Annotated in this window: 34 protein-coding genes and 8 pseudogenes (1 of these 42 running past the window's edge); 23 read left to right on the forward strand and 19 right to left on the reverse strand. The window is 68.1% G+C overall.

Annotated features, from left to right (window positions below):
• From V1J52_RS24560 to V1J52_RS24570, 3 genes and pseudogenes are all read left to right on the forward strand, one after another.
• Positions 1-271, forward strand: a pseudogene (locus V1J52_RS24560) (hypothetical protein); the annotation flags it as partial.
• Between the two features lie 347 nt (positions 272-618).
• Positions 619-906 (forward strand): hypothetical protein, encoded by a 288-nt coding sequence (locus tag V1J52_RS24565; RefSeq protein WP_330142158.1) that lies wholly within the window; start codon positions 619-621, stop codon positions 904-906.
• 464 nt (positions 907-1,370) lie between these two features.
• A pseudogene (locus V1J52_RS24570) lies at positions 1,371-1,747 on the forward strand (transposase); the annotation flags it as partial.
• Positions 1,748-1,774: 27 nt separating this feature from the next.
• On the opposite strand, the gene V1J52_RS24575 reads toward V1J52_RS24570, so the two are convergent.
• Positions 1,775-2,182, reverse strand: coding sequence for a hypothetical protein (locus tag V1J52_RS24575; protein ID WP_330142201.1), 408 nt, complete (start codon positions 2,180-2,182; stop codon positions 1,775-1,777).
• 560 nt (positions 2,183-2,742) lie between these two features.
• On the opposite strand from V1J52_RS24575, the pseudogene V1J52_RS24580 reads away from it, so the two are divergent.
• A pseudogene (locus tag V1J52_RS24580) lies at positions 2,743-4,119 on the forward strand (IS1380 family transposase).
• Between the two features lie 203 nt (positions 4,120-4,322).
• On the opposite strand, the gene V1J52_RS24585 reads toward V1J52_RS24580, so the two are convergent.
• Together V1J52_RS24585 and V1J52_RS24590 are read right to left on the reverse strand one after the other, a co-directional pair.
• Entirely contained in the window at positions 4,323-6,227 is a 1,905-nt protein-coding gene (locus V1J52_RS24585) for a hypothetical protein (RefSeq protein WP_330142159.1), read from the reverse strand.
• 56 nt (positions 6,228-6,283) lie between these two features.
• Positions 6,284-6,768: pseudogene (locus tag V1J52_RS24590) on the reverse strand (ISAzo13-like element transposase-related protein); the annotation flags it as partial.
• A gap of 244 nt (positions 6,769-7,012) precedes the next feature.
• Between V1J52_RS24590 and V1J52_RS24595 the strand changes: the two are divergent.
• Positions 7,013-8,237 (forward strand): annotated as a pseudogene (locus V1J52_RS24595) (IS110 family RNA-guided transposase).
• A 19-nt stretch (positions 8,238-8,256) separates the two neighbouring features.
• Here V1J52_RS24595 and V1J52_RS24600 read toward each other — a convergent pair.
• Positions 8,257-8,481: pseudogene (locus tag V1J52_RS24600) on the reverse strand (ISAzo13 family transposase); the annotation flags it as partial.
• Between the two features lie 240 nt (positions 8,482-8,721).
• On the opposite strand from V1J52_RS24600, the gene V1J52_RS24605 reads away from it, so the two are divergent.
• From V1J52_RS24605 to V1J52_RS24650, 11 genes are all read left to right on the forward strand, one after another.
• The gene (locus V1J52_RS24605; protein WP_330142160.1) at positions 8,722-9,645 is read left to right on the forward strand and encodes a transposase family protein; all 924 of its coding nucleotides are present in this window, start codon (positions 8,722-8,724) and stop codon (positions 9,643-9,645) included.
• A 237-nt stretch (positions 9,646-9,882) separates the two neighbouring features.
• The gene (locus tag V1J52_RS24610) at positions 9,883-11,148 is read left to right on the forward strand and encodes a helix-turn-helix transcriptional regulator (RefSeq protein ID WP_330142161.1); all 1,266 of its coding nucleotides are present in this window, start codon (positions 9,883-9,885) and stop codon (positions 11,146-11,148) included.
• Between the two features lie 48 nt (positions 11,149-11,196).
• Positions 11,197-11,586: a helix-turn-helix domain-containing protein gene (locus tag V1J52_RS26210; protein WP_443075916.1), complete on the forward strand. Its 390-nt coding sequence runs from the start codon at positions 11,197-11,199 to the stop codon at positions 11,584-11,586.
• Entirely contained in the window at positions 11,571-12,104 is a 534-nt protein-coding gene (locus V1J52_RS26215) for a transposase (RefSeq protein ID WP_443075917.1), read from the forward strand. The genes V1J52_RS26210 and V1J52_RS26215 overlap by 16 nt, the downstream gene beginning before the upstream one ends.
• Positions 12,022-12,321, forward strand: a complete 300-nt coding sequence (locus V1J52_RS24620; protein WP_443075918.1) for a transposase — start codon at positions 12,022-12,024, stop codon at positions 12,319-12,321. Before V1J52_RS26215 ends, V1J52_RS24620 begins: the two co-directional genes overlap by 83 nt.
• A complete protein-coding gene (locus V1J52_RS24625; protein WP_330142162.1) occupies positions 12,318-12,956 on the forward strand; it encodes an IS3 family transposase in 639 nt (212 codons plus the stop codon). Before V1J52_RS24620 ends, V1J52_RS24625 begins: the two co-directional genes overlap by 4 nt.
• Before the next feature lie 12 nt (positions 12,957-12,968).
• Positions 12,969-13,190, forward strand: a complete 222-nt coding sequence (locus V1J52_RS24630; protein WP_330142202.1) for an integrase core domain-containing protein — start codon at positions 12,969-12,971, stop codon at positions 13,188-13,190.
• Between the two features lie 47 nt (positions 13,191-13,237).
• The gene (locus tag V1J52_RS24635) at positions 13,238-13,540 is read left to right on the forward strand and encodes a transposase (protein WP_443075919.1); all 303 of its coding nucleotides are present in this window, start codon (positions 13,238-13,240) and stop codon (positions 13,538-13,540) included.
• 64 nt (positions 13,541-13,604) lie between these two features.
• The gene (locus tag V1J52_RS24640; protein ID WP_330142163.1) at positions 13,605-14,876 is read left to right on the forward strand and encodes a restriction endonuclease-related protein; all 1,272 of its coding nucleotides are present in this window, start codon (positions 13,605-13,607) and stop codon (positions 14,874-14,876) included.
• Entirely contained in the window at positions 14,873-18,196 is a 3,324-nt protein-coding gene (locus V1J52_RS24645; RefSeq protein ID WP_330142164.1) for a hypothetical protein, read from the forward strand. Before V1J52_RS24640 ends, V1J52_RS24645 begins: the two co-directional genes overlap by 4 nt.
• A gap of 30 nt (positions 18,197-18,226) precedes the next feature.
• Positions 18,227-21,196, forward strand: a complete 2,970-nt coding sequence (locus V1J52_RS24650) for an RNaseH domain-containing protein (RefSeq protein WP_330142165.1) — start codon at positions 18,227-18,229, stop codon at positions 21,194-21,196.
• A gap of 366 nt (positions 21,197-21,562) precedes the next feature.
• On the opposite strand, the gene V1J52_RS26220 is transcribed toward V1J52_RS24650, so the two are convergent.
• Together V1J52_RS26220 and V1J52_RS24665 are read right to left on the reverse strand one after the other, a co-directional pair.
• Positions 21,563-22,042 carry a hypothetical protein gene (locus V1J52_RS26220; RefSeq protein WP_443075920.1) on the reverse strand — a complete coding sequence of 160 codons (480 nt, stop codon included), beginning with the start codon at positions 22,040-22,042 and terminating at the stop codon, positions 21,563-21,565.
• 986 nt (positions 22,043-23,028) lie between these two features.
• Positions 23,029-23,778, reverse strand: coding sequence for a hypothetical protein (locus V1J52_RS24665; RefSeq protein WP_330142167.1), 750 nt, complete (start codon positions 23,776-23,778; stop codon positions 23,029-23,031).
• A gap of 807 nt (positions 23,779-24,585) precedes the next feature.
• Here V1J52_RS24665 and V1J52_RS24670 point away from each other — a divergent pair.
• Together V1J52_RS24670 and V1J52_RS24675 are read left to right on the forward strand one after the other, a co-directional pair.
• Complete coding sequence (locus V1J52_RS24670) at positions 24,586-25,455, forward strand: type I restriction-modification system subunit M N-terminal domain-containing protein (RefSeq protein WP_330142168.1); 870 nt, start codon at positions 24,586-24,588, stop codon at positions 25,453-25,455.
• The gene (locus tag V1J52_RS24675) at positions 25,340-27,841 is read left to right on the forward strand and encodes an HsdM family class I SAM-dependent methyltransferase (protein WP_330142169.1); all 2,502 of its coding nucleotides are present in this window, start codon (positions 25,340-25,342) and stop codon (positions 27,839-27,841) included. Before V1J52_RS24670 ends, V1J52_RS24675 begins: the two co-directional genes overlap by 116 nt.
• Before the next feature lie 189 nt (positions 27,842-28,030).
• Here V1J52_RS24675 and V1J52_RS24680 read toward each other — a convergent pair whose 3' ends face one another.
• From V1J52_RS24680 to V1J52_RS24720, 10 genes and pseudogenes are all read right to left on the reverse strand, one after another.
• Positions 28,031-30,313 carry a tetratricopeptide repeat protein gene (locus V1J52_RS24680; RefSeq protein ID WP_330142203.1) on the reverse strand — a complete coding sequence of 761 codons (2,283 nt, stop codon included), beginning with the start codon at positions 30,311-30,313 and terminating at the stop codon, positions 28,031-28,033.
• A gap of 98 nt (positions 30,314-30,411) precedes the next feature.
• Entirely contained in the window at positions 30,412-31,680 is a 1,269-nt protein-coding gene (locus V1J52_RS24685) for a hypothetical protein (protein ID WP_330142170.1), read from the reverse strand.
• Positions 31,681-32,617: 937 nt separating this feature from the next.
• Positions 32,618-32,728: pseudogene (locus V1J52_RS26225) on the reverse strand (HipA family kinase); the annotation flags it as partial.
• A gap of 598 nt (positions 32,729-33,326) precedes the next feature.
• Positions 33,327-34,583, reverse strand: coding sequence for a cytochrome P450 family protein (locus tag V1J52_RS24690; protein WP_443075921.1), 1,257 nt, complete (start codon positions 34,581-34,583; stop codon positions 33,327-33,329).
• Between the two features lie 645 nt (positions 34,584-35,228).
• Complete coding sequence (locus V1J52_RS24695; protein WP_330142171.1) at positions 35,229-36,179, reverse strand: SIS domain-containing protein; 951 nt, start codon at positions 36,177-36,179, stop codon at positions 35,229-35,231.
• 228 nt (positions 36,180-36,407) lie between these two features.
• Positions 36,408-37,151, reverse strand: a complete 744-nt coding sequence (locus V1J52_RS24700; RefSeq protein ID WP_330142172.1) for an SDR family NAD(P)-dependent oxidoreductase — start codon at positions 37,149-37,151, stop codon at positions 36,408-36,410.
• 396 nt (positions 37,152-37,547) lie between these two features.
• Complete coding sequence (locus tag V1J52_RS24705) at positions 37,548-38,723, reverse strand: FAD-dependent monooxygenase (protein WP_330142173.1); 1,176 nt, start codon at positions 38,721-38,723, stop codon at positions 37,548-37,550.
• Positions 38,720-45,952: a non-ribosomal peptide synthetase gene (locus tag V1J52_RS24710; RefSeq protein ID WP_330142174.1), complete on the reverse strand. Its 7,233-nt coding sequence runs from the start codon at positions 45,950-45,952 to the stop codon at positions 38,720-38,722. The genes V1J52_RS24705 and V1J52_RS24710 overlap by 4 nt, the downstream gene beginning before the upstream one ends.
• A 309-nt stretch (positions 45,953-46,261) precedes the next feature.
• Complete coding sequence (locus V1J52_RS24715; RefSeq protein ID WP_330142175.1) at positions 46,262-46,450, reverse strand: hypothetical protein; 189 nt, start codon at positions 46,448-46,450, stop codon at positions 46,262-46,264.
• Between the two features lie 268 nt (positions 46,451-46,718).
• Positions 46,719-47,774, reverse strand: a complete 1,056-nt coding sequence (locus tag V1J52_RS24720) for a methyltransferase (RefSeq protein ID WP_330142176.1) — start codon at positions 47,772-47,774, stop codon at positions 46,719-46,721.
• 1,634 nt (positions 47,775-49,408) lie between these two features.
• On the opposite strand from V1J52_RS24720, the gene V1J52_RS24725 reads away from it, so the two are divergent.
• From V1J52_RS24725 to V1J52_RS26230, 4 genes and pseudogenes are all read left to right on the forward strand, one after another.
• On the forward strand, positions 49,409-50,026 hold the full coding sequence (locus V1J52_RS24725) for an ATP-dependent Clp protease proteolytic subunit (protein WP_330142205.1): 618 nt from the start codon (positions 49,409-49,411) through the stop codon (positions 50,024-50,026).
• Positions 50,027-50,115: 89 nt separating this feature from the next.
• Positions 50,116-50,727 (forward strand): ATP-dependent Clp protease proteolytic subunit, encoded by a 612-nt coding sequence (locus V1J52_RS24730; protein ID WP_330142206.1) that lies wholly within the window; start codon positions 50,116-50,118, stop codon positions 50,725-50,727.
• Positions 50,728-51,023: 296 nt separating this feature from the next.
• On the forward strand, positions 51,024-51,749 hold the full coding sequence (locus tag V1J52_RS24735; protein WP_330142177.1) for a dienelactone hydrolase family protein: 726 nt from the start codon (positions 51,024-51,026) through the stop codon (positions 51,747-51,749).
• A gap of 72 nt (positions 51,750-51,821) precedes the next feature.
• Positions 51,822-52,302 (forward strand): annotated as a pseudogene (locus V1J52_RS26230) (transposase family protein); the annotation flags it as partial.
• A 231-nt stretch (positions 52,303-52,533) separates the two neighbouring features.
• On the opposite strand, the gene V1J52_RS24745 reads toward V1J52_RS26230, so the two are convergent.
• The 3 genes from V1J52_RS24745 to V1J52_RS24755 form a co-directional block, all read right to left on the reverse strand.
• On the reverse strand, positions 52,534-53,385 hold the full coding sequence (locus V1J52_RS24745; RefSeq protein ID WP_330142178.1) for a phosphotransferase enzyme family protein: 852 nt from the start codon (positions 53,383-53,385) through the stop codon (positions 52,534-52,536).
• 219 nt (positions 53,386-53,604) lie between these two features.
• The gene (locus V1J52_RS24750) at positions 53,605-55,062 is read right to left on the reverse strand and encodes a hypothetical protein (protein ID WP_330142179.1); all 1,458 of its coding nucleotides are present in this window, start codon (positions 55,060-55,062) and stop codon (positions 53,605-53,607) included.
• Between the two features lie 5 nt (positions 55,063-55,067).
• Positions 55,068-55,496 (reverse strand): hypothetical protein, encoded by a 429-nt coding sequence (locus tag V1J52_RS24755; RefSeq protein WP_330142180.1) that lies wholly within the window; start codon positions 55,494-55,496, stop codon positions 55,068-55,070.
• Between the two features lie 613 nt (positions 55,497-56,109).
• Here V1J52_RS24755 and V1J52_RS24760 point away from each other — a divergent pair.
• A protein-coding gene (locus V1J52_RS24760; protein WP_330142181.1) for an nSTAND1 domain-containing NTPase crosses the window boundary here: on the forward strand, positions 56,110-57,671 show its 5' end (the start). It continues 1,747 nt past the right edge of the window; 1,562 of the gene's 3,309 nt are visible here — the first part of the coding sequence; it begins with the start codon at positions 56,110-56,112; the stop codon falls past the right edge of the window.

Here is a 57,671-nt window from a genome sequence, read left to right on the forward strand (position 1 = left end):
GACCCTGCACACCTACACGATCCTCGCCGAAGCGATGAAGAAGCTCGGCGCCACGGCGGACCTGCGGCACGAGGACGTGTGCTTCGTCCCCTCCGTCAGCGCGGTCGCCATCCGCGACATCGACACGCAGGACGACCTGTACGCCAACATCAACGACCTGTCCTGGGAGAACAGCGAGTTCGACGACTTCCGCTGCTCGTCCACGACCACCGCGCACACGGCCATCACCGAGGAACTGGGCACCTGGCTCATCGACCAGCTACCCGGCTGACACCCGGCACGCGCTGACCCTCCCCCCGGCCGCCGCGCCATCGCGGGGCCGCCCCGAGCCGCCGCGCCGGGCTGCCGCGCCGATCCGCCTGCCTGTCGGCCCGCCTCCGCCGTCCGGTCGTCATCCCGCTGCCGAGCCGTCGCCGCAGGGGCGGTCGGCGGAAGTGCCGGACCTCCTTAGCGTGCTCGTGGATGACTTCCCAGGGGGCGCGGTGGCAGACCAGGTCGACCGGTGCCGAGGGTGGCCGTGCTGGCCAGGACGAGGTTGTGCTCAGCCAGTCCGCCGCGCTCCTTGGCCGAAGGGGCCGACTCGGTGCTGGCTGACGGTGCGATGCCCGCACGTCCTCGTTGTCGCTGGCCGTCTGCCCTGCCGCCGTCGTCGTCCCCGCTCCGGAGCCGAAGTTCGCCGACGCCGACGACGACCAGGAGCTGGTCCTCGAGAAGCTCACCCGCGAGCAGGTCCTGGACTGGCGCAACCGCGCCGACGCCGACCACCAGCTGGTGTTCGACCACATCGACCGGTACGGCGAGCTGTCGGCGCAGCGCCTGTTCACCCGGGCGTTCGTCGCCCAGGTCCAGCGCCTGTCCGGCCTCGGGCACCTGGGCCTCGGCTACACCACCTGGGGGCAGGCATGAGCGGCGGCGAGACGTCCGGCGTCGACCTGGCCCGGGTCGCGCTGCGGGCCGCGAAGGAGGCGGCCCGCAAGAACGGCAGCGGCCAGAAGCGGAGCGGCCGGAGCCGAGTCTGCTGCGGGCGGTGGTGCTGCGACCGGAGGCAAGGGAGGTGCTGGGGCGCTGGCGGGAGGACTGGGCGGAGCCGACCGTGGACCTGCTGTGGTCCCCCCTCACTGCCCGGTACGACGTGGTGGAGTGCGAAGTCCCTGACGAGCACCCCGTCCTCTCAAAGGGAGGTTTGCCCGGCACCACCTGCGCACCCCGGCCGAGATGCTGATGGAAGGAGCCCTACGACTGGTGCCAGCCGCTGACCGATGAGGAGTGCATGAACCGGTTCCTGGTCGCCGTCGACATCAACATGTCCTTCGCCGCGGCCGCGAACGGACTCACCGTCGGGCTGAACGGGCCCACCCACCTGACCGGCAACGATGCCCGGCGTCGGCGTCAGGACCGCCGCCGTCCTGCTGGTCACCGTCGGCGACGGCACCAGCTTCCCCACCGCCCCCCCTCGCCTCCTACGCCGGGCTCGCCCCCACCACGAAACAGTCCGGGACCTCGGTCCACGGCGACACGCACCCCGAGGCGGAAACCGGCGGCTCAAACGCGCCATGTTCCTCTCCGCCTTCGCCTGCATGAACGCCGACCCGGCCTCCCGCACCTACTACGACAAGCAACGCGCCCGCGGCAAGACCCACACTCAGGCCCTTCTCCGCCTCGCCGCCAACGCATCAGCGTCCTGTTCGCCATGCTCCGCGACGGCACTTTCTACGAACCCCGGCTCCCCCAGGCGACGGCTGCATGACCCCGCCCACAGACAGACCAACGCAAATCAATACCTTGTGTCGTCTACCCATGCCGAGATGTCAGCGGCACCTCGACGGACAGCTTCTTCCGGGTCCCGGGCGAGCTTCCCGCAGGCCGCTGCGACGTCCAGCGCACCGCCCGGTCCCACGAACACGTCATGCACCCCGGTCTGCAACCAGTCGGCCTGGTTGTCGTCAGCCTCGGCAACCGCGAGAGCGATGAGCCGTATGGCGGCCACCGTCCCCACCCGGGCCAGGGCCTCGGCCGTCTGCCGGGTCACCGCCGTGTCCTCAACATCCAGCAGTAGCCCCACCAGCGTTTCCGCAGCCTCAGGAGCATCAGCGAAGGAAGCAAGGTCACGCCCGACACGAACACGTTGCGTCCACGAAGGAGACAACGCCTCAGCCAAGGCCGCCTCCAACCCACTCATCATCTCTGACACGACCAGACAGTCTCATGCCCGACGAAGAGGATCGAACCCGGAACGGTTCAGAGCGCGTCCTGGCCGACCTTGAGCGGGCGCGGCACGTCCCCCTCGCCCAGCAAGGCGGTGTACGTCTCCTTCGCGACGCCAACCAGTCCGTTCCACGTCCGCGCGTCCACGAAGCCCCCATATTTCGGCTGTTCGTGATCTCAAGCGACCCTGCCACGTGGAGTGATGCGGTGTCAGGGCGATGATCGGCCAGCCGCCCCTTCAAGCGGTGGATGCTGGGCTGACGAAAGGGAAACGCAGCCAGACAGCGCTATGTGGCGTGAATCACAGTAGGTGTCGGGGGAAAGAGTGCCGAATCAGCTCTCTCCCGCCGCAGGTAGGTGAACAGACTTACCCAAGCGACAAAGGAGGCCCGAGATGCCTGCGGCTTCAACGCTAGCCTCGCGCTTTCACGAGGTGGGCGTCCGAGACTTGATCAAATAAGCGGAGAGTGCTCCTGACCTGCAACGATGGGACTTGTCGAGGGTCCTGTTGGCTGCACGGAAAGAAGCACTCTCCAGGTGAGGAAGCGTATCGGCTCGTACCCGTGTGTCCGTACCGAGGGCGGCGGCCGGGCGGTGGTCTCGCAGGCCGGGAGCGTGCTGCTGGTGGAGACCGTCCGCAAGGCCGACCTGGATACCGCGGTATCAGCGGCGCTGACGCCGTGGCGGAAGGCTCGGGCGGTGCACGATCCGGGCAAAATCCTGCTGGACGTGGCCCTGGCGGTCGCGTCGGGCGGGGACTGCCTCGCGGATGTGGGCATGCGGCGGGCCGAACCGGCCGTGTTCGGGTCGGTCGCCTCCGACCCGACGGTCTCCCGCCTGATCGACACCCTCGCCGCCTCCGGCCAAAAGGCCCTGCAGGCGATCCGCTCCGCGCGGGCCCAGCTCGCGAGCGGGTCTGGAAGTCGGCCGGCCGGGCGGCGCCCGACGCGGACGGGACGGTGACCGTCGACCTCGACGGGGTGCTGGTGATCGCTCACTCCGACAAGGAAGACGCCGCACCCACCTGGAAGCGGACCTACGGCCATCACCCGCTCATGGCCTTCGTCGACCACGGACCGGGCGCACCGGGGAACCAGTCGCGGCCCTGCTCAGGCCGGGCAACGCGGGATCGAACACCGCCGCCGACCACATCACCACCACCCGATTGGCCCTGACCTAGCCGCCGAAGAAATACCGGCGCGGGCGACGGACCCTGATCCGCACCGACTCCGTGGGCGGCACCCACGACTTCGTGGCATGGCTGGCCCGGCGGGGGCGGTGGCTGTCCTACTCGGTCGGCATGGTGATCACCGACGCGATCCACCAGCACGTGCTGAAGGTCCCCACCTCGGCCTGGACACCGGCCGTCGAGGCGGACGGCGAGATCCGGGACGGGGCCTGGGTCGCCGAGCTCACCGGCGACGTCCTGGACGGCTGGCCCAAGGGCATGCGGCTCATCGTCCGCAAGGAACACCCGCACCCCGGCACCCAGTTGCGGCTCACGGACGCGGACGGCATGCGCCTGACCTGCTTCGCCACCAACACCGCCGACCGGCACCGATCACCGAACTCGAGCTCCGTCACCGGCTGCGGGCAAGGGCCGAAGACCGCATCCGGGCCGCCCGCGCCACCGGCCTGCGCAACCTGCCCCTGAACCGCACCGCCCAGAACCGGATCTGGCTGGAGATCGTGCAGATCGCTCTCGACCTGCTGGCCTGGATGCCGATGCTCGCACTGACCGGCACAGCCCGTCTCTGGGAACCCCGCCGCCTTCGGCTCCGCCTGTTCACTGCGGCCGGACAGCTCGTCACCACCGGCCGCCGACGCATCCTCCGCCTGGCCCGGCACTGGCCCTGGACCAGCCACATCACCGCCGCTCTCGAACGCCTCACACTCCTACCGAACCCCGGCTGACCAGCGGATTCACCCGTTCCTGCGAGATGAACCCTCCAACCGGGCCGTGGAACCCGGCGTCCACCCGAGACGACACTCGGGCCCTCAGCCTGCCCACTCTCAGCCCATGGCACGAAAACGGGCCACCGACTCCGTCGGCCGCCCGTCACGCACGATCGAGGCTAGGGTCGTACCGATACGTTCGCCGATGCAGCGGTCGATCCTTACCCGCGGGTCGACCAGCCCTCTTTGGCTATGCGCTTGCGCCAGTAGGTTTCCGCATCCTCTCCGCTCTTCATGGCGATGAACTCGTCCGTTCGTTCCGCGAGTGCGACAGCGGAGGGAGTTCCATCGACATAGGACTCCAGCGCGAGGTTGAGGGCGGCGCCACTGACAAATTCGGCGTACTCACGAACGGATTGCACGACGGCAAAGCTCGTGGGGTTGCCGTGCACCAGCGCGTTCCGGACTCGCCGTCGGCGCGCATCGAGCACTGAACCCTCGGCCGTGTACTCCTCGACGAGCGTGCAGTAGACGGCATGACTGCTGATGCTCGCGAACATGCGAGCGATCCAAGCACGCTCGTGTTCGACACGGCACACCGAAAGGAAGTCATCGGCGCGCTCCGCAAGGAACAGCAGCCACGGCTGCTTCGGGTGCTTCGACAACCACTCCCGCGTCAGCTCGGTGAGCAGCTCACTCCGGCCAAGCAGGCACATGCCAGCCGCGCGCTGAAGGTAGGTCAGCCAACGGGCGTGCGCCCAGCGTTCACCGAGGATAGAAAAAAGACTATTCGGATTTATGGTTGCATGCGCGGCCACGTGCCGCACGACACGGTCCGAAAGCGGGATGACGCTGCTGACATCTGCTTCTGACGGCTTACGCAATGCCATATCGCAGCTGAACGGATGGTCGGCAGTCATCTGGACCTCGATCGCAGCGGCCAGGAACCGGGGGAGCTTCTGACGGGCCAGCGCCTCCGCGATGCGCTGGCCATGCTGCCCGATCGCCTCGGTGGTAATGCTCGCGCCGTAGGTGTCGTTGGGAAAGCCCGTCTCATTCCAAACAGCGCGGTGACCGCCACCCGCGGGCTGGCCGGAGCGGAGCACCTCGTACTGAGCGAGATTAGGACGGATCCCTCCTGCCCGATGAATAGAGACGCTCAAGATTACGTCAACGATGGCGATTGCGCGCTCGACTGCACCGGCCGCCGTCGTGGTGCCAAGATCCACGCGCACGATAGTGTCGACGTCGGACTCCTCGTCGACAAGCTCCGCAACGCGGAAGGTGTAACCGTGCTGCACCAGCTTCCAGAGTTCAGCCTTATGCGCGAACTCGGTGCGGCCGGGCCTAGCGCACGGGACGGCCCAGTGCGCGTCGTAAAAACAGACTCGGCCAGCCTCGAAGTGCTGGTGGATCCGCCCTTTGTAACCCAGCCAAACAACGGTCGGTTCCTTTCTCGCCGGGGTCCCGACATACTCACGCGCATTAGTTAGGCGCTCATCGAACGGCGTGTCCTTCTCGCCGATCGGTACGTCGTCCGGGTCGCGCCCGAAGGCGAGGATCGAAACGAGATTGCGGAAGATCCCTTCCGCGTGATGCCCGCGCCCTTCTAGCTGTACGAACAGGAGCTCCGCGATTGGCCGGTATTCTCTCTCCGCGAGAGTTCGATTCTGCGCCGTCGCGACCAGGTCGTCCCAGCTGGCGCGCACGGCGGCGTCAGTTTTCAGCGCCGCAAGCAGGTCCGTCGCGCAGCTCGACACTTCAGTCCATACCGCGTCGGTGCGCGTGCCGGGTAGCTGCTCAAGGATCGCACGCGGGCTTGAGATGAGTTGGGAGAAGGCGGACTCGAACGCCGCCAATGGAGCACCGATCTGCGTGCGCAGCGAAGAGCCCATCGCCTCAATACACTCTTCAAGGTCGAGCCGCAACGAATCGCGGTTCGGACGTGGCTTCCAGGCGTCGACTCCGCTTGCCAGCTGCACCCACTCCGCGACCTCATTTACGATGACCGTGAGCGGGAGGACAGTGCTCATGCCGTGGCGGCGGTCGAGGGACGAAACCAGAGCCTTGAGCCAGTCGGGATCGTTGGGCGACCAGTGATCGCTGACGTTGTAGTCGATCATCATTGCTGGTTCAGCACTCCCTCCTCGGACTTCCCCAAGTATGGGCCAACGTCACGAACGCGAGCACGCCAACCCTGTTCGTTGCTCGGCTGTTGCACAGCAGCGTCTGGGACGCGGACGCTCTCGTTGACCCAGCCGGTGTTCGCCGCCAGGTCGTAGATGCCGTACGGGATCGCCTTGCCCAGCTTGGGGTCGGCGAAGTCGTGGATGTGCACCGGTACCGGCTCACCGGGAGGCCGCCATTGTCGGCCGCTGTTCTTGAACTCTCCGACGAGCTCTTTTTCTTCTTCTTCTTGGTGTCCACGCTGATCACCGGCTGGCCGGCGTCCCGATGCTCGCGCGCCTGCTCGTTGAGATAGCGGAACTGGGCATCGCGGTCCGGGTGCTGGCTGCCCTCCAGGGTCTTGGCGTTGGCCTGCAGGCTGAAGCCCTCCTCTCGCAGCAGAGCGGCGACGGTATCGGCGCTGACGCGGTGCCCGGCCCGGGCCAGCTCCCGCGCGAGGGTGCGGGTCGACTTCACCGTCCACCGCAGCGGCGACATCGGCCCCCGTTATCTTTTTCGTGGTCCTGCAAGAGGGCCGCTGGCCTCCGGGCCCGGCATGACTGTTGCCCCCTGTCGAAAAGATGACCTGGGGGGTGGTGTCACCGGGCCCGAGGGGTGCCGTCACAGACGCTGATCAGAGGTCCGACCACCGCCCGGCCGGGCGCAATGCCCGGCCGCTCGCGGGCGGCAGGTCTGCATAACGTGGATGCGCGAGAACGGCCCCCGACCGCCGAGGCCGGCACGCATCGAGACAGGTGGGGGCACGAAGGTCGACATCGACGGGGTGGGCGTCTTCCTGGGCCTGGACGTCGGCAAGCAGACGCATCACGGCCACGGACTGACCCCGGCCGGGAAGACGGTCTTCGACAAGCCGCTGCCGAACACCGAACCGAAACTGCGGGCCGTCTTCGACAAGCTCACGGCCAAGTTCGGCACCGTCCTGGTGATCGTGGACCAGCCCGCCTCCATCGGCGCCCTCCCACTGACCGTCGCCCGGGACACCGGCTGCCAGGTCGCCTACCTGCCCGGACTCGCGATGCGCAGGATCGCCGACCTCTACCCCGGCGAGGCCAAAACCGACGCGAAAGACGCCACCGTCATCGCGGACGCCGCCCGCACCATGCCCCACACCCTGCGCGCCCTCGACCTCGCCGACAAGGTCACCGCGGAGCTGACCATGCTGGTCGGCTTCGACCAGGACCTCGCCGCCGAGGCCAACCGCACCAGCAACCGCATCCGGGGGCTGCTCACCCAGTTCCACCCCAGCCTCGAACGCATCCTTGGCCCCCGCCTGGACCACCCGGCCGTCACCTGGCTCCTCGAGCGCTACGGATCCCCGCAAGCACTCCGCGAAGCGGGCCACCGCAGGCTCGTCGAGGTCGTCCGCCCGAGGGCACCGCGCATGGCCGAGCGGCTAGCCGACGACATCTTCACCGCACTCGACGAGCAGACCGTCACCGTCCCGGGCACCGGCACCCTCGACGTGATCGTCCCATCGCTGGCGAAGTCGCTGGCCGCCGTCCACGAACAACGCCGGGCCCTGGAAACCCGGACCGAGGCCCTGCTGGAGGCCCACCCTCTTTCGAAGGTCCTGACCTCGATGCCCGGCATCGGCGTCAGGACCGCCGCAGCCCTCCTGGCCACCGTCGGCGACGGCAGCAGCTTTCCCACCGCCGCCCACCTGGCCTCCTACGCCGGCCTCGCCCCGGCAACCCGCCAGTCCGGCACGTCGATCCACGGTGAACACGCCCCCCCGAGGCGGCAACCGGCAGCTCAAACGAGCGATGTTCCTCTCCGCGTTCGCAGCCCTCCACCACCCCGCCTCCCGGACCTACTACGACCGCTGCCGAGCCCGCGGCAAAACCCACACCCAGGCCCTCCTCCGCCTCGCCCGCCACCGCATCAGCGTCCTGTTCGCCATGCTCCGCGACGGAACCTTCTACGAGCCGAGAAGCCCCCGCACAGCTTGACGAAAGACATAGAGGCACCCCCCCGCTCATCCGGCTCGACCAGGGCCAGCAGCGCGGGCCGCAGCCCCGGGTCGAGGTCCGTGACCCGCTTGCGTCCTCCGTCCGGCCGCCGTACCCGCCCCAACGGAGCCTCGCCGGCCTCTAGCTCGAACACACCCTTGCGCACCGTCGTCTCGCTCACTCCGGCCGCCCGCGCGACGGCCCGGATACCGCCATGGCCCAGCAGCCGGGCCTGCGCTCCCATCAGCAAGCGGCGCTGCCGCTCGTCCAGATGCGGGGACAACACCTCAAATCTCACCGCGAGTTAGGCACGAGCCTCGTCCTGGATGCGCATACCACACCAACGAGCTCCAGAGCGGGAAGCAACACGTTGATGATCTGCAAGCCCTAACGAGTTGGTGCGTGATAGCGGGTGAGGCGTCTTTACGAGTTGGTGTGTGATAGCGGGTGAGGCGTCATGCCAGGCAGGTGGCATGATCCGGGTGTGGCGATCACGATCAATCGGGCGGTGCTGGCACATCGGCTGTTTACGGGGATCACTCGACAGCATCTCGCCTGTCTCGTCGAGGAGTTGGCCGCGCCGTGGCAGGCCGGACTTGAGGGTCGACGCCATGCTGCACGAGGAGGAGCCCGGAAGCGGGCTGCGGGTGCCGGTGCCCGCCACCAGCTGGTGTTCGTCGACCGACTGGTGGCCACGCTGATCCATCTGCGGCACGATCTGCCGCATTCGGTGCTCGGCCTGTTGTTCGGCGTCGACCGCTCCACCATCACCCGCGCGATCACAGAGATACGTACGCTCCTGGCCGAGCGGGGATGCGCGGTCCCCGACCGCCCCGGCCTGCGTCTTCGGACGCTGACGGACGTGTTCGCCTACGCCCAGGCCGAAGGTGTCGAGCTGCGGCTGGACGCCACCGAGATCCAGGTCCGCAGGCCCCCGGCCAACCGCGGCGGTCGCCGTGCGTTCGTGTCGGGCAAGAAGAAGCAGAACACGATGAAGGCCACCGTGATCGCCGACTGGCGTGGCCGCACGTTATGGACCGATGCCCTGCGACCTGGACGTATGCACGATGCCACGGCCGCCCGCAACGAGGGCATCGCCGTCTGCTTCCAGCACTTTCCCGACGTCGAAGTCCTCTTGGACGACGGCTATCTGGGCCTGAGCCGCGACCACCGCGGGCAAGCGATCACACCGCCCAGAAAGCCGCGTCCGGGAGCACTGCCCGGCAGAGTCCAGCAATGGGAAAGCGACCGCTACTGGCACTCGTCCGACCGCATCACCGTCGAACACGCCCTTGCCGGTCACAAGCGATGGAAGCAACTGATGCGCTGGGCACACCGCCGCGACCGCCTGCCTGACACCTACCGCGCCATCGCCGGCCTCGTCTCCGACCGCACCATCAACATCTGAAAATAGGCCACGACCAGGCTAAAGACGCCTCACCCGCTATCACGCACCAACTCGTTATGCGACGTCTGGCGTGCCCGCCCCTCGTGGTCGACAGGTCACGCCTTCGATCGCCCGCCTGGCAGGTGCATGACTCGGTCCCAATGCGCTCCTGGCGGCGCTGTCTACGCCCTCACCAACAACTCACGATCATGACGGTCTCGGGGCTTCAGGCACGCCCCCGGGCGCTGATCAGTTGCCATGAAGTCTTCACTGAGGTTCTCTAGGAGTATGCCGAGGCGTTTGCTAGCCGTTGAACACACCAAGATCAGGGCGCTGCGCGAGCAGGCTGGGCTTACTCCGCAGGAGCTTGCTGATCTCGTGGGGGTGACGTATCGCGTGGTCGTGTACTGGGAGGAGGGCAGGTACGTGCCTGAAGCCAGGAACGTGCGACGGCTCGCCGATGCTCTGGGCTGTGCCACCACCGACCTCACGGGTACGCCCAGCGGGTCCGAGACGCTGGTTGACCTCCGGTACGCCGCTGGTCTCACCGCGGAGGAGGTCGCCACCCGTCTTCGCGCGACTGCCGCAGGCCGCGATCTGTTCGTGGACGCGCACAAAGTCCGCTGTTTGGAGCGGGGCCGCCGGGTCTCCGGCTGGAACTGGAGGAAGTCGGGGCACACAGGCCGACTGGTGCAGCAGCTTGCCGCCGTGTACGAGGTGCCGGTCCGGATAGTGATGGACGCCTGGATGCGTACGCGGCCGACTGATGAGCCTCCGCGTCTGCCCGAGCGGGAGCGGCACGGTCCGCCGCCGTCAGCGGTCGAGGGTTGGGAGGGGCTGAATGAACGGCAGCGGGTTTATCTGGGGGAAATCCTGCGCGATGACAAGATGACTGAAACTGAGATGTGGATGCGCCGGCAGAACCAGGTCAGGGTTCCGTCGGCCAAGCAGTGGCGGAAGTTGCCGTTCGCTATCGACGCGCCCATGGAAGTAGTCGGCCACACTCGCCTTCAACAGCGACTGCGGAGCGCTGGCGTCCATGATCAAGGGGCCGGGGCCACCCTACACTCCCTGGAGCGGCTGGGACTGATCAAAGTGACCAAGGACCGCGTAGAGGTTCCGGGGGTCGGTGAGGTAGACCGGACCCTCGTGGAGATTACGCGCCGCGGTCGCGCCTGGGCCCGCGCTGGGCTGGGAGAGCCCGCCCAGTCGGCACCTCCCGCGCATCTGCTGTCTGAATGGTTGTGGGGCGTTCTGCTCCGTGTTGCCGCAGCCGGCCCGGAGGGTCTCCACGAGAGCGAGCTTGCGGGTAAGTCCCTGTTCTACTTGGCTGTGGGTTATCGGCCGAAACGCCAGGAGCATCCCAGCAGAGGCTTCATCGAACTGCGTCCCCGGATGGCGCCGGGTGATACGCACGTCCTCGAGTATCGGTGGCACACCACCGGTCTCGGGCAGCAGCACATTGCCTCCTACCTGCACGTCTATGCGAAGATGTACCCAGCTGCGGCATCTCCGGCGCAATGATCATTTATTGATCCGAAACGCTTGTGATTCTGGGTCGTTGAGCTGGGTGTGAGCGATCTGGTGGGGGACGCGCGGCATCTGTCGCCGTCGGCGCAGGAGGCCTTGCGTCTGCGGGCGGTGGCCGCGTTGGTGGCGGGGCGGGGCCGTGAGGACGTGGCGGCAGTGTTCGGGAGGTCGCTGAAGGCGGTCGACATCTGGTGGACGAAGTGGCAGGCCGGCGGTCGGGAAGCGCTGGTCATGCAGCCGCGCGGCAAGCCCGTCGGGGTGCATCAGGTGCTCGGGGATGCCGAGCAGGGTGCGGTGCGGCAGGCGGTCCTCGATCACCGGCCCTGTGACGTGGGGCTGAGCGGGCAGCTGTGGACGCGGCGGCTGATCGGTGACCTGATCGCGAAGCTGTACCGGGTGAAGCTGACCGGCCTGGGGTGGGCAAGTACCTGAAGCGGTGGGGGCTGTCGTTCCATCGGCCGGACAAGCGGGCCGTCGAGCAGGACCCGGAGGCCGTCCGGCGCTGGCACGAGAAGACCTGGCCGGCGATCCGGGCGAAGGCGAAGAAGGACGGCGGCGAGGTCCTGTTCGCCGACCAGGTCGGTATCCGCTCCGACCAGGTCACCGGCCGCACCTGGGGTGAGAAGGGCAGGACGCCCGTGGTGCGGCGGAGCGGGAACCGGTTCTCGGTGAACGCGATGTCGGCGATCAGCACCAAGGGCCGGATGCACTTCATGGTCTTCGCCGAGAGCTTCACCGCCGAGGTGATGTGCCGCTTCCTGGACCGGCTCGCCGGTCACTTCGACCACAAGGTCCTGGGCCTGGTCCGCTTTGACGGACATTCGAGATCAGGGGTTCAGCCCCGGGAGGATGTCCATCATGGAGAGCATGGGGAAGAAGAAACCTCGCCCTCGTCGTTCGTTCACGCCGGAGTTCAAGGCGGAGATCGTCGAGCTGTGCCGGCGCGGTGACCGTTCGGTTGGTCAGATCGCCAAGGACTTCGATCTGACCGAGACCGCGGTGCGCGACTGGGTGAAGCAGGCCGAGGTCGATGCGGGCGAGCGGGACGGCCTGACCAGCAGCGAACGCGATGAACTAGCGGCACTGCGGCGAGAGAACCGCCGTCTGCGTGAGGACGTCGACATCCTCAAGCGGGCCACGGCTTTCTTCGCGAAGGAGACCCGGTGACGGTGCACCCGTTCATCGAGGCGGAGAAGCATGCAGGTCACAGCGTCAAACGAGCGTGTGAGTTGTTGAAGGTCTCCCGGACCGCCTTCTATGCCCGCCGTGCTGCCAAGCCTGGTCCCCGCGCGGTCCGTGACGCCGAGCTGGCGGAACAGATCGCCGACGTCCACACGAGATCGCGGGGAACCTATGGCGCCCCGCGCGTCCATGCCGTGCTCAAGCGGGCAGGCTCCGGATGCGGCCGCCGACGTGTCGCGCGGCTGATGCGGGCTGCCGGCCTGCAAGGCCGACACCGCAGACGACGGCACCTGACGACGATCCCCGATCCACGGGCTGCCCTGCGGCCCGATCTCGTCGTCCGGGACTTCCAACCCGACCCCGCCGGCCTGGATACCCGCTGGTGCGGCGACATCACCTACATCGCGACAGAGGAGGGCTGGCTCTATCTGGCCACCGTCATCGACATCGCCTCCCGTCGCGTGGTCGGCTGGGCCACGGCCGACCACCTGCGGACCGATCTGGTCGCCGACGCCCTCACGGCCGCCTGCCGCAAGCGCCGTCCCACCCGGCCGGTGATCTTCCACTCGGATCGCGGCTGTCAGTACACCAGCCAGCAATTCGCCGCGCTGGCAGACTAGTGTGGGGTACGTCTGTCGGTCGGCCGCACCGGACAGTGCTGGGACAACGCGCTCGCCGAGTCGTTTTTCGCCACCATCAAGAGGGAGTTGCTCGACACGAGTTCCTGGCCCAGCAGGGCCGACGCCCGAACCGCCATCTTCGATTTCATCGAGGACTGGTACAACTTGCACCGTCTGCACAGCAGCCTCGGCTACCGCAGTCCCGCCGAATACGAGACCGCACTCGCAGCCTGACCACCACACCAATGGTGTCCGTCAAAGCGGAACAAGCTCACCATCTTGTGGTCGACGGGTACCCCGCCCACCGCTCCAAGAAGGTCCGCGACTGGCTCACCGTCCACACCGACGACGTCGAGCTGCACTTCCTGCCCCCGTACTCGCCTGAACTCAACCCCGACGAGCTGGTCAACGCCGACCTCAAGCACAGCCTGCCCAAGCAGCACCGAGCCCGCGATCAAGCCGAACTCGCCGCCGAGACCCGCCGCTTCTTCCGCCGACGCCAGCGCCAGCCACACATCATCCGCGGCTACTTCGGCGGCCCACACGCCCGCTACGTCCTGGACGAGAACCCCATGAGTTTCTGATCAATAGGGCGTTCCGAGGCCGTTCCGGGGGCATTGTCAGACCCGTGCTCTACCGTCGTCTCCCGTGACGACCCATGCCGATGATGACGGCCTGACGTTCTCGCAATTCGAGGCGTTCCGCCTGATCAACTTCACCTTCATCAAAGCCTGTCAGACGACCACCGCCCCGGACCTGAGCCCGAGGGACCGGGCCGAGAAGCTGATGCGTTACCACGGGGACTTGCTCGCCGCGTACGGCCCCGGAGTGCCGCTGTCGTTCGGCGAGTTCCGCCGAAGGCTGCGCGGCCCCATCGACGGCCTACTCCCGCCGTGGCTGGACCGGTCCGGCTTCGGCGACCTCGACTTTCCCGTTGTCGACGCCGAGGGCTGCGTCACCGGCAACGCCTTCGATCTGCAGTGGGAGACCTCCCAGCTGCACCGGATTTTGAAGCGGCTTCGGCGGATCGGCCGGATGCGGTTCACTGAGGAGCAGCTTCAGGACGAGATCGACCAGGATCAGATGTACGAGATCCTCAGGGGCCGCGGTGACGCCCAGTACGTCACGGACCGCACCACGCTGGTGGAATGCCCGGCCGGCACGGCCGCGGAGCTGAACAAGCGCGGCCTGCCCCTCAACGCGATCGGCTTCTACGAGCCGATCCCCTACCACGCCGTCTACCGCACCTGGTGGTTCCCCTGCACGGTGTGCAAGTGGCCCATGAAGATCAGCAAGCGGATGAGTGTGGGCCGCGAGTACTACCGCGTCGCCTGCCTCTACGGCCGTCACGCCGATACCGGTGCCAGCTTCATGTTCCGGCCCACGTCCGGAGACGCGCCGCAGCTCCATCCGGACAGCCCCGACACCCCGCCTCCGCACGAGGCAGCGCTCGCGCTGGGCACCACCGGTGCCGTGCCGGAGGCGAAGCCGGTTGAGGGGCATCTAGCCCTCAAGCGCGGCGTGTGGCGCTACACCTGCGTGCCCGGCCTGCACGAGCTGCGTCTGCACACCGTCCTGCGGGAACGGCTGGCCGCCGCACTGGCAAATATGGACGAGGCCGTCAAACTCTGGCCGATGAGCGATGCCTACGACCATCGCATCGAGGTCAAGAGCCCTGACGGGAGCACCCACGTCTTCACCGTGGACGTGAAGGACTACACCCACGGCCGTGTCCTGGCCGAGAGCCTGCACCGCAACGAGGGCGACAAGGGCGGCGCCGAATGGCTCGTCGTTCCCGACCACCGCGCCGACCAGATCCCCCTGCTGACCGTGACCTGCCACAAGTACGGAATGAAGGCCGCGACCATGACCGACTTCGCCAAGATGGTTTGCCAGAGCGCCGGGGTGGTGTGGGCATGAGCCAGATGACTGTCAGGGACGCCTTCGTCCGCGCCGCGCTGGCCCTAGCCGCCCACTACTTCCCGCAGCACGATGACGACGGCAAGCCGCTGGCCTCCTTCCGCCACGCGGCGTTCTTCGCCAGCTGCAAACCGCAGGCATGGGAGAGATGGAATGAGCTGGGCAGTGAGGAACGCCTTCTCGTGGCCGAGGTGATGAAGCTCAGCAACCCCGACCTCGCCGACGAGAAGCGGTTCGCCTCTGCCGCGCGGATCCTCCTGGGCGCCATGGACAGCGGCGACGAGGAGGACGAGGAGACCACCCTCCAGCTGTTCACCCTGGCCGGTGATCCTCTCACCGCCACTGCGGCCTACCCCCTGCTGGGAGGGGACTACCTCGGCTACGCCAAGAGCCTTCTCGCGCCCTACCGGCGGCCGAGCAACCGGCGCAAGCCCCACGAGTTCGCAGCGCCAGGCCAGACGTACGAGACGAGTGAACGCACCGAGGGCAACGAGATCGTCCACGGCCGCGTGACCATCCCCCGCTTCCCCGCTTTCACTCAGCCACTCGGCCACGACACGCTTCCCGCCCTCACCACCCGGCCCAGCCTCGGCACCGTTCGGGTCACCGTCCAGGAACTCAAGGACATCGCGCAGCTCCTGGACACCCAGTACGAGGACACGGAGGCGGGCCCCTGGCTGTACAAGGTGCTGACGGGCCTGCTCGACCGGGTGAAGGCCCGCGACACCGACACCGTCGACGTACTGGATCTCCTGACCGGCCGGACCCAGATTTTCCACGCGCCGACCGGAACCGGTAAGTCCGTGCTAGTTCGGCTCCTGGGCTCGTGGGCCGCGCTCAACGACTACCGCGTCACCCTCCTCGTCCCCGACGTCAAGGCCACACTCGCCTCCGTCTGGGACATCAGCCATGACCTCGAGATCCTGTACGAGGCGGGCAAGACCAAGCACCTGGCGACGTGTGCTCCGCTGATGTCGCCGTCTTCGCGGCACGAGCGCGCCCTCAAGCACGCGGCCCTCGTCAAGGAGGATCCCGACGCCCCCGGAGAATGGGGCAAGCGAGGCCGCCGTGACGTCGACCACCTCGCCTACGGGTGCGCACAGCAGCACTGGCTCGACTCCGCCGGCATCTACCGCCCCGGCAAGGAGAACTGCCTGGGCCTGCGCGGCGGCAGAGAGATGCTGGCCTGCCCCTGGATCCCGACCTGCGGCAAGTTCACCCCCGCCTACCAAGCCGCTGACGCCACGGTGATCGTCACCAACCACCACAACTTCATCCAGGGCACCATGCGTGTGGGCATCCAGATCGACGGCCGCCCGGTCCGGTCCGTCACCGTCCGCGAGTTCGTGCTCCGCGCCAGCGATTTCGTCATTATCGACGAGATCGACGCCTTTCAGGCCGTCGCCGTCGACCGCTGCGCCACCACGGTCGACCTGCACTCCCGGCGCCCGTGGACCGCGGAACCGCAGGTCCTGGACACCGCGGCCAAGCACCTTCCTCTGCGCTTCGAGGACCAGCTCATCGAACCGGTCAGCCACGTCCGGCTCATGGCCGAGTCCCTGCTGACCGGCCTGTGCACCAAGGCATTCCGTCTCAACCACTACGACGACGCCCGAGTCCCGCGGCTCAGGCACGAATACGACTACGAGGGCTGGCGCCTGCCACGCTCCAAGGACCGAGAGCTCATCGGCCTCCTGTTCCCCGAATACCAGGTCAGCGACGGACAGCCGCTTCCCGCCGAGGCAATCCACCGGCTCAATGCCCTGGTACCGGCACCCGACCTCGGCGAAGACGACGAGACGGCTCCCGCGCCCATGCTCTTGGACCCCGAGTGGGAACGAGTTAGCAACGTCCTCGGGGCCGTCGTGTCGCCGCGCGGCATCAACCAGCGCGACGCGCTCAAACTCAGGCTCCACGAGGCCCTCGCCCCGATGATCAGCGACGGCCGCGCCCGTAACCGGGCCATCGACCACCTCCTCATCCGCGCGTTGATGAGCGAACTGGACGTGTCGCTCGCCGTTCTACGCGACACCGCCCAGTCCCTGCGTCATTCCGGGCTGCTCAGCGCCAACCGCATCATCGACTCGATGCGCTCGGGCGGCATCGCCGACGTACTGCCGCACGGAACAATCGGCAGGCCCATCAACGGCTACCGGGTCACCGGCATGAAGAACCCGGAGAAGGACGCCAAGCTCTCCACGCAGCACATGGCTGGCGACCCGCATACCTACGTGTCGGAACTCGGCGGACTCGTCTCACTGATCACCGCCGGCGTGGAGCGGCCCATCTTCGGGCTCTCCGCCACGGCCTACTTCCCCCAGGCGGTCAAGGAGCACATCCACGCGCCCGTGATGTGGTGGATGACCGACGCTCAGGAAGAATCCATCCTGGTCGAGTCCTCGGCCGTCACCTACGGCAACGGCCACCGCAAAGCTGGAGAACGCATCCCGATCGCCGGCCAGTTTCCCTCCGACAAGCCCGAAGCTTTGCGCGAAATCGGTGAACGCCTGTACGAGACAAAGCTGTCGAGGAAACTCACGCGCCTGGCCAAATCGGAAGCGACCCGCGCCCGCGCCCGCGTGATCCTCACCGCCAACAGCTACGAACAGTGCGGCCACATCGCCACCGGCGTCGCCAAGGCGAAAGGGCTCTCCCACCGCGTGTGCGTCCTCGTCCGGGAAGAAGACCGCCTCAGCAACGTCCGTCATCTACCCGACCCGTCACTGGTCCGCCGCATCACCGTCGAAGAGGTCGAGGAATTTCCCCAGTTCGGCGACATCCTGATCGCCCCCCTGGCTAACATCGCCAGAGGACTCAACATCGTCGTCAATATCCGTTCAGCCATCCACTCCATCTACCTGTGCGTGAGGCCCCCGCTGATCATCGACGACCCCACCTGGATGTACGGCAGTGTCAACGCAGCAGGCATCAACTCGTTGCCCTCGTCCGGTGTGTCGGATCCCGTCCAGGCGCTGCACACGGCTCGCACCGCATCACGCGACCACCTGGCCACCATCCTGCGCTCCTCCCCGCAGCTGTCGACCATGGACCTCGTCCTCCAGGAACAGATGGTTGCCGGAATGCTGGTGTCCCTCATCCAGCTCGCCGGCCGAGCACGACGTGGCGGTACGAACATGGAACTGCATTTCGTGGACTACGCCTTCCACGACGAGACATGGAGCTCCGACCTGGCCAGCATCATCGAACGCATGGCCTCCCGATGGCTGCCGGAAGAACGCCGGCAGATGGCCGAACTGTACGGCGAAGCGGTCAACGCCTTCCTGACCTACGCAGGCGTCGACCTCGCCCTCTCCGCATAGCCGAGCGCCTTCCCGAAAGAGATCACAGCATTGAGCGACACCACCTCGAATCTCCCGAGCACCCTCACCCTGCGATGCACCCCCGAACTCGTCCAGGGCCAGAAGGTGTACGTACGGATCTTCCCGCGCAGCGTGCGGGATGAATGGGAGAAGATGAAAGGCGACGGAGACGACGAGCAGAAAAGCCAGCAGCATCCGGACGAGAAGAAGAACCTGCCGTACTCAACCGCCCTGACCTACCTGAAGTTCAAGACCGGCGGGTACGTCCACCTCGACCGGTACCTCAACTTCCTGGTCTCGCTGGAGAAGATCGACGATAAGACCCTCCGCCACGTCTTCCGGTGCGTCGTCGGCTACAGCAAGGGGTTGAACACCGACCAGGCCGTCCTCCTCGACGTACCGCCGGTGGCCGAAGCCATCGCGAAGACGCCCGAGCAGGAATTCGATATGGCGCGGCTCCTTAAGCCAGTTCCGGGCAAGCAGCCGAAGTGTCCCGACTGGATGTACGTGGCCGTGCCCTGGGTGATCTCCAAGAAGCTCGCCCAGGAGAAGTTCACCATCTACGACCTCGTCCCGATCACTGAGAAAGTCGCCGCGAAGGAGAAGGACGGCTCTCCCAAGCTCGACGCCAACGGTGAACAGGTCTACAAGAACCGCACGATCGGCTGGAAAGCCAACCCGAACAAAAGGGAAGTCACCTACCTCCCCGACAGTCGGGGCGGCCTCATCGCCTGGGATCACCCCTTCGGGCGCAAGTACAACCTCCGTGACGACGCAACCGAGGTCAATGAAGCCACTAAGGCCCAGTACGCGATGTCCCGGCTCTCGGTGGTCATGAAGACCGAGCCCAACGTCGTCCACCCCGTCATCTTCCTTGACGCCCATGTCACCCGCGTCCACAGCAACATGGTCTACGCCAAGTCCACGCACATCTACCAGGGCAGCGACGGCCTTCCCATCCTGCACACCGAGCTGGTACGCAACGGCAGCGTCCGAGCGGTCAACCAGCGCGCCCTGGAATTGCTCGCACGCGACGAGATGGACATCAGCGTCCTGCAAGCGCTGCAGACGCGCGTCACCGAGGAGCGGACCCGGCTGGAGAAGGCCGCCGAGGAGGGTGAATTCCCCTCGTTCATTACTCCTGACGCCAGCGTCATCCGCCCGCTCATGCCGAGGAACGACAACTTTGCTGTCGGCACGGGACCTGGCACCCTTCATCTGCGGCTCCTGGCCGAGCACGTCTCCAAGGTGCTGGGCGAGAAGGCCACCTGGGTCGACTTCACGGTGGAACCGATGACCTTCGAGCCGCGCCCCACGGACAAACAGAAGATGCCCCCGCAGGAGCGTGCAAGCCGCATCGAAGCCGGAGAGCTCCTGCACACCATCGGGTTTCCCCCGCCCGAAGAGATCACCGCTTCCGTGAAGGCACAGGGCTTCGAGCACCTGCGGATCGTATGCCTGTGGTACCGCTGGAGCACCCGCCTGCGCATGATCAACGCGCTGTCCCTCGCCTTCCCGGACGGCCCGCCAATCGGCGATCCGGGGCCAGGCGAGGAGGTCTTCCTCGCTCCCGGCATCAGCGTGGTGTTCCGTCAGGCTGAGCGCTTCCTGGCACACGGTGACGACATCACCCGGACCGTGGAGTACAAATCCCTCGAAGACGACTTCGCCGGCAGGGAGTCGCAGGTACTGGTTGGCGCGTGGTGCGAGACCGAGATCCCGGCGCTGAAGAAGAAGGACGGAGAGAAGCGGAACGCCTTCCTGCTGCGCAAGGAGCGCTATGACGGGAAGTTCCAGGTCCGCCGCTTCCTGGCCAAGAAGGACTTCGTCTGCCAGTTCACCTCGGGAATGAAGCCGGGGACGTTCGGAAACCCCGCAACAGAAATCAGTCCTCCGAAGCCTGGGAAAGACCACGCCGCTTACATGGCGCTCCTCGATCTGTACCGCTCACTCGGGATCATCGACCAGCGCCTCGCGCGGGCCATCGCGAAGGACAGGAAGGGCCACGAGGCGGGGAAACTCGTCTACTGCGGGATCCACGCCCGCCGGCAGGCCAAGACCGCCGACGGCAAGCACACCAAACGCATCATCGTTGCCACCGCCCTGTTCCCGCCGGAGGAGGAGGGCAGCGCCTGGACGATGCGAGCGTGGACACCCCAAATCGGGGCCTGGGTGCCCTACCGGGAGGCAATCGCCGCCTTCCATGCCAGTGACTACGCACTCCACGTCGACGGCAAGGCCGAGACGGACAAGGAACGCTGGGCGGAAGCAGCAGCACACGTCGAAGACGCCCTCTCCAGCCTCGTACGCGACGAGCTGGAACCCGGCGTGGGCTATGTCGTCATGGTCGACGGGCACGCCTGCCGACGGATGTGGACGGGCCTGCACAACGAGAATCAGAGCTACCAGGAAGAGGACATCACCGATCCGCGCACCTGGCTGCCTGGGTATGGCAAAGGCAAGAACGCACCTCGTAAGAAGCCGAGCGCGGTCATCCGGATGAACGTCGCCGCGGACGAGGTGCCCCAGTACGTTCCCGTCCCTCGCGAGAGCGATCCGGACACCGAAAAAGAGTCCATCCTGTTCGCATCGGCCAAACTACACCGCGCCGACGTGGACTTCGGGAACCCCTTCTGGATTTTGTTCAACAGTTCGCGCAACTACCAAGCCAAGGGCGGAGACCTGGGCAAGGCCATCACTCGCTGGGATGCCGACCCGGGCAAGGGCGGGGAGGAGGGAGAGCGGGAGACGAATGAGCTCAAGGCTCCGTGGTGGGCCGTCACAGCGACCGAGATCTACCCAGTCGGTGTGGCCGAAGGGGTCGACCGGACGATGCTCGCACGGGCGACCGCGCGCTTGTGTCACCAGACCATCGCCTGGTCCGACCGCTCCCGCTACCCCGTCCCCTTGCACGCAGCCAAACAGCTCGACACTGACCACCCCCAGTACCGACGGTCGGCGCCACCCGAGGAGCAGGGAGACGAAGCTGCCGACGAATAGATGCGAAACGTCCAGACCTCGATGCCACGAAGCCGACTTGCCTTCCTGGCCGCTCATGCGGCGGTGAGTGGCCTGCCTTCCATCTGACACGAGCAGGATCGTGGTTCGCGCTCTCATGGGGTCGAGGCAGGCATCGGGCTTCTGCTTCCGGCTGCGCATATGCGGGTCTCGTACTCGGGTGGCATACGTGACAATGAGGACGGAGGGAGAACCAGCGAGTTCGGGGGTGCGTATGTTCGGCAAGTGACTGGAGCAGGAGCCAGTGGAGCAGCCAGAGGGCGAGCTGCACTATGAGGCCCTCGTCGAGTCTGGCAAGCTCGATGACGAGGAGCTGATGGACCAGCTCGGCCGCGATGTGGCCCGCAACTACCTCAATGCCAGCGAACTCGCACTTGTTTTCGACGATCTGGGGTCCCCGGAGGTCGCGGAATGCCGGTGACCGCCCGGTTCAGCATCACTGACATCATCGAGGCTGTCGTCGGCGTCTGCACCGACGCCCGCACCGGCCTGGTCCTCGTCGACGAGCTCCACAACATCTCGCTGACCAGCCGCAACGGCGCCGAGGTCGCCGATACCCTCAAGTACTTCTCCGAGCGCATCCCCGCGACGTTCGTCTACGCCGGCATCAACGTCGAGCGCCTGCTGGCGGGCGTCCGCGGTGAACAGATCGCCGGCCGCTTCACCCTCATCCGCACCCACCCCTTCCCCTACGAACCCGAGTGGAAGGGCCTGGTCAGAACCCTGGAAGGCACGCTGGTCCTGCTCAAGCACGAACCGTTCAGCCTGATCCGCCTCGACCGCTTCCTCCACGAACGCTGCGGCGGCATGATCGGCTCCCTCTCCCACCAGATCCGCGGCGCGCCATCGACGCGATCCTCACCGGCACCGAGGAACTCACCAAGCACGGCTTGGAGGACATTCCGCTCGACCTCGCCGCCTCGCCCAAGCCCCGCCGACGGACCGCCCGGTGACCCCCGACATGGAGCCGGACCCCACCGTCTCCCGCCTCCCCCGCCAAATCCGGCCGCTGGACCGCGAAGGCATCGAGACCTTCATCGTCCGCCTCGCCCGAGCCAACCACCTCCAGCCCGCCTATCTGCGGGACTACCTCTGCCCGCCGCCCCACCACCGCGGAAAACCGAGCTGGGGCCGGCTCGCCGCCGCCACCGGCCGTCACCCCGCCGCCCTCCGCGAAGCCCTCGAAGGCCCGGCAACCCGATGCGCGGAGTGCGACGCCCCGCTCCCGCCGAAGGGCACCGCCGGCGGAAGCCCCCGACGCCACTGCTCCCCCCGCTGCCGCCAACGCGCCCATCTGCGACGCACCATCGGCACCCCGACCTGGGGATACTGCGGGATCGAACTGCCCAGGACCCCGGGGAAGAGCACGCCGTCCTGGTGTTCCCCACGCTGCTGCCGGATGGCGCACCGCCAAGGAGTCGAGCGGCCCCCCGAGCCACCGGCCCCGACCGCCTCCCCGGCGAAACTCTGCACGAAGTGCGGCGAGATCATCCACCGCATCCCCATGAGCCGCCGCGGCCCGGCCGACTACTGCCAGCGATGCCAAGACCAGGACTACCTCCAGAGCCAGCAGAACCCCGCCCAACCCCTCGCCGGCCACAGCGTCCCCACGGGCCCGACATGCGGCTTCTGCCGCACCCCCATGCAGCCGGCCCCAGCAGCCCGACGGTGGTGCTCGCATGCCTGCCGACAGGCCGCCTACCGAGCGCGGAAACTCGGTGAGCTCCCGGCGACAGCTCTCTCCCGTCAGAACCGAGCGACCTGAGGCACCAGCGCCCGGTTCGACGAAGAAGCCTGCGTTTCGCTGGACCTGCTCAGTGTGTTGCGGACCAATCGGCACTGACCTGATCCGCTACGGAGAAGCCGGTTTCGCAGTCCGGGCACGTCGCATCGCCGAAGACGTAGGTCATCGCGCTGGCGACGTCTTGGTGCCCGTCAGCGAGGGCGATGTCGTGGAGTCGGCGGCCGATGCTATCCATGGCCGCGGGGCTGGCGGGACGCAGGGGCGTCGTCTCGACGTCATCCTCCGACAACGCGTAGTCACCGCTCGTGGAGAAGAAGCCTCGCTCGCCGATGACGATGAACAGGTTGGTTTCGCAGCCAGGACAGGAGACCTCGTACTCCTCGTTCACGATGCCCCAGGCGAGGTCTTCGCCCCAGCCCACGACGCCTTCGAAGCTCAGCATGGATTCCAGGAGATAGGCGTACTCGTTCCGATCGGACGATGTCCGGAGGTGTTCGTTCACCACTACCAGCAGGGTCTCGACCTCCGCGGCGTGCTGGGCGCGGACGTCGCCGGCCCCGTGCGGCTGGTCAGAGCCCGCCAAGATCGCACCCGCCAGGTTCAAGGCGCTGACCGCCTGCTCCCTGTCATCGCGGCCGGCTACGTCGGCCAGCCACGGCAAGGCCGCGAAGCTGGCCGAGTAGACACTGCCTTGATGGCAGAGCGCCGACCACAGGTCGTTCCATCGCTCGGGGCTCGGCTCCGAAGCGATCTGGTCCAGCAGCACCGGTATGTCTTCCGCCGAGCCGTAGGCATGGCTGAGTTGCGCCCAATCCGTCATGCCGGAATCCAAGCAGGTCAGCCCCATCCGCCGCGACTCCGGCCCTCGGACAGGGAAAGCTCCTGACCTGCATGGTTAAGGTTCGATGTCCCGAAACCGGTAGTCATCACGCTTCGATGGCAAACGAGCAAGACCCGATGGCAGAGGACAACAAGGAGCCTGACACCCATCAGAACGAGCTTCAAATGAGCGTCACGAGCGTCATTTCAGCGTCAAAATATCGCCCGTAACGCCCACATCGCACATAATGCGCACGAGCAAATCCGCAGGTCAGGAGCCCTTTGCGGCCGGTTAAAGGATGGCGACACACTCTACGTGGTGGGTCATCGGAAAGGGATCGGCCTGGACGAGTCACGGAAAAGACCAGGTCAGAGGCAGTCCGTCCGCCCGTTGTCCCGCGTACAGGAGCTCGGAGCGTCAAACGAGCGTCACGCCAAACAATTCATCCTCGCGCTTCGCGACAGGCTACCCGCGCCCGAACCGACGACGCGCCGGCTGCGACGGACGAGGGACTGGCTGGAGTGAACCGAGCAGTGCTTCGTGAGCTCTGGCCTTCATGTCTGGTGGGAAGCACGATGCAGATATGAAGTCTGGGCAGGTGGAGCGGTTTCGCTGAAAGAGAACGACGGCTGACGTCCGGTCGGCCGATCGACGGTTGACGGGGGGGGCGACCGACGACGGTGGCGACACGCGGTGCCCAGGTAGCGTCACCGGCATGTCGGCGTCCCGGTTCCTCGTGGGCCGGCCCGGCCGCCTCCGTGGGACGATCAGTCCCATGGAGGGCACCGGCCTTTTGCGGAGGACAGCATGAGTGACGACACCTGGCATCTGTCCGAGCTCGTGTGGTCGGTGGCCGACCTGCTGCGCGGCGACTTCAAGCCTTCCGAGTACGGACGGGTGATCTTGCCGTTCACGGTGCTGCGCCGACTAGACTGCCTGCTGGCCCCGAGTCGGCAGGCGGTGCTCGACGAGGCCGAGCGCACAGACGGCGAGCAGGAGCGGGAGCAGCGCCTGACGGCCGCCTCGGGTTGGCCCTTCTACAAGGTCAGCCCGTTTTCCATGGAGAGCGTGCTGAGCGATCCGGAGAAGGCCGACCGGATGCTCCTGGGCCATGTCGATGGGTACTCCCAGAACGTCAGGGAACTGCTGGACGGCTTCGAGTTCGAGCGGACCGTCGCCCGCCTGTACCAGGCCCGACTCCTCTACCACGTCGTCGCGCAGTTCGTCTCGATCGACCTGGGGCAGATGATCACCGACGACCGCATGGAGAGCCTCTTCGAGGAGCTCGTCCGGCGGTTCGCGGAGAGCGGCAACGAGTCGAGCGGGGAGCATTACACCCCCCGGGACGTCGCCCACCTGATGGCCGGCTTCCTCGTCTCCGCCGACTCGGACGTCCTGACGTCGCCGCATGCCGTCCGCACCATCCTAGATCCGACCTGCGGGACGGCCGGCCTGCTGACCGAGGCGGCCTCGTACATCGCGTCGATGAACCCTCGGGCGGACGTCACGCTGTACGGCCAGGGAGATCAACCGGGAGTCATGGGCGATCTCCCGTGCCACTATGATGGCCAGCGGCCGCCGGGCCTCGACGATCGCCTTCGGAAACGTCTTCGTCGAGGACGGGCACCAAGGAACCGACTTCGACTACCTCCTGGCCAATCCGCCGTTCGGCGTTAACTGGAAGGCGAGCGAGTACACGGTACGGTCGGAGCATGAGGAGCTCGGTTTCGCGGGCCGCTTCGGGGCCGGTCTCCCCCGGATCGATGACGGCTCACTGCTCTTCCTGCAGCACATGCTGACGAAGATGAAGCCGGTGAGCGCCTCGGGCGAGGGCGGCAGCCGAATCGCGGTCATCTTCAACGGCTCCCCGATGTACACCGGGGGCGCGGGGTCCGGCGATTCGGACATCCGGCGGTGGATCGTGGAGAACGACTGGCTCGAAGCCGTGGTGGCGCTGCCCGGCCAGCTGTTCCACAGCACCGGCATCAGCACCTACCTGTGGGTGCTCAGCAACCGCAAGCAGGCACAGCGGAGAGGCCACGTGCTGCTGCTGAACGCTCAGGACCAGTACCAGCGGATGCGCCGCTCCATCGGCTCGAAGCGCAACTACATCACGTCGGACCAGATCGCCGAGATCACCGGGCTCTACCTGGACACCCTCTCCGCCGACCCCGCCCAGCAGCCGGACGACCGGGTCCGCGTCGTTACCACCCGCGAACTGATGTACCAGCGCGTCACTATCGATCGACCGCTGCGGCTCCGGTACGAGCTGTCCGAGGAAGTCCTGGCTCGGCTCGCCGAATCGCGCAGGATGCAGAAGACCCGTGATCCCGCCGCTCTGGTAGCTGCCCTGCGTCCGCTGGTCGGCTCGACGTGGACAAACGGTCAGGAGGCCGTCACGGCACTGCGCCGGGCGGTCACCTCTGCCGGCCTGAGCTGGCCGCGCGGGAAGGTCTTCGACACGGCAGTCCGCAAGGCCGTCGGCGTGCGCGATGCCGAAGGAGAGCCGCAACGGATCGGCGATGCGTACGAGCCGGACCCGGAGCTGCGCGAGGTCGTCCACCTGCCGCTGCAGGTGGATCCGAGCAACCACCTCCGACGCGAAGTACACCCGACCAATCCGGACGCCTGGATCGACGACAGCAGGACACGGGTGGGTTGCGAGATCCCATCCGCGCTCTTCTACCGACCGGAACTCGCCGGCGAATTCGAACTGCTGCGCAACCTCGCCAGAATGGAGACCACCCGGGTCCACCCGCCGCAAAGCGGCCAGGAGCAGGAGGACGGCGCCGACCGGCCCAAGCACCTGCGCGAACAAGACCTCCACGAGGCGGACTCGGCCGTTGAGCTCCCCGACGCGCCGGAGGATGGAGGGGCACTGACCCTGTGCTCGGGCGGCATGCTCGTCGGACGGCCGGGAAACTGGCGCCTGCTGCCGCAAGGCTTCGGCGAGGCGGCGGCCTCGCTCTTCGTGCTGCAGCCGCTCCGCAGTAGCGGCCAGTCGCTCTGCGAGTGGTTGAACTCCCGCGAGGACAACGGTCAGTACCCCAGCGCTCGCGATCTGCTGGACACGCACGTCCCCGTCGGCCTGGTGACCGACAGCGAGGTGGAGAGCCTCCTGGAGACTGTGCAGGATGGGCGGCGCGCACTGCGGACCACAATGTCGGGAATCCTGCCCAACGTCTTCGGCAGCGGCGAACGGGACGTCAAGGGGGTTCGGAACGAGATCAGGGCCGCCGCCCACGAGGCCGGCCTGATCGGCGAACTCGTGCGCCCGCTGGATGACCCCATCGCGCGCGCCGAGTGGAGCTTTCCGCACCACGCCGCCGCGCTGTCCCGTCGGTACCGGGTCAGCACGCACCCGGCGGAGCGGAAAGACGGACTGCTCAAGCTGGGCGAGGGGCTGGCCCGGGTGCTAGGTGTGCTGGCGCTCACCCAGCTCGCCGCGTCGAACGGCTTCTCCCAGAACCTGCGCAAGCAGTTCCGGACCGGCGCCACCTTCGGCACCTGGCTCTGGCTCCTCGACCGACTGGAGGCCGGGGGAATCGCGCCCCGCATCCAACAGCTCGGCACCGTACACGACCGGGGCAACGCACGCGCCCTTCTGGGCCATATCAAGGACTTCAGGAACACCTCGCACCACGCTCACGGTGTCCGCGCCAGCCACCAACTGGCTGAGGAAGTCGAGCGGCTCGAACCGCACGTCCTCCGGGCGATCAGTGCGGTCAGCTGGCTCTCCGGGACGCATTGGGACTGGGTGGAGCGGTGCGAGTACCTCGACGAGGGCTCGTACCGGATAGTCGGGCTCCGGCTGAGAGGCAGCCATCCGAGCTGGGAGCCGTTCGAGCGGTCGAGCACCCAGCCGCTTCGGCCCGACCGCATCTACGTGGACAGTGCCCCGTACGGGGCTCCGGTCGATCTCTGGCCGTTCGCTGTCGTCAGCCTATGCGAGGAGTGTCGGACCCGGGAGCTCTTCCTGCTCAATGAGGTCCTGGACGACCAGCTGACGCTCCGCAGCCTGGAGGAGCATTCGCTGGAGATAACGTACAGCCCGCCCGAGTAGCGGCAGGGGCGAGGGCTGAGCGACCTGGCGCGGCTGCGCCGGGCGCGGGGACCGGATCGACCGGGAGTACGCGGAGCCGCTGAATACACCTCGGGCCAGATCGCCTCGCACAGCAACTCGGCGAACAGGCGTGACCGAAGCATCCTGATCAACCTCATCTGGCCCGGTCAGTGGCCGCGTTGAAACCGTTCAGTACTCGGGAGAAGTCAGCACGACGCGGGCCGCCATGGCGCGGTCCACCTCATCGGTGTGCACGAACATGGCCGTCAAGGTGCCGGCGGCAACTAGGGGGGTCGATTCATCGGCTAGGGCACGGTGGTAGAGGGTGAGTGCCGCTTCCAGAGAAGCACCGCTGTCGCTTACGGCTTCCGCACCGACGCGCAGCCCCGCCCATGCGAAGGGGAGGGTGGTCGATGAAATCCAGGGCTGCAAGAGGACCTGCAACGAGAACGCCTGGAGGTTGCGCTGCCGGTGCGCGGGCGGCGTGGCCCGGTGAAGACCTCCGTACGCGGCGCTGATCCAGCCTGTGGCCTCGTGCGGCAGAGTGCCAACGGCGCGGGAGGCGGCGTTAAGCGCGAAGGCGGTAGTCGCCCTTGCATCGGCCCAGGCGGAAGAACGGGAGAGGGCCACGGCGACGGCTCCAGCCTGCCAGCCGTCGGCCAGCGCGGCAGCGTGGTAGAGGTCCGTGGAGAAGGGGATGTCGACGTAGTGGTTTCGCAGCAGCTCGGCCTTGGTCAGCAGGGCTTCCTCGGGCGTAGTCAGGCCAGCGTCGACGCGGGCGTCGAGTAGCGCGAGGGTGCCGAAGGCGGCCATGCCTTCGGACCGCGCGACCGCCCGCAGGACCCGGTCGTCGCACCACAGGACGAGACCCTGCTCCTTGGCATGGTCGAGGGCCGTCAGCCACTGCGTGTTGCTCCTGTGGACGGACAGTTGCCGGATGCTGCGTAGTTCTGGCCGGGGCACGCGAGGCATTGCCCGAACCACCTCGACGAGTCGCGCCGAGGTGGTTCGCATCCGGTCGAGGCGCTCAGCGGGGGTGGTACGGACGGCCGGGCGGGCGTCGCCCTCGTCCCAGGTGAGCACCATGTCGGAGCGAAGGGCGAGTGATTCCTGCGCGTGTAGTGCATCGGTGAAGAGCTGGTCGGTCGTCACGAGTGACCTGGGGTGACCCATGAGTCGTTCGGTGACGCCCGGCTCTAGGAGGGCTAGGGTGACGGCGGCGCTGGTGTCCACGACCACTCGTCCCGAGCGGCTGGCCTGCACGGCTTCGGCCTCCGCCGGGTCGGTGACGGTGTCAGCGGCGTAGACGTGTGGGCGTTCGGCGGAGGGACGCAAAAGAATCTCGGCGTAGCTGCGACCGGAGGACAGGGCGAGCATGCCGGCGGGCAGTTCGCCGGCGGCGGTCCTGCGGTGGAGCTCCTTGGCATTCTCATGGGAACTGCGCAGTTCTTCGGTGATGTTCTTGAGGGGGTCGTCCTCGGGGCCGATCTGGACGGCCCGGAAGACGGTGCTGTCGGGGAAGCGTTCCAGGTATGCGGCGGTGGTGGTGCGGAGCTGCTCCCCGTCTTGTTCGGAGAGGGACTGTGCAGGCTGGACGGCACGCCAGTGCAGGTTGGCCAGGACCTTTCCGACCAAGTCGCTGTCGTCCCGCCAGCGCTGCGTCAGGGCGAGGGCCCGCCCGGTGAAGTATGGGTCGGCGCTGAAGCGCGCCCCGAGCATGACCCACAGGGCCGTCTCGTCCGAGCTGCGCGGATCGAGGGGCTGTCCCTGTTCACCGGTGGTGAGAGTCTGCCATGCCTGGTCAAGCAGGCCGCGAAGCGCGTAGCACTTGACCAGGGCCCAGCGGGCGTCGATATCCAAGGAGTCGAGTTCGAGAAGGCGGAGGGCCGCGTCCGTGGCACGGTGGTAGCGTCCGTCGGCGGCTTCGGCCTCGATGAGGAGCGCGTACATGCGTCCCTGCCCCGCCCAGCGGGGTCCGGCCATCCGCAGTGCGTCCTGCGCGCACTCACGGGCTCGCCGGTGTTCTTTGGCCTCCAGGAACAGGCCTGCGGCCATGGCCATCAGCCGCGCGTCGTTCCACTCGGCGGAACCGTCTCTGAGGGTCTCGGCAGCCAGAGCGGTGTCTCCGGCACGGTGGTAGCGCTCGGCGAGAGTGACCACGATGGTCGGGCTCTTGGTGATGTTGGCGCGCAGGAGGCTCAGGGGATCGCTCCCCTCGGCATGCAGGGCTCGGGCGAGCAGTTCGAGTTCCTGGACGCGCTCGCCGAAGAGGGGTTCGAGGTGGCTCAGGTCAGGTAGGTCCGCACCGCTGGTCGCCAGGCCGGCCGCGGCCGTGAACTGTTCGCCCTCCGTGACGGCGACTTCCCATGCCTCCTGCCACAACCGCTGAACATCCGCGGTATTCGTGCCGCCTCCCTCCCTTGATTCCGCGAGAACCGCCGCGGCCCGTGCACGTGCGAACCCATGTGGCATGTACTGCACCAGTTTCCTCGGCCTCTCGCCACCGTCCCGTCATCGCGGCGACCAGGGCGGTCTGCGCGCCCATGTGGGGGTCTTCCGCCTCATGCGGTTCAGCTTCCCCTTCCGGAGTCGGCCGGGCCAGCTTCCACGGCCAGGGCCAAGTCCTCGCTCACCACCGCCGCCTGTACGGCCAGCGCAGCTGCTTCGGTGCTGTCGCCCGACCAGCTACGACGGCTGTTTCTGGCGCGGAGGGCCACGGCCAAGGCCTCCTGGCCGGCAGCGAGCCTGTTCGTGGTCCGGCTGTTGCGGGCGTGTTCCAGGAGTGTGGCGGCCAGGGTCATTCCGATACCGCTGAAGGACTCGTCGGCCCTCCGCAGTACCGCCAGTGCCTCCTCCGATCGCTGGAGGTTGAGCAGCGCCTTGGCCTCAAAGTGGCTCTTGATGGCTGCTGCTCCCGCATCGTGTGGTTCCCACCGCCCGAGATCCGCCAATCCCTGCTCCCACGCACCGTCGAGAAAGCCACGGAGCGCTGCCATGAGAGGGGACGAGCCTCCGTCTCCCTGTGTATCGAGGTAGCGGCGTGCGCCCTCTTCCGTGCCGTCCTCCTCCTGGAGCACCGCCAGCATTGTGTAGTAGTCCCGGGGGTGTCCCCCTTCTCGCAGGCACGTTTCGAAGAAGTGCCGGGCCGCGCCAGGAGCGTCGTAGTCGGCGGCGAGGTGTCCTAGCCAGGCATAGGCGCCAGCGGGGGCGTCTTCGAGCCACGCCGGATGGGTGTCCGCCCACTGCCGCAGGACATCGCCCCGCTGCCGCCCCACGGTGGACAGGACGTTTATGCACTTGATCACGCCTGGCCACGATGCGGCGAGGAGGAGGGCTTCCTCGGCTGCCCAGGGACTGAGCGTACGCACGGCCTGCTCAAGACCGTCGCGGCCTCGGACATCCTGCTGGAGTTCCCGGAGCTGGTTCCGAGTCTTCCGTCCCTCCTCCTTCGTGGTCTGCAGCCCCCAGCTTCCGACGAGAAGAGCCGCCTGCGAGGGATCGGCGGCACGCACCGACTCCTCCATCACCATCGACAGCACCCGCAGTGCATTGCGACGGCGTTCCTCAGCGATGTCGCCAGGCATCATGTAAGCGAGACGTCCGGCCGCCTGGTCGAGCGATGCCTCGCTGCATGTGCGCAACTGTTCGCCAGTGTCCTTGCGCGCCAGCCAGATTCGCAGCGACTTCGCCGTCACTGGAATCCCGGCCTCAGCGGCCCGCTTGGCCGCGGCACGCGCCACCCTGGGCCTGCGCATGACCTTCGTGAAACCGCTCAGCGCGAGCTTGCCAGCCCACGGCATGGCTGCCTTCGCCAGCAGTGCGGAAGTCAACAAAGCCATGTGTCCTCCCCGACACAACGCAGGGTCACACGCCCCAGGCACCTCACGGACGGACCTTATCGTCGGGGTCTGACATCGAGCCTTTCAGCGTTGATGTTCCAGGGGAAGGATGGATGCGGTGTTGCCTGTCATTTTGAGGGAGCTGCTGCTGGCGACCAAGCGTTCGGGCTGGCCCTGGTGAGGCATGCGCTGAGTTGTGGTGGGTTGAGGGGCTCGTCGCCCGCTCCGAGACCGAAGGACGTTCCAGTTCGGCAGGACAGAGCGGCTTCGCGCCCCCGTCTCATCGCCGCTGCAGGGCACCTTCCCACCTCACCATCACCGCACAGGGCCAGGCCGTGGGGTTCCTTGTCCTCAGGAGCAAGACCGGACCGAGTACGTCGCCATAGCCCTCGGGTGCACGCCTCCCAGTCACCGTAAGCTGCACTATCAGTCAGGTGACGCATCATTAGAACGAGAGAAATGAGCGTCACGAGCGTCATTTCAGCGTCAAGATATCGCCCGTAACGCCCACACCACACATACTGCGCACGCATGAAACCGCAAGTCAGGAGCCCTTGTGGCGGATTCGAGGATGGCGACGCACTCCAGGTGGCGGGTCATGGGAAAGACGTCAGCTTCCGACCGCCGGTTCGAACTTGAGCCTGCTCAGGCAGAGTCAGACTCACGCCTTGCGCTCAGCGCCACGCTTCTGCGCTGCCCTCACGGGCAGTCACTCAGCGTACCCTCGGCGGCGGCTCCGATGGGATGACGTCTCTTGCCACCACAATCCGCCGCACGACACTTCCTGGGGAGGATCTGGGGAGGATCGACCGTCCTGGGGAGCGCGTGGGGAGAATCGACCGCGTAACGCAGCACGATCCCGAAAGACGCTGAAAGACTTATCCGCGCAGGTCAGGGGTGGGCACAGCCGCATCGATGCAGGTCAGCGCCAACAGATAGACAACTTCATGACGTAGGTGCCCAGATCGTCCGCCTCGACGATCCCGGGCAGCGACCCGCCCTCGCGCAGGGGCGTGACATAGCGGGTCGCTACGACTTCTTGCAACACTTTCCCAGGCCACCCATCTATTCAGCCTTGTAATCCACGGACGACTTCTCCGGGGCGTAGAGGCAGGAATCACCGGTCAACGGCGCCGGGGAGCGTCGGGGGAGTTTCGGCTGGCGAGCCGGTCCCCCGCTCCCCCAGCAAACCGTCGAGGGTGCCGCGCCCCTTGCTGCCAGCTTCCGGCATGCAGTGAGCATAGTAACCGAGGGTGATCGCCGGCGAGGAGTGTCCGAGCCCTCGGACCAGGGTCACGACGGATTGTCCGGCTTCCAGCATGATCGAGGGCGTACGTGTGCCGAAGCACGTGGATCCGTCCTTGGGGCCGCCGCCCGCACGTGTTCACCGCGACGGCGTTGCCGGAACGCGTGGTGAGCAGCGGGGAGAACTTCTCCCTCTCCGGCTTCCCCCACGACAGCTCCACCTCTACCGGCGGGACGGTCGCGGCCCATGCCGGATCCGGAACGCATCGTTGCGGTCGACCGCATGACGCAGGCACGCGTTGAGCGGACAGTGTGGGCCGCGCCACTGACAGCCCCGCTGACCTGCGCGGACGGCGTGCCGCGACCATCACCCGCTCGTCAGCCCGCCCGCGGCGGGCGTATCACCACCGCACCGGCAGCTCCCGCACCCCCCGGAGCAGCATCCCCGGGATCCACTCCCCCGGCTCCCCGTTCGCCGTCAGGTCCGGGCAGCGCTCCAGTAGCGCGCGCAGCGCCACCTCGCTCTCGAGGCGGGCGAGCGGGGCTCCCAGGCAGTGGTGGATCCCGTATCCGAAGGCGACATGGCCCCGGGCCTCGCGCCGTACGTCGAAGCGTTCCGGATCGGGGAAGCGCGCCGGGTCGTGGTCCGCGGCGGCCATGGCGATCAGCACGATGGCACCGCGCGGCACCCGTACGCCGCCGATCTCGGTCTCCTCCAGGGCGATGCGCGGCGTGGTGGTCTCCACCGGCCCGTCGTAGCGCAGCGTCTCCTCCACCAGCCGCGCCGCCAGCCCCGCCGGATCGGCCCGTACGGCCGCCAGCTGCTCGGGGTGCGCGAGGAGCGCGCGCACCGCGTTGCTGATCGTGTTGACCGTCGTCTCGTGCCCGGCGACGAGCAGCAGGAAGGCCAACGAGAGCAGCTCGTCCTCGGTGAGCCGGTCGCCGCCCTCGTCGACCGTGTGGACGAGGGCGCTGAGCAGGTCCTCCCCGGGGCTCTCGCGCTTGGCGGTGATGAGCCCCCTGAGATACGGCATGACCTGCTCGTACGCCTTCTTCTCCGCCTCGGGGCTGGTGGGCGCGAGGGTCTCGTTGGACCAGGCGCGGAATGCGTCGCGGTCCAGGTTGGGGACGCCGAGCAGTTCGCAGATGACGGTCATGGGGAGCGGGAAGGCGAACGCGTCGATGAGGTCGGCGTGGCGCGCTCCGTCCGCCGTCATGCGGTCCAGCAGCTCGTCGGCGATCTCCTGGACGCGCCCCCGCATCCCCTCGACCCGCCGGGCCGTGAACTCCCGCGCCACCAGGCTCCGCAGCCGGGTGTGGTGGGGCGGGTCGCTCATCAGCATGTTGGCGTTGCCGAGCATGTTCAGGGCGTACGGCGGGCGCCAGCCGGCCTGCCGCCACTCGCGATGCCAGTCCCGGCTGAGCTGCGGGGAGTTGAAGGCCTCGCGCGCGGCCTCGTACCCGACCACGAGCCACACCAGCCCCCTGTCGGGCGCCACTACCTGGTGCACCGGACCGCGCTCGCGCAGCCGCGCGTAGGCGGTGTACGGGTCGGCGTCGAAGTCGGGGCTGAGCGAGGCGAGCACCTCGACCCCGTCGGGCCGGTCGGTGCTGTCGGGTATTGCGGGATCGGCGGCGGCTTTCTCGGTCTCGGTCACGACGGAATTCCCCTCCCTAAGGCCCGGGTCGCCGGCCCCCGCCGACCACTCCGAGCACGGCCGTTCACTCTAATCCCGCACCCCCACCCGCACAACTGCCCGCCGCCCTTGTTCACTTCGGGCTTTCACGAGGCGGGCTGTCCCAATGGTGGTCGAAAACACGAGAAATGCTCCTGACCTGCAACGACGGAACTTGTGCAGGGTCTTGTTGGCTGCACAGAAAGAAGTACCTCTGACGCGGAAACAACGGTGAGCACTCCGGGGAGTTGAGCCTGATGAGGGGTGCGCGGACATTGCGGGCGGGCGGCGGAGCGCCGGAGGCAGCAGTGCCGGGGGTGGCCAGGCGGCCCCGGTCAGCTCGATAAGGCCGAAGGTGACGGCCAGGCTGAGGGCTTCAGCCTGGGCGGTGATGCTGGCCTTGGCCCGTTCCGGGCCGCGGCGCGTGTAATACACCTGGCGGAGCCGACCGCGGCGACCGGAACACCGCGCATCAGGAACAGCTGACAACGGTACGCCGAACGGAGGTTATTCCACCGGTAGGCCCTCAGGGTAATGAGAGCGACCAGCTGTGGACTGGCTGTGGTGGGTGCGGCCTGTATGAGGGTCCTCCTTGCGCAATCAGTGCAGTCCCCTGCGATCCGGGAGTCAGCCGGCGGCTTCCTCGGCGCGGATGGTGTCCCCGTGGTACCAGGGGTTGCCCGCGGCCTCGGAAATCAGTTCGCGAGAACGCGTCTCATGGGCCCGGCCGAGGTCCAGCGTTATGTACTGGATCAGTTCGAGCGCGGTGAAGTACTTGCGCATGAAGGTGGGTTCGGCGAGGGGGACCACGGAGACCTCGATGTTCCGGTTCTCCGGGCGGTCGCTGGTGAGGAGACCGAACAGGTTCTTCATCTTCGCCCTGGTGTAAGCGTCGTCGTCCTCGTCCTCGAAAATGATCAGGCTGTGCTTCCTGGTCGGGTCGGACAGGGTGGCCACCTCGCTGTGGCAGAACTCGTGGAAGTAGTTCCGGGCCGCCGGGACCATCGCGATCTCGTTGAGGTGCATCTTGCCCAGCTTCAGCAGGCTCTCGTGCCACTTGGGGGAGGCCAGCATGATGACGTTGGCTTCACGACTGCGCTCAGCCACCACACGAGCCAGCTCGCGGTGGGCCTCGGTGAAGTCGGTCTCCAGGTGCCCGGGGAGTTCCCGGGTCTCCTGCCGGTGGTCCTGGTCGATCAGTCCCAGTTCGAGGAACATGTCCAGCAGGATGGCGAAGTACTGCCCGACGTGGAAAAGCGGGTACTCGCGGTCCGGCTCGCTGAGCGTCCACCGGGCGATGGACACTCCCGCCTCCTGGCCCAGGTCGCCCAGTCGCCCGCCCGAGGTGAGCAGCAGCACCCTGTCATGGGCGTGCGCGAGGTTGTGGAAGACGTGGACCGGCTCGTTCGAGTGGCCGCTGTACGAGCTGAGGATGATGAGTGTCGACTCGTCATCCATAATTGAGGCCGGAACCAGATAGCGGTAGTCGTAGTCGTTGAAGACGTGGAATTCCAGTTCACTGCCGGCCGAGTTGAAGAAGGCTGCCACAACGTCGGAGACGATTGCGGAACATCCCATACCGGTGAACACGACCCGCTTGAACTGTCCCGACTTGATTTTGAGTCGGAGGTTGTCGGTGACACCTGCGAGGGAGTACTCCTCAGGCTTGAGGAATCCCGTCCGGTACTCATTGGCGAGAAAGCTTTCGTAGCGTGCCATGCGCGACTGCATGTGACTTACCTCTCGTTGTGGGGGGAGCGTCCGCCGGATGGGAACCAACTGTGCGGCTACCGGAAAGCCGCACCGTCACCACATGAACTGGCCGCCGTCAACAATCATCTTCTGTCCCGTGATGTACGAAGCCTTGTCACTGACCAGGAACTCCAGTGCGTCGGCCATGGATTCCGGGCTTCCGATGCAGCCCTGCGGGATCTCGGCCAACAGCCGGTCACGGAACTCGGGCTCATCCGTCCTGAACCGTGTGTTCATCTCTTCGGTGTCGATCATGCCGGGGATCAGGGAATTGACCCGGATCGTGGGAGCGAGTTCCAGTGCGAGGCACTTGGTGAGGTGGAGCAGGCCGGCCTTGCTCGCGCAGTAGTTGGCGCCGTTCAGCCGGGGCCGGATGCCAGTGGTTGCGGCCACGTTGACCACACTGCCACCACCGGCCGCCAGCATGGCGGGAGCCAGCGCTCGGGTCAGGTAGAAGGGCGCGGACAGGTTCGCCTCGATTACCTGGTTCCAATCCGCAGGAGACATCTCCAGGAAAGGACGGTCGATGTTCCGCCCCGCATTGTTGACGAGCACATGAGGGGCACCGTGATCGGACAGCAGCAGTTCGATGGTGCGGAAGGCCTCAGCGCTGTCGGAGATGTCCGACTGCCTTGCCGTGAAACCCTCGTCGCCCAGCTCCTTCACGGCGCGCGCGGCGGACTCCCGGTCGCTGCGGTACAGGGCGACGACCCGGTACCCCACGGACAGCAGTCTACGACTGAGGCTCAGGCCGATTCCCTTCGTTCCGCCGGTGATCACGGCAAGTCGCGGCTGCATGGAGAACTCCTTACGTCGTGGGGGCCTGAGTAGCCCGACCTTCACGGACCGGCGCTCATATCCAGAACTCGGCATTCCGGTTCCGGAACCAGCATCGGGGCTTCGGGTGAGGGCTGCGACAAGGAATTGCGTAACGCTAGCGCGGGCCCTCAGGAATCTGTTGGGCGACGGCCTGGCGGCTGACCGCCCAGACGGGCACACCGGCCACGTCGACCGGGCTGGCCGCAAGCAGCCGCGCAGCTTCCGCTCGGGCGTCGGCGGCGAACGGGCGAGGGCGAACAGCGGTTGGGACAGATCCATGACTCGCCCCTACGAAGAGTGCGGATACCGGTGCGGCCGCGGGCGGGCACGTGTACGTCCACCCGCGGGTCGGCCATCAGCAGTCAGGGGGTGTGGTCAGCCCAGTGGGGGCCAGGTGAGGACCGCTTCGTTCTGGCTGGTGAGCTTGGACAGGGGCACGAACCGAAAGTAGAGGTCGCGCAACCGGGACGAGGCCGCGCCCTCCAGCTGCTCGGTCTCGCTGAGCGCACGGGCCGCGCCGACCAGTGCCTCGGTCCGCGGCCGGCGCTCGTCCTCGTAGGCGCGCAGGGCCGCGGACAGATCCGTTGCCCCCTTGAGGTGCTGGGCGAGGACGACGGCGTCCTCTATGGCCAGCGCCGCGCCCTGGCCGAGGCTCACCAACATCGGGTGCGCCGCGTCCCCGAGCAGGGTCATCCGTCCGCTGCCCCACCGTGACAGGAACGGGCGGTCCTGGGCGGTGATGCGGACGATCGTCTCCTCGGGGGTGACCCGGATCGCCTCCTGTACCTCGTCGGCCCAGCCGGCAAAGAGGCCGGTGAGCCCCTCCTTGCCCCGCCGCAGGCGCCCGGAGGCCCCAACGGGGACGTTCTTCGTCCCCCACCAGTACGCGCGGCCGTGACCGATGTCGGCGAGGCCGAAGCGCTGGCCACGCCCCCAGTAGTGCGCGGCGTAGCCCTTGGTCATCCGCGGGTGGCTGAAGGGCACCGTCGCCAGCCAGCACGCGTAGTTGCCGGGCCGTGGCTCATCGGCGTCCGCCACCTGGCGGCGGATCGCGGAGTTGAAACCGTCCGCGCCGATCAGGACGTCGCCCGAGGCCGTCCGCCCGTCCTCGAAGGTCACCTCGACCCCGTCGTCACCGGAAACGAAGCCCGTTGCCGCGGCGTTGAGTTCGATGGCCTGGTCGTTCCCGAGCGCGTCCAGCAGCGTCTGCTGGAGATCAGCCCTGTGGACGGCGTAGTTCGACGCGCCCAGCCGGTCCGCGAGTTCGCGGAAGGGGAGCGTCCTGATCGGTCTGCCGCGCTTGGTGAGGAACTTCAGCTCGTCGAAGACCTCACCGCGCTTGTCCAGCCCCGGAGCGATGTCGATGTCCAGGGCGCGCAACGCCAGGATCGCGTTGGCCATCAAGGAGACCGCTGTCGTCCCCGGGCGCAGCTCGGGGGCCCGTTCGAAGATCTGCACCTCGACGCCGGCCCGGCGCAGCGTGGCCGCGGCCGCCAGCCCGCCGATCCCGGCCCCGATGATGAGGGCCTTGTGTGGGGAGTGCTGGGTCATGTCCCGCTCCTCTCGGCCGGCCGCCCTGTGAGGCGGCCGGACATCACTTCTGCCACCCTCTGGGCGACGGTGCTCACGTGCGGTTCCTCCAGCAGGACCAAGTGGTCGCCGGGAACGTCCACCACCTGCAGCCGGCCGGTGGTCAGGGCTCCCCATCCGTTGGTGGGGTCCTCGTGCAGGCTCTGTGCGGCTCCGTGCATCGGCTGGAGGATCTCCGGCAGCTCCGAGTGGGCGCGGAGCAGTACCAGGTCCTCGTCGCCCGGTTCGGGCTGGTACGAGAGAATCGCGTGCCAGTGCGCCTTGAACATCCGGAACAGGCGCCGCACGGTGGTGCGTGAACTGGCCGCCGGCAGGACGCCGGCCTCCGTGGCGTGTTCAACGATGAAGTCGAACTTCGCCTCCTCCTCCAGCCCGTCCGGCAGCGAGACCACCGGCGCAGTCCCGCCGCGCTCCATCCACAGCAGCTCCCAGAAGAACCACTCCAGCAGCGAGTGATCGGCGATGTCGGGCCGCTCTCCCTGCTTGACGAAAATCGGATCGATCAGCACGGCGCCCCGGAGGGCGTCCGGATCGGTGCGCCGCAGCTGACGCGCCATCTCGAAGGCGATGAAGCCACCGAACGACCAGCCGCCGATGACGTACGGGCCTTCCGGGCACGCCCGGCGCATCGCCTTCACATAGCTGTCGGCCAGCTCGGGGACGGAGCTGAGCGGTTCCGTTCCGGGGACGGTCCCGGCAGCCTGCAGCGCGTAGACCGGCTGGTCTTCCGGCAGGTGACGGGCGAGGCGTACGTAGGACAGGACGTGGCCGCCGAGAGGGTGTACCAGGAACAGGGGTGGCTTGCTGCCCTGGGCGCGGATCGGCACGACGGGGTCGAACTCCGCTCCCGAGTCCCCGGCCCGCAGCCGTTCCGCGAGCCCGGACACGGTAGGCGCCGCGACGAACGCGGAAAGCGGGACGCTGACGCCGTACCGCTTCTCGATCGTCATCACCAGCCTCATCGCGGTCAGCGAGGTGCCGCCGACATCGAAGAAGTTGTCCCGTACCCCGAGCGAGGGCAGCTCCAGCAGTTCCGCCAGGATGTCCACCAGCGCCCTCTCGTACTCGTCACCCGGCGGGGTGGTGTCCGCTGACGGCGCGGCGAGCGGCATACGGCGCAGCAGCGCGTCGTCCCGCTTGCCGCTGGGTGTCAGGGGCAGACTCGGCAGCCACTCCAGGTACGAGGGCATCATGTAGTCCGGCAGCACCGCGCGCAGGCGGGAGCGCACCTCGTCCAGGTCCACGGCCGCCGCATCGCCGACCAGGAACGCCGCGAGGAACGCGTCGGCGCCTTCCCGGCGCCTGGCCACCACCGCGGCCTCGCGGATGCCGGGCTGCTCCCCGGCGAGTTTGGCGATCGCGATCTCCACCTCGGCGAGCTCGACCCGGAAGCCGCGCACCTTCACCTGGGAGTCGGCACGGCCGAGCCACACGAGGTTTCCGTCGGGCATGACCCTGGCCAGGTCCCCGGTGCGGTAGAGGCGGGCGCCCGGCTCGCCGGAGGGATGCGGTACAAAGCGCTGCTCGGTGAGATCAGGCCGGTTGCGGTAACCGTGCGCCAGGCACACTCCGCCGACGTAGACCTCCCCCTTCGCGCCGGGTGGCACCGGCCGCATCAGTCCGTCGAGCAGGTAGATCTCGATCCCGTCGATCGGGGTGCCAATGGGCGGCAGGTCGGGGAAGGCGGCCGGCTCGCCGGTCATCGTGTGGCGGGTCAGCAGATGCGTCTCGGTCGGTCCGTACTGGTTCTCCAGCACGGTGCCCGGCAGCGCGGCGCAGAACCGCCGGATCTCGTCGGTGACCCGCAGCTGCTCGCCGGAGGAGACCACGACCCGCAGCGCGCGAGGCCGGATCCCCAGCGCTTGGGAGGTCTCGGCGAGCTGCTGGAGCGCGACGCAGGGCATGAAGGCCCGCTCCACCTCCTCGCGGTCCAGAAGGCGCAGCAGCGCCTGCATGTCGCGTCGCTCCTCCTCGGCGAGCAGCTGGAGGGTGCCGCCGCCGCACAGGGTGGAGTAGATCTCCTGGAACGCCACGTCGAAGCTCAGCGGCGCGAACTGCAGGGTCTTGCCGCCCGCCGCACCGCTGGCGGAGGGGACCTGCCACTCCATGTAGTTGGCGAGGACCCGGTGCGGGAGTTCGACCCCCTTGGGCTCGCCACTGGATCCGGAAGTGAACAGCAGGTAGGCGACGGTCTCGCCGGTGATCTCCGGCAGTTCCGGGCAGCCGCCGGGTCCCGGCTCGGCGGCGAGCAGGTCGTCCACGTACAGCAGCCGGGAGGAGTCCTCCAAGAGGTGCGCGTGCGTGGCGTGCGTGATGATCCGCACTGGATCGGCCTGGGCGACCATCGCCGCGAGCCTGGCCTGTGGGTAGCTGACATCCAGCGGGACGCACGTGGCGCCGGCCTTACCGACCCCCAGCACGGTGGCCAGCGTTTCGGGCGACCGGTCCATGGCGATGCCGACGGTCGCCCCGGGCCGGGCTCCGGCGCCGATCAGGCCTCGAGCTATTCGGTTCGCGGCGTCGTCGAGCTGTGCGTACGTCCACTGGCGCGATCCGCAGGAGACGGCCACCGCGTCGGGGGTGCGCGCCACGTGCCCGCCGATCCGCCGGATGACGTTCTCGGGCGTGACCCCGCCAGTGCCGGGGACGGTGGTGGGGGCGGACAGCAGTGCCGCTTCGGTCTGCGGATCGCGCAGGAAGGCGAAGGCCACCCCCTCGTCGGGGTGTTCCGCCAGCTGCTGGAGGACGGCGAGATACGTCCGGCCGATGCTCTCCACCTGTGCCCGGGAGAAGGTGCGCCCGTCGCAGTCCATGCGCAGCCACAGGCGTCCGTCCACGGGGTCTACCACCGCGTTGACCAGGAGTTTGAAGTTCGTCTCCTCCCAGGTCCTGAAGTCGGTCAGCTCCATGCCGGTGTCCTCGAAAAGCGAGGTGAGGACGTGCGGGTGGACGTAGTTGAAGGCCGTCTCGAAGATCACATCCCCGCCGCGGTCTCCCTGGATCGCACTGAGCGGGTAGTGCCGGTGGGGGTGGCTCTCCCGCTCCTGCTGGTAGACCTCGCGTGCCGAGTCGAGCCAGGTGCGCGGCTGGGTGTCGAGGCGCAGCGGCAGCGTCTCCAGGAAGAGGCCGGTGATTCGTTCAGCGTCGGCTTCCTCCGGCCGTCCGCCGGTGACCAGGCCGGTGGTGATGTCCAGCGTGTCGGAGTACAGCCGCAGCGTCAGGCAGTGCGCCGCCAGCAGCAGGGACTTGACGGGCAGTCCCTGAGTGCGCGCCAGGTGCCGCACCTGGGTGCCCAGGCCGTCGGGCAGTTCCACATGGTGGACGATGATCCCCTCGTCACCCGCGGGTTCGTACGGCCGGAACCCATCGATCTGGGCCAGTTCGGCGCCGGTCAGCAGCCGCTCCCAGTAGCGCCTGGTGAGGTCGCAGGAGAGGGCTCGCCGTTCCTCACGTACGTAGAGGGCGGGGGACGGCAGCGGTCCCGGCGGGACGGCTGCGACGGGCTGTCCGGCGTGGTGGAGGAAGTCCTGGAGCAGTTCGCGGACGAGGGTGGCCACGCTCCAGCCGTCCAGAATCGCGTGGTGGAAACTGAACACCAGCTCCACGGAGGTGTCCAGGACATGCGCGCGGAACAAGTACAGCGGCGGGCGGTCCAGCCGGTAATCGTGGTACCGCCGCTCCTCGACGTGCCGGGCGACCTCGGCCCGCGCCTCCTTGTCGCTGAGACCGCGCAGATCCGCGATCTGCAGTCCGCCGTCGACCTCCTGGTGGACGAGTTGCAAGGGCTCGGAGTAGCTGCCCAGATCAAATGCCGAGCGCAGGACCGGATGGCGCCGGACCAGGCTGTCGAAGGCGCGGCGCAGCGCTTCCTCGTCCCAGACCGTCTTGAGGGAGTAGCAGAAGACGTCGTGGTAGACGGCCGTCTTCTCGTGTTCCCGGCTGTGGTAGAGAAGGCCGAGGTGAAGCCGTGTCGCCGGGTAGGCGTCCGCCAGGCCGGTCAGCCGAGCGCGGTCGACCCCTGCCACCAGCGCGAACGGCTCCAGCGGGGCGTATGGGCTCTCCGGCGACGAAGTGGTCGCCACCTCGGCGAGCGCCGCCACGGTGGGATGCCGGACCATGTCGGCCAGGGTGAAGTGAATGCCCGCGCGCCGTGCCTCCGCCTGGATGCGGAGCATCAGGATCGAGTCCCCGCCCAGGGAGTAGTAGTCCTGGTCGACGCCGATCCCGTCGGTTTCGAGGACGACCGACCAGGCCGCCGCGATCTTCGCCTCGATCTCGTTGGCCGGCGCCGCGCCCTTGGCGTCCGCCTCTACGGCGGGAGCGGGCAGACGCCGTCGGTCGGCCTTGCCGTTCGCAGTGAGTGGGACGTGGTCGATCCGTACGAAGAAGGACGGGATCATGAACTCCGGCAGCGACTCCAGGAGCCGGGCCCGGAGGTCCGCGAGCCGCACCTCCTCGTCCGCGACGTAATAGCCCACCAAGTGGACGCCGCGAGTCGATGAGTCCCGGTCCACGACGATCGCGTCCCGGACGCCCGGGAAGGCCGCCAGCCGGTCGCGCACCTCGCCGAGCTCCACCCGGTTTCCACGGATCTTGACCTGGTCGTCCAGGCGGCCCAGGTATTCGAGGGTGCCGTCCGCGAGCCATCGCGCCCGGTCGCCGGTCCGGTACATCCGACCGCCGGCCACAAACGGGTCGGCCACGAACACCGCCGAGTCCAGCTCGGGCCGGTCCAGGTAGCCGCGCGCCACGCCCACGCCGGCGATGCACAGCTCACCGGCCACCCCGGCGGGCTGCAGGTCGCCGTGCGCCCCGGTCACGTAGAGCCGGATGTTGTCGATCGGCCGCCCGATCGGAACCCGCCGGACTTCTTCGGCCGCGTCGCCCGGGCAGTCGTAGTGGGTGACGTCGACCGTGGCCTCGGTCGGGCCGTAGAGGTTGACCAGCCGTGGTGTGGTGGCACCGGCCGCGGTGAAGGCACGGTTGAACCGGTTCACCTGAGAGGGCGTCAGCGCCTCACCGCTGCAGAACACCAGGCGCAGGGAGGCGATGTCGTCGACGCGTGCCGGAATCGCTTCGAGCAGGTCCAGGAAGGGGCCGAGCATCGAGGGCACGAAGTGCGCCACGCTCACCCGGTGCGCCTTGACCGTCCCGAGGATGGCCTTGGGGTCCCGCTCGCCTTGGGGCGGAAGCAGCGCCAGTCCGGCGCCGGTGATCGCCCACCAGAACAGTTCCCACACCGAGACGTCAAAGGTCGCCGGTGTCTTCTGGAGCAGGACGTCCTCGTCACCGACCGGGTAGCCGCGCTGCATCCACTCCAGGCGGTTCACCACGGAACGGTGCTCGACCTGTACGCCCTTGGGCTGCCCGGTGGACCCCGAAGTGTAGATGACATAGGCCAGCTCGTCCGGACCGCCGAAGCATCCGGGCGGGGCGGACGCGGCACGCGGGGCGGCGTCCAGGTTCCGTACGGGCGCTGCGTCACCCACGAGGGAACCGGACACGGTACTGCCCAGCAGCACGGCCTTCGCCCCGCTGTCGGCGAGCAGGAACCTGACCCGTTCCGCGGGGTGGCCCGGGTCGACCGGTACGTACGCGCCGCCTGCCTTGAGCACGCCCAGGACCGCCGCGACCAGTTGCGGGCTGCGCTCGGCCGCCACGGCCACCCGGTCGCCGGCCTCCACGCCGTCGCCGCGCAACTGGTGCGCGACGTGGTTCGCCCACGCGTCCAGCTGGGCGAAGGTGAGCGACTGGGCGGGATCGTCCGTGACGACAGCCAACCGGTCGGGGGTCCTGGCCGCCTGCTGCTCGAAGAGCGCGTGGACCGTGGTGTCCCGGGAAAAGTCGGACACCGGGCCACTGCCCGTCGTGAGCAGGGCGGCGCGCTCGGCTTCGCTGATCATGGGGACCTCTGACAGCGGGCGGTCCGGCCGGGCGAGGGCGCCCTTGAGGATCGTCTCGATGTGGGTGGCCACCGACTCGACGGGGAAGTCCGTGTCGAAGACGTCGAGCGCGTAGTCCATGTCAACCAGGACGTCGCTCACGTCGTCGAGCTCGTTGACGACGACCGCCAGTACGTCGTCGTCGTGTGCGCGGGCCTGCACGACGGTTTCGTACGCCACGCCCTGCACGTCGAGCGGACTGGGCCAGCGCAGGTAGGCGATGGTGGTGTCGAACAGTCGCTTGGGGCCGCTGTCCTGAAGCGGTACCGAGCGCAGCAGGTCACCCAGGGAGAATCGTTCGTGTGGTTTGAGCTCCCTGGTCGCGGCCTGTACCCCGGCGACCAGCTCGCTCATCGTGCGGTCTCCGCCCGGGGCCACCCGCAGTGGCAAGGTGTTGGCGAAATGGCCGACGGTCTGCTTTTGGCCGTCGGTGGGCCGGTTCAGCAGCGGAACGCCCAGAACGACCTCGTCGCTGCCGTGCACCCGGGAGAGATAGACGGAGAAGGCACTGGCGACGAAAGCGAAGACTGAGTGACCGCGTTCACGTATGCCGTCGATGACGCCGCGTTCTATCAGGAAGCTGTGGCGGGCGCTCCGCCGGAAGCCGGCCGGCGCGGCGCGGCGAAAGAACGCGGGGACGACGCCCTTCAACTGTTCCTGGAAGAACTCGCGGTCCCGCTGGTGATCGTCCGAACCCTGATAGCGGCGCTCGTCCTCGACGAAGTCCAGGTACGACGGCGCGGACCGCTCGCTGATCCCTCCGGTCCGCCGCACCTGGTCGTATTCCGCGCGGACCTGGGACATGAACAGGTTCAAGCCCCAGGCGTCGGCGACGATGTGATGCACCTTGACGTACGTGTGAACAACGTCCTCGCGCTCCTTGAGGACCGCGATCATGAACAGCCGGGAGCGCTCAACCTCGAACGGGACATCGAACGCGTCTTTGATCCACTCATCACAGGCCGTACGTGGCTCGGCAGCCCCGGAGAGGTCGACCGTCGGGATGTCGAACGCCTCGTGCTCGGCCCACTGGCTCGGGGTTCCGTCCTCCGGGTCGATCCGGAGCCGGAACGCGTCGTTGCGGTCGGCCGCACGGCGCAGGCACTCCTTGAGCAGGTCGATGTCGACCTCGCCTGTGAACCGGTCGGTGATGAAGCAGTTGAACTGCGGGAGATCCGGGTAGAGAGAGTGCGCTGCCCAGATGTCCTGCTGATAGGCCGTTAGAGACTTACGCCCCCGGAGATTCACGATCGCTCCATTTTCCTCGGCTGTTTCGTTTAATGCATTAGCTGTGCGTGTGCCTCAGCGAGCATTCTCCGCGGCGCTCGTGCTGCCGCGATACCAGGGATTCCCGGCCGCCTCGGAGATGAGATTGCGCGACTTCGTCTCCCACGCCCTCCCGAAATCAAGGGTCAGATACTGGATTAATTCCAGTGCGGTGAAGTACCGGCGAATGAAGGTCGACCGGTCGAGTCCGATCTCGGTGACGGTGACGTTCGCATACTGCGAGATCGGCTCGATAAGCAGCGAAACCGACTTCTTACGCTCGATGCAGGTCTAATCGTCCTTCGCCGAGCCGGCGAAGACGAGAACGCCGCGCCGACGCTCGGGGGCGGTGAGCGTGGGCACCTCGCTGTGGCAGAACTCATGGAAATGGTTCCGCATCGCCGGCATGATGGCGATCTCGTTGAGGTGCACCTTGGCGAGCTTCAGCAGTCCCTCGTGCCACTTGGGCGACCCGAGCATGCCGATGTTTCAAGCCCCCGTTGAATCTTCCCTGCTTTTCCCGCCGCGCTTCCCGATTGCCCGCTGCCGCCCCGAGGCGTTTCCCGGGAGCCGCTCCGAGCGAGAGGCCTGGCGGCGGCGATGGCATCAAGAAGGCGAGCGAGGCATACCCACCCCGCCCCGGCGCGGACAGGCCCGTTGGCGCATCCGTCACACCGGTCCAGAGGGTCCCGCGCAGCCGGGCCGGCGCGGCGTGCCCCGAGCTGACTCCCGGCTTGACTACGACGGCTCAGCCGAGCTCAGGCTTGCGGGCGCGAAGGATGACGTCGAACCGTCCAGGGTATTGGCGGTCGATCGTCTCGAAACCTGCTTCGGTGTACCACTGCTCGAACTCCTGCGCCGTGTAAATGCGGCCCTCGGGTGACGCGACCGTCTGGACGTACGCCGACATGAACGCGGCGTGGGCGGGGCCGGTCTCGTCGTCGTCCTGGGCGCAGGCGACGATCACCATGTGACCGCCCGGCTCCAACGCTCGGTAGGCCTTCGCGAAGAGGTTCTGGACCTGCTCCGGGGACCAGATTTCGAGGAACCGCGAGTACACGACGCAGTCGTGGGACGACGTGGGGAACTCGTCCTGCATGATGTCGGTCCCGATCGCGCGGACCCGCTCGGACAGGCCGGCCTCGGCAATCCGGTCGTTAGCCAGCTTCGCCACGTTCGGCAGTTCGAGAATGGTCGCCTGGAGGTGCGGCCATCGCTCGGCGAAGCTGATGGCGTTGGTTCCGGTTCCCCCTCCGACGTCCAGAACGCGGTGGTACGACGAGAAGTCAACGGCGTTGACGAGGTCCTCGACCACCGAGCGGCTCTGGTGTTCCATCATGGCGGTGAACACCTTCTCGAGATCCTCGTTCTCGGCGAGGAGCTCGTACAGCGTGGTCGCCGACGATCCGGCGAGCAGCTCGCGGTCCATCCCCAGGTTCTCGTTCTCCACCAACGATTCGTAGAGCCAGCCGACCGGCCGGTAGAGCATCTGGTGGGTGTAACGGACGATGACGGGCATGAAAGCGTCCTGGTCACCGGCCAGGAGGTCGGTCGCGGCGGTGTTGTGGTACCCGTCGCCTTCCTTGTTGACGAGTTTGTACGCGCAACATCCCAGCAGCAGCACGTGCCCCGCACGCTTTTCCAGCCCCAACGCGTCGGTTATTTCGTCAAGGGTGCTGCCTGGCCGGTCCTTGAGCAGGGTGAATAAACCCAGCCGTTGGGCGGCATGCATAAACGGAAATCGGAAGCTGGTGTAGACCAGATTCCAGAGTTCGTCCAACGCTTTCGACGACGGTTCGGTCATGGCGTTCCCCTTCACAAAATCGCAGGCCACGGGCGCTCGCCCTCGGCCGAGTCGTGGTGAAGTTCGGCATCATCCGGCTCTGCGGAGCGACGGCCGCTCGGAGCCGGCAACGAAAGCAGGTGCTGCGGATCGTCGTCCGCAGCCGGCACTCCCAGTGCACCTTTTTGGAATGCGCCTTGTTCTGCGTCCAGCGAGCGCGCACGGCGCACGGCGTTCGTCCTCGCAGTCGCGCGGCGCGGCGGCGACGTCGCCGTTCTCGGCGAGGTGCCGGGCCGGCAAGGCGGCGTCCTCGACAGCGAGCCCCGCCCCTTGTCTTGGCCCAGCGACGCATGCATTGGGCGAGCAGTGCCGCCTCTCCCCCGTCTTCTGCATCGTCAGCACCTCCCTCCGCAAAAGGCAACAGCAGATTTAGGGTTCACACAAGGCCTCTCAAGTCAGCACCCCTTGATCAATGGCGTGAATCGTGCGGCACTCCCTTCTACATCCCGCCACTGAGGCCGTTGAAGCCCTGAGGACGGACCGGAATCCCCCCGACCACACGGCTGAAAATGCTCCAGTCCATAAATGGTAGATAACTGTATGATTCGTCTGAAGCGGACAGAACGACGAGCACGCGCGCGCTGACTTTGCGTCAGCTTCTGCACCGCTACGGCGAGATGATCGTTCGCTATGGCATGTGACGCGACGCGTTCTTGACGGGCGAGGTGGGCGAAGCGTCGGAGTGGGCATGCGTCGGGCACGGTGTGGCGACGTGACGTGGCCGGCCCGCAGTGGCGGAAGAGTGAGCCTCCGCCGCCGATGGGCGGCAGGCCCGGAGGAGTGGGCCGATCACGGCAAGGTGATCAACGGGGGCCGTTCATCGGCGGGCACGTGGCAACGGGCCCCAGCCGGGCTGCCGTGTGCATCAGCACGCGGCAGGAGCCCGCGCCGGCCGGCGGGCCAACCGTCGACGCCGGACAGGTGGCCGCCCACCGACCGTCGACACCACCCAGTGCCGGCAGCGAAGGGCCGTCGAGCGCGACCGCACCGTCAACAGCACTCTCCCCGTCGCCGCAATCGTCGTCCGGCGAGTACGGGAATCCGCGACGGGACGCGGCCCGCCGTGTGGTCACGGACGGGTGACGGTCCGCACGGCCAACCACCCACTCCTCGCGGTGCCCCCGGTCCGTTCAGACCGTCCACCGCCGCATCAGCCGCAAGACCAAGGCCGACTTCAAGACCGCCTATGTGGACACCAGCCACGCCGCCGAACAAGCCACACCTGTCCATTTCGCGCGAATGATCCGACGGGGCCGGGCCATGGAGGCCCGGCCCCGCGGGCACCCAGGACCAGGCAAAGCGCCGGGGATCTGACTGAAAGGCGTCGCTGCACCTGCGAGGCTGCGTGTCAAGTCGGCGGTTTGCGGCCAGAGCCCAACACCCTTGACACAGCGAGGGTTTGAGGCCTGCTCCGCTCTCAGCGAACGACAGACGGAGTCGCGTTCCGTGACGTGTGAACGTGTTAGCTTCATACGAGACTGGGGAGGCGAGTTCAACCATCGCATGCCCGACGCAGTTTCCCTGGGGTGCCTGGGGATCGGTCAAGAACAGGGGAAGACATGAGTGACGCGAAGTTCCACCACCCGGCATCGTCGATGGCACCGTATGCCTACAACCCCAACGGCGGCGCCGCGTTCGGCGACCAGATTTACAACCGCCTGCTCAGTGACCGCATCATTTTCCTGGGCAAGGAAGTCGACGACGAAATCGCGAACCAGATCACGGCCCAAATGCTCACGCTGGCCGCCGATCCGGACCGGGACATCTACCTCTACATTAACTCCCCCGGCGGCTCGGTGATGGCCGGTCTCGCGGTTTACGACACGATGCAGTACATCCGCAACGACGTCGTCACCATCGCCATGGGGTTCTGCGCGTCCATGGGCCAGTTCCTGCTCACAGCCGGCACGCCGGGCAAGCGATTCGCGCTGCCGCACACCAGGATTCTCATGCACCAGCCGTCGGCCGGGCTCGCCGGTTCTGCCACGGACATCAGGATCTACGCCGAGCAGCTTCGGGAGACGAAACGGGAGATGGCCGAGCTGACCGCCCATCACTCCGGCCAGACTCCGGAGCGGATCACCCAGGACTCGGACAGGGACCGCTGGTTCACGCCGGTCGAGGCCAAGGAGTACGGCCTCATCGACGACATCATGACCCGTGCCACGGGGACGCCGGGCGACAGCAACTTCCCGGGCCAGTCCGCTGGATGATGCGTGGTGGAACCACGACTCCCCTTCGTATGGAGGTGTCGCGCTCAGTGCAGCCGATTGAATTCTTATCTCAAGCCCGGGACACGCCCATGAAAAGTCGCCACATCGTTCCGAGCTTCGTGGAGCGCACCTCGCAGGGAACCAGGGAACTGGATCCGTACGGCAAGCTCTTCGACGAACGGGTGATCTTCCTCGGCAGCCAGGTCGACGATGTGTCGGCCAACGATGTCATGGCGCAGATGCTTTGCCTGGAAGCCATGGACCCGGACCAGGACATCTCCCTCTACATCAATTCCCCTGGTGGCTCCTTCTCGGCCTTCACCGCTATCTACGACACCATGCAGTTCGTCAAGCCTGACATCCAGACCGTCTGCCTGGGTCAGGCCAACTCCGCCGCCGCGGTCATTCTTGCCGCAGGCACGCCGGGAAAGCGGATGGCACTGCCGAGTGCTCGGGTGCTCATTCACCAGCCGTTCAGTCAGGGAAGTCAGGGCCAGGTGTCCGACCTGGAAATCCAGGCCAATGAGATCGAGCGGCTGCGCCGGCTCATGGAGAAGGTGCTGGCGGAACACTCAAAGCAGACCCTGGAGCAGATCTCCGCGGACGTTGAGAGGGACAAGATCTTCACCGCCCAGGAGGCCATGGAGTACGGGCTGATCGATCACGTGGTGGCGCCTCGTTCGATCCCCGGAGCGTCTTGACGGCCGTACATGTTCTTATGGCGTTATAGCGACAGCGGTCGGGGCAAAACGCTCCGGCCCCTGTCCATGTTGGGGCCCTTTCGACCCCGCGCAACACCGCGTCGCTCGGGTCGGCGCTGACGTCACCTGTGCGCACGGCCCTTCACAACGAGGAAGGGGACGAGCTCCGGGGACGGCCGCGCCGCCGATCGGCCTTCTGAGTCGGCTCAGCCATCCGGGTGAAGGGGCGCGGCACGACCAGCCATGGCCGCGCTGCTACGCGAGATCAACGGCGTCGGTCGCTACAGTCCGTCCTCATGACGGCGGTTACCACGCGCACGGTCGAGTACCCGGCCGACGGCCTCACGATAATCGGGCACCTCGCGCTCCCCGCCGGTGTCGGTCGCCGGCCCGCGGTTCTGGTCGGGCCCGAGGGGCCGGGGCTGAACGATTTCCAGCGCCGCCGGGCCGACGCCCTGGCCGAGCTGGGATACGTGGCGTTGGCCTTCGACATCAACGGCGGGCGCTGGTTCACCGATCCCAGGGAGATGCTGGCGCACACGACCCCTTTGCTCGCCGACCCTGACCGGATGCGGGGTATCGGCCACGCGGCGCTCGATGTGCTGCGCGCCGAACCGAGGAGCGACCCCGGCCGGATCGCCGCCGTCGGCTACGGCACCGGGGGCGCCATCGGGCTGGAACTCGGGCGCGACGGCGTCGATCTGCGAGCCATCGGAACAGTCAACGCGCTGACCACGGGCCGGCCGGGCGAGGCCGCGCGCATCCGCTGCCCGGTGTGGGCCGGGGTCGGATCCGAAGATCCGATCATGCCGCCCGCGCAACGGGCCGCCTTCACCGCCGAGATGCAAGCCGCGGGCGTCGACTGGCGCCTCGTGGTCTACGGTGGCGCCTTGCACGCCTTCCACCACCCGCCGGTCGACCAGGCCGTGCTCCCCGGCGTCGGCCATCACCCACGACACGCGCAGCGCGCCTGGCGCGATGTCGTCGGCCTGCTCACCGAGTGCGTACCCGTAGCGGAGTGACTTGTCCGGCCACCGGCGTTCCGGGACGCGGAGCGGGCCCGCGCCCGGCCGGGGGCAGCCCGGCTGCGGCGCATCCCGACCACGACCACCGTGCAATCCGAGGTCGCACGGCCGTCGGCTCCGGCCTGCCCCGGCCGGGGCCGACGGCGGGTTTCTGCCTGCCCCGAGCCGGCGCAGAGGGTGAAGAGCCTGTTCATCGCAGTCGGCAAAGCTTCCGCGCGCCCGGCGCAGTGGAGGGAAGAGCCACGGCCGGCACCGGGCTTCCGGTCCGCTGGCGGCTGGCCGAATGGCCCGCCGACCAGGACGAGCCCGTGCAGTTCTGGCTCTCCCACCTGCCCGGGATCACCCCGCTGCCCGTCCTCGTGCGCACCGCGAAGCTTCGCTGGCGCATCGAGAACGACTACCGCGAGAGTAAACAGGCCCTCGGGCCTGGCCCGTTTCGAAGGCCGAACCTGGCCAGGCTGGCCACCGCGTCACCCTCGTCTCGGTCGCCCACGCCTTCTGCACCCTGCAACGACTGAGCCGGTCCCCACAAGAGACGGCGTCGGCCTGAGCCTCTGCCGAGTCGTCCGCGAGCTGCGGACACTGCGCGCGGCCTGGACCGGCGCCTGCCCCACCTGTCACCGCGACATGCCAGACCCCGCACCGACGTGACCAAGCCCTGCTCGCGCTGTGGCCGGGAACGTTCGCGTCGTCGGGCGGCGAGAACGTTGGGGCGGCGGGTGTTCTGGTTTCACCAGAAGAGGTAGGCGTGCAGGGCCCGGGCCTGGCCTCAGACGCGCTTCTACAGGCCCAGTCGCTTGTTCATCATGTCGAGTGTCAGCCAAGGAGGACCGTCGCGCAGCGCGCACAGCAATTCCTCTCCGAAGAGCCTCCCGTTCGGGAACGCGTCGCCCAACTCCCAACGCCACGCCGCGACCACCGCGAGGACGAGCTGTCGGCACTCGTCCAGCAGCCCTCCGTCGATGTCCGGGTAGTGCTCGCAGGCCTCCGCGGGAACATGGGCGAGGTCGTACTCCACGGGGCCACGGCAGCACGTCTCGAAATCGATGAACAACGGACCGTCGTTCGTGCTGAGCACATTGCCCATATGCGGCTCGCCGTGCAGCAGCTGCTCCACGGCGCCGCGCTGCTCGATCGCCCGGCGCAGGCTCGTGAGCCTGCCGCCGAGGAGGACGCGGTCCGCGTCGGCGAGCTCCGGCGAGCGAGCCGGGTCGGCGACGACCTCCACCGCCTCCGTGATGCGGTCCGTGAACCGCGGGCTCGGCATATCGACCGTGCGCATGCCGGCGTGCAGCAGTTCCAGCGCCCTGGCGCAGTCGGCTGGTGAGACGTGAGGTGTCACGGGCTCGTAGTAGGTCCACAGCGTCACGGTGAAGCCCTCACGCGTGTACACCCGGGGCTCCAAGGGGCACACCGGGGACCCGGCCCCGGCGAGCCGCTGGGCGAGCCCGACCTCGAACTGTGCGACCTCTTGTCCCACAGGTGCGACCCGGGCGAAGGTGTCGCACGGCGTCAGCCGCAGTGCCAGCTTGTTCGAGTTGTGGAGCACGACTGCGTCGCTGACTGGCAGGCCGAGCGATGTGGCGACCGACGTCGCAGCCGCCACCGCACGCGTCACGTTGGACGACTCCATCCGCACATCGTGGCACACCGGCCGCTGGCGGTTTCCTCGTCCGCGTCAGGCACGGGGCCGGCTTGTGCGGGGGCGTCACTCCCCTCGGGGCGTGCGGACCGTCCTGCCGCCGGGCCAGGGCAGGTCGACATCCGCCCAGGCTCCGTCCCTGACGGTTTGGACGGGCTCGGTGTGAGGGCTGCGGCCCGCCCTCGTCCGATGGCCGAGGACGAGGGCCGCTCACCGTTTGACGACCGGAGTGAAGGCGTCCCGGATGCCGGAGGTGGTGGTGGAGACGAACTCGTCGCCACCGGGGCCGAAGTCGTACCCGATCCGGTACTCGTACAGCAGCGTCCTCGGGCAGCTCGTCCCGCTGATCTGCACCTCGCGCGGGTCGACGCGCTCACCGGTGCGCAGTGCGTAGACCTTCAGCGGGATCCTGACCTTGCGGAAGGTCACCTCGTGGGGGAGCCTCTCGTGCCGCTTGTTCTCGTAGTAGCAGGTCTCGACGGCGTCTCCGTTCTCCGCCGTGTCCGCGCAGACCACGAGCGCGGCCTGGGCGGGGTCGCTGGTGCGCCAGCCGTCGGGGAGCTTGCCGGTGTACTCGGAGTCGCCGAGGAACAGCGCCCGGTTGAGACCCTTGCGGTGGGGCGGGGCACCGCTGTACTTCGCGGGCGCGTCGCAGTAGCCCGAACTCGCGCTGTGCGTGTCCGCGACCAGGCGGCCCACCTCCTCCAGTTCGATGGCGAGCGTGGCCTTCCGCACGCCGCCGCGCGCCCGCTCCGTACGGGCGTCGTCCGGGTACGTGTCGAGGAGCTGCTGATAGCGCACTCGTGCCCGCTGCCACTTGTCCCCGTTCATCAGGTCGTCGCCGCACCCCAGCAGCGCGGCGGGTTCCGTGCGCCCGGCGGTCTCGGCGGACCGGTCCAGTACGTCGCCGGTGGGCTCGCGCTCGCGGAGCCAGCCGGCGACGGTGGCGGTGGCACAGGCGTCTTCGGTGGGCAGGCCGCCGAGGAAGGCGTCCAGGACCGTGCGGACGGTCTGCCCGTTCCCGGGCTCCTCCAGGACATGGGCGAGGATGCCGAAGCCGCGCTCCAGGTCCTCGGTGCTCCCGCTCCGTCCGGCGGCCAGCGTGTCCGCGGCCCGCTCCAGCCGGTGGCACGCCGCGACCACCGCGTCGCCGGGCTGCACCGCCGGTCCTCCCGCGACGCGGTGGCCGAACCACACCTCGCCCTGCGCGGCCACGGCCGCCTCGCAGTCGCCCCCTTCGCGGGCCTCGCGCACGCGGTCCTCGATCCCGTACGCGTCGACGCGCAGCAGCACCGCGGACAGCAGCACCGCGACCGTCACGGTGAGGGTGCCCACGCGCTGCCCGCGCCGTACGGCGTGCCGCGCGCGCCGACGGGCCAGGAACCAGCCGTGGGAGGTACCGGCCGTCCACCACAGGAGCAGCACGGCCTCGCACCAGGCCGCGGCGGCCGAGGCGGTGAGCCCCAGGAGGAAGACGGTGCCGAGCGCGGCGAGCGCGGCGAGCCGCCGGTGGCCCAGCAGCAGGTATCCGATGCCCAGCAGCGAGGCGTTGCCGAGCGCCGCCGCCACCGGGTCACACGGCGCCGGGGTGCTGCGCGGCGGCCCGGGAGGCTCCGGCTGCTCGCCGGGCGGCCGGCCCGGGCCGGGGGTGTGCGTCGGGTCGTCCATGGTGGTCACCCCCGGGACGGAGTCGGAGCCGGGCCGCGTACGGAGAACCAGCGGTGGACGGTGTCGCCGAGCACCAGCCACAGGGCCGACACGTCGACGCCGAAGAGCACGAGCACGGCGAGGCTGGGCCCACCGGAGGCCAGCGAGCCGACAACGCCGAGGAGCGTCGAGAACGCCACGAGGCCCAGCCACCCGGCGAACACCACGCGGACCCAGGGCCGTCGCTTCCGGGCCCGTACGACGCAGACCGCCAGGAGCACCGCCAGTCCCCAGCAGCACAGCGCCACGGACCAGGCCATGCCCATCGGCATCAGCAGGTCCTGCCCGTGCTCCTGCTTGCCGGTGTTCTCCTGGAGAAGCGCCCAGCCGCCGACGGCCGTCCCCAGCGCGTGCAGGGCGACGACCACGAGGACCAGGACGAGGGCCGCCGGCATACGCGCCGACTCCGGCGGACCGGGCCGGGCGGACGGAGCGGGCGGGCAGGAAGGGCTCTGCACCGGGGTCACCTCGTGCTTCCGTCGGCCGGGAGGGTGCTGTGCGGACACGGGCCCGGTCCACCGCGCGGACGCTGCCGCGCGGGCCGTCCCTGTGTCCGGCCGCGTCCGGCCGCCCGGGCCGCCGCGTGCGTCGCCGCGTACGCTTGCGCGCCGTACCCCTCGGCGCGGCGCCGGGCGTGAGATCCCCCGTGCATGTCTCTCCTTCGGTCGGTGCCGGTCTACCGGTCTGTGGTGGGAAGGCGGCCGGAGTCCGCGCCGGACCCGGACCGCGCCGCGGCCCGTCCCGGCCGCGTCCCTCCAACATGCGACCGCCGGACGCCGTTGTTCAGCAGGCCCCCGGCCAGGGCTAAACAACCTGCCCGGCGCGCACCGGGCGGGGACCACCCGGGAGGAATCGCGCAGATCGGGTAAACGCCCGTACCTCGCCCACCGGCAGCTCCGGCCCTCGCTTGCGGCCACCCGCCGCGACTCCCTACCGTGGGCGCCTGAGCGGACGCGCTGGGTCACAGGCCGGAGCGGTGACGTGGCTGGCCGAGGACAGGACGGGAACGTGTCGGGACGATTAGGGCCGGGGCGCGCCGAGGGCGAGCTGGACCCGGAGGCCGGAGCCGTACCGCGGTTCGCCGCCGGGCTGCGCGCGCTGCGCGAGTCCGCGGGCAGGCCGACGTACCGGGCGATGGCCCGGCGGGCACGGTACGGGGTGACCGCCCTGTCGCAGGCGGCGGCCGGGAAGCACCTGCCCACCCGCGCGGTGGCACTCGCCTACGTGCAGGCGTGCGGCGGCGACGTCGCCGAGTGGGAGCGCCGCTGGCACAAGGCGTCGGCCGAGCTGGCCGCCGAGACCGCCCGCGCCGGGGGTGCCCGGCCGCCGTACCGCGGCCTGACCCGCTTCGAACCGGACGACGCCCAGCTCTTCTTCGGCCGCGACCAGCTCGTGGACCGGCTCGTCGGGCTGACCCGCGAGCACCGCCTCACCGCCGTCTTCGGCCCCTCCGGCAGCGGCAAGTCCTCGCTGCTGCGGGCCGGGCTGATCCCCCGGCTGCGCACTCCGCGCGACGGCGCGGGCCAAGGGGGCGGTGCGGCCCCTCCCGCCGCGGTGCGCATCCTCACGCCGGGCGCCGACCCGCTGCGCACACACGCCGACCGGCTCACGCCCGTGCCCGGCACCGACGCCGACACCTGGCTGGTCGTCGACCAGTTCGAGGAGCTGTACACCCTCGGCGCCGAACCGGCCGACCGGGACGCCTTCATCGACCGCCTCGTCGCCGCCGCCGACACCGGCAGCCGCCTGCGCGTCGTCCTCGCGGTGCGGGCCGACTTCCTCGGCCGCTGCGCCGAGCACGCCGGTCTCACCGCCGCGTTACAGGACGCCACGCTGCTCGCCGGGCCGATGAGCCGCGCGGAGCTGCGGGAGGCCATCGTCCGCCCGGCCGCCGCGGCGGGACTGGTCGTGGAACGGTCCCTGACCGACCGCGTCCTGGACGACGTCGAGGGCGCTCCGGGCGGGCTGCCGATGATGTCGCACGCCCTGCTGGAGACCTGGCGCCACCGCAACGGCCGCGTCCTGACCGAGGCCGCCTACACGGCGGCCGGCGGACTGCACGGCGCCGTCGTCCGCACGGCCGAACAGGTGTACGGCGAGTTCACCGCGTCCCAGGCCGAGCTGGCCCGCCGCATCCTGCTCCGCCTCGTCGCCCCCGGGAACGGCACACCCGACACACGCCGGCCCGCCGAGCACGCGGAACTCGGCTTCGGCGACCCCGCCGGCACCCGCGTGGTCCTGGAACGCCTGGTCCGCGCCCGCCTCGTCACCTCCGACGACGACACCGTCGACCTCGCCCACGAGTCCCTGATCACCGCCTGGCCCCGCCTGCGCGGATGGACGGACGCCGAACGTGACCGCCTGCGCGTCCACCGCTCGCTCTCCGAGGCGGCCCGCACCTGGCGCTCGCTCGGCCGGGAGAACGCCGCGCTCTACGCCGGCACGCGTCTGGACGCCGCCCGTGACGCCTTCCCGCCCGGCACCGCGCGGAAGGGCCGCGAGGACGGCCGGGCCGACGCGCTCACCCCGTGGGAGCGGCAGTTCCTCGACGCCTCGCTGCGGCGGCGGCA

The sequence above is a fragment of the Streptomyces solitudinis genome (genome assembly GCF_036323765.1).
GTDB lineage: Bacteria > Actinomycetota > Actinomycetes > Streptomycetales > Streptomycetaceae > Streptomyces.

Excerpts from the sequence above, each read along its gene's own strand:
- V1J52_RS24575 (WP_330142201.1), bottom strand. The coding sequence starts at position 2,182 with ATGATGAGTGGGTTGGAGGCGGCCTTGGCTGAGGCGTTGTCTCCTTCG.
- V1J52_RS24585 (WP_330142159.1), bottom strand. The coding sequence starts at position 6,227 with ATGATGATCGACTACAACGTCAGCGATCACTGGTCGCCCAACGATCCC.
- V1J52_RS24610 (WP_330142161.1), top strand. The coding sequence starts at position 9,883 with ATGAAGTCTTCACTGAGGTTCTCTAGGAGTATGCCGAGGCGTTTGCTA.
- V1J52_RS24620 (WP_443075918.1), top strand. The coding sequence starts at position 12,022 with ATGGGGAAGAAGAAACCTCGCCCTCGTCGTTCGTTCACGCCGGAGTTC.
- V1J52_RS24645 (WP_330142164.1), top strand. The coding sequence starts at position 14,873 with ATGAGCCAGATGACTGTCAGGGACGCCTTCGTCCGCGCCGCGCTGGCC.
- V1J52_RS24665 (WP_330142167.1), bottom strand. The coding sequence starts at position 23,778 with ATGACGGATTGGGCGCAACTCAGCCATGCCTACGGCTCGGCGGAAGAC.
- V1J52_RS24670 (WP_330142168.1), top strand. The coding sequence starts at position 24,586 with ATGAGTGACGACACCTGGCATCTGTCCGAGCTCGTGTGGTCGGTGGCC.
- V1J52_RS24675 (WP_330142169.1), top strand. The coding sequence starts at position 25,340 with ATGATGGCCAGCGGCCGCCGGGCCTCGACGATCGCCTTCGGAAACGTC.
- V1J52_RS24680 (WP_330142203.1), bottom strand. The coding sequence starts at position 30,313 with ATGCCACATGGGTTCGCACGTGCACGGGCCGCGGCGGTTCTCGCGGAA.
- V1J52_RS24685 (WP_330142170.1), bottom strand. The coding sequence starts at position 31,680 with ATGGCTTTGTTGACTTCCGCACTGCTGGCGAAGGCAGCCATGCCGTGG.
- V1J52_RS24695 (WP_330142171.1), bottom strand. The coding sequence starts at position 36,179 with ATGGGATGTTCCGCAATCGTCTCCGACGTTGTGGCAGCCTTCTTCAAC.
- V1J52_RS24700 (WP_330142172.1), bottom strand. The coding sequence starts at position 37,151 with ATGCAGCCGCGACTTGCCGTGATCACCGGCGGAACGAAGGGAATCGGC.
- V1J52_RS24705 (WP_330142173.1), bottom strand. The coding sequence starts at position 38,723 with ATGACCCAGCACTCCCCACACAAGGCCCTCATCATCGGGGCCGGGATC.
- V1J52_RS24715 (WP_330142175.1), bottom strand. The coding sequence starts at position 46,450 with ATGCTCGGGTCGCCCAAGTGGCACGAGGGACTGCTGAAGCTCGCCAAG.
- V1J52_RS24720 (WP_330142176.1), bottom strand. The coding sequence starts at position 47,774 with ATGACCGAACCGTCGTCGAAAGCGTTGGACGAACTCTGGAATCTGGTC.
- V1J52_RS24725 (WP_330142205.1), top strand. The coding sequence starts at position 49,409 with ATGGCACCGTATGCCTACAACCCCAACGGCGGCGCCGCGTTCGGCGAC.
- V1J52_RS24730 (WP_330142206.1), top strand. The coding sequence starts at position 50,116 with ATGAAAAGTCGCCACATCGTTCCGAGCTTCGTGGAGCGCACCTCGCAG.
- V1J52_RS24735 (WP_330142177.1), top strand. The coding sequence starts at position 51,024 with ATGACGGCGGTTACCACGCGCACGGTCGAGTACCCGGCCGACGGCCTC.
- V1J52_RS24745 (WP_330142178.1), bottom strand. The coding sequence starts at position 53,385 with ATGGAGTCGTCCAACGTGACGCGTGCGGTGGCGGCTGCGACGTCGGTC.
- V1J52_RS24750 (WP_330142179.1), bottom strand. The coding sequence starts at position 55,062 with ATGGACGACCCGACGCACACCCCCGGCCCGGGCCGGCCGCCCGGCGAG.
- V1J52_RS24755 (WP_330142180.1), bottom strand. The coding sequence starts at position 55,496 with ATGCCGGCGGCCCTCGTCCTGGTCCTCGTGGTCGTCGCCCTGCACGCG.